Origin of the sequence: Curtobacterium sp. VKM Ac-1376 (genome assembly GCF_015351025.1) — a bacterium.
GTDB lineage: Bacteria > Actinomycetota > Actinomycetes > Actinomycetales > Microbacteriaceae > Curtobacterium.
On sequence record NZ_JADKRV010000002.1, the window covers coordinates 1 to 57,509 of the forward strand.

Consider the following 57,509-nt stretch of genomic DNA (forward strand, 5'->3'; position numbering starts at 1 on the left):
CCACTCCACCACCGGGAGGCCTTCTTCGATCAGCGCGTCAACGACCGCCCAACGACACAACGTCCCTGGACATCACAGCTAGCGCGTCGCGGTGGTCGTGCGGTCGCGCCCCGTCAGGTCGACGTGCGTCTCCGGCGTGCGGAACCCCCGGCGCGCCAGCGCCTCGCGCACGCCGGCGCCCTGCGGCTCGGCGTGCTCGATGACCAGGACTCCCCCGGGCACGAGCAACCGCCAGGCCGTCTCGGCCAGGGCGCGCACGGCGTCGAGGCCGTCCGGCCCGCCGTAGAGCGCCATCGCCGGGTCGTGGTCGCGGACCTCGGGGTCGATCGGGACCGCGTCGTCCGGCACGTACGGCGGGTTCGACACGACGACGGAAACGGTGCCGTCGAGTTCGGGCAGCGCGTCGGCGAGGTCGCCCTCGACGAGACGGACGGTCCCGCCGTGGGCGTCGACGTTGCGCCGGGTCCAGGGCAGGGCCTCTGCTGACCGCTCGACGGCGTAGACCACGGCGTTCGGTACCTCGGTGTCCATCGCGATCGCGATCGCACCGCTGCCGGACCCGAGGTCGACGGCGATGGGCTCGGGGACGGCGGTCGCCCGCAGTGCGTCGATGCCGAACTGCACGACGCCCTCGGTCTCCGGACGGGGCACGAAGACGCCGGGTCCGACCGCCAGGGTCAGCGCACGGAAGTACGCCTGTCCCGTGATGTGCTGCAGCGGCTCGCGGGTGGCCCGCCGGGCGGTCGCGTGCCGGAAGCGCTCGACGTGCTCCGGGGCGATGCTGCCACCGATCATCGCGCGGGCCTGGACGGCACCGCGCGAGGTGTCGGTCGCCCAGGCGAGCAGCAGCTCGGCGTCCACCCGCGGAGTCGGCACACCGGCGGCGACGAGCGCCGCGGCCGCCTGCTCGAGCAGGCGGTCCGCGGCGAACGTGAGGGGCGTGTCGGCGGTGATCCGGGCCTCCAGGCGGGGTGTGCGGTTACGCGTCCTGGTCGCCGATGGCGGCCAGTCGCGCCTCTTCGTCCGCCTGGATGGCGGACTGGATGACGGGTTCGAGCGCACCGTTCATCACGCGGTCCAGGTCGTACGCCTTGTACCCGGTGCGGTGGTCCGCAATGCGGTTCTCCGGGAAGTTGTACGTGCGGATGCGTTCGGAACGGTCCATTCCGCGGATCTGCGACTTGCGCGCGTCCGAGGCGATCGCGTCGAGCTCCTCCTGCTGCCGCGCGAGGATGCGTGCGCGAAGCACGCGCATGCCGGCCTCACGGTTCTGCAGCTGCGACTTCTCGTTCTGCATCGCCACCGTGATGCCCGTGGGCAGGTGCGTGATGCGGACCGCGGAGTCCGTCGTGTTGACGGACTGGCCGCCCGGGCCGGAGGACCGGTAGACGTCGATCTTGAGGTCGTTCTGGTTGATCTGGACCTCTTCGGGCTCGTCCACCTCGGGGAACACCAGCACGCCGGTGGTCGAGGTGTGGATGCGCCCCTGCGACTCGGTCTGCGGCACGCGCTGGACGCGGTGCACGCCACCCTCGTACTTCAGGTGCGCCCAGACGCCCTGGGACGGATCGGTCGTGTTCGACTTGATCGCGACCTGGACGTCCTTGTAGCCGCCGAGATCGGATTCGGTGCGCTCGAGGAGCTCGACCTTCCAGCCCTTGGTCTCGGCGTAGTGCGAGTACATGCGCAGCAGATCGGCCGCGAACAGCGCCGATTCCTCGCCGCCCTCGCCGCCCTTGATCTCCATGATGACGTCACGGCCGTCGTCGGGGTCGCGCGGGATGAGCAGCCGGCGGAGACGCTCCTGGCGCTCCGACAGCTGCTCCTCGAGCCCGGGGACCTCGTCCGCGAACGCTGCGTCTTCACGCGCGAGTTCCTGGGCGGCGACGAGGTCCTCCCCCGCCGCCTGCCAGGCCTCGTAGGCGGACTTGATCTGGTTGAGCTCGGCGTACCGCCGGTTCACCTTCTTCGCCCGGGCCGCATCGGCGTGGAGCGCGGGGTCCGACAGCTGCTGCGTCAGGTCCTCGTGTTCCGCCAGCAGCCCTGCTACCGACTCGAACACGCGTTACTCCTGGTGGCCGTTGTGGTGGGCACCGGTCGACGGGACCGACTTCTGCACCTGCACCAGGAACTCGACGTTCGACTGCGTCTCCTTGAGGTTCCGCAGCACGATCTCGAGGGCCTGCTGCGGGTCGAGCCCGGCGAGGGCCCGGCGCAGACGCCAGGTGATCTTGACCTCGTCGGCGGAGAGCAGCTGCTCCTCGCGACGGGTGCCGGAGGCGTTGACGTCGACGGCCGGGAAGATCCGCTTGTCGGCGAGGTGCCGGTTCAGGCGGAGCTCCATGTTGCCGGTGCCCTTGAACTCCTCGAAGATGACCTCGTCCATCTTGGAACCGGTCTCGACGAGCGCGGTGGCGAGGATGGTCAGCGAGCCGCCGTCCTCGATGTTGCGCGCCGCGCCGAAGAAGCGCTTCGGCGGGTAGAGCGCCGCGGAGTCGACACCACCGGAGAGCACGCGGCCCGACGGCGGGGTCGACAGGTTGTACGCGCGGCCCAGGCGGGTGATCGAGTCGAGCAGCAGCACGACGTCGTGGCCGAGCTCCACCAGGCGCTTCGCACGCTCGATGGCGAGCTCGGCGACGGTGGTGTGGTCCTCGGCGGGACGGTCGAAGGTCGAGGCGATGACCTCGCCCTTCACCGTGCGCTGCATGTCGGTGACCTCTTCGGGCCGCTCGTCGACGAGGACGACCATCAGGTGCGCCTCGGGGTTGTTCTTGGCGACGGCGTTCGCGATGGCCTGCAGCACGACGGTCTTGCCGGCCTTCGGCGGCGACACGATGAGGCCGCGCTGGCCCTTTCCGATCGGCGACACGAGGTCGATGATGCGGGTCGAGAGCTTGCCGGGCTCCGTCTCGAGGCGCAGGCGCTCGTTCGGGTACAGCGGGGTGAGGTCGTTGAAGTCGACCCGTGCGGCTGCCTCGTCGGTGGTCTGGCCGTTGATGGACTCGACCGTGACGAGCGCGTTGTACTTCTGGCGGCTCTGCTGCTCGCCGTCACGCGGCTGCTTGATCGAACCGACGACCGCGTCGCCCTTGCGGAGGTGGTACTTCTTCACCTGGCCGAGGGAGACGTAGACGTCGCTCGGTCCGGGCAGGTAGCCGGTGGTGCGCACGAAGGCGTAGTTGTCGAGGACGTCGAGGATGCCCGCGATCGGGATCAGGACGTCGTCCTCGGTGACCTCGGGCTCGAAGTCGTCGTTCTGGCCGCCACGACCGCGCTTGCGGTCACGCTGACGACGGCTGCGGCCGCTCTCCGCCTCGTCGGCGTGCTGCTGTTGCTGCTGCTTCTGCTGGCCGGCGCTCTGCTGCTTCTGCTGGCCGGCGTTCTGCTTCTGCTCGGCCTTGTCGTCCTGCTTGGCCTCGGCCTGCTTGGCGTCCGCCTGCTTGGCCTCGGCCTGCTTCGGCTGGTCGGCCCCGTTCTGCTTCTGGGCCTGGCCGCCGTTCTGCTGCGCGCCCTGCTGGCCGTTCTGCTGCGTGTTCTGCTGGCCGGCGGTCTGGTCGCCGCTCTGCTGATCGCCGTTCTCGACGTTCTGCCCACGACCACGACCGCGGCCGCGGCTGCGGCGCCCGCGACGCGAGCCGCCCTCACCCTGGTCGCCGGACTCGTTCTGGTCCTGCGCGTCGGACTGGTTCTGCTCGGACTGCTCGCCCTGCTCGGCCTGGGCCGACACGGGTGCCTGCTGCTCCGTCTGCTCGGTTGCCTGGGCCTCGTCAGGCTGCTGGCCCTGCTGCTCGGCGTTGCGCTGGCCACGACCGCGGCGCTGCGAGCCGGACTGCGCGGCTTCCTGGGCGTCCTTCTCGGCGCGGACCTGGTCGAGACCGGCGAGGAGGTCCTCGGTGCCGGTCTGGCCGTGGTTGGTGTGCTCGGCGGCCGAGGTCGGCGCGGCGTTCACGGTGCCGCCGGACGAGGCGCGACGCGAGCGACGGGCACGCGACGGCGCGGCCTGCTCGTCGGGGGCCTCGGGCTCGGCGACGGGAGCCTCGGCGGCGGGGTGCTCCGGGGTCTCGGCGGGCTCGGGCAGGGTCGGCTGCGCGGTGACGGCCGGCTCGGCCGGGGTCTCGGCAGCGGCGGCGGGTGCCGGGGCAGCCGGGGTCTCGTCGACGGGACGCTTGTCCTCGATCGAGGCGATCAGGTCGCCCTTGCGGAGCTTGGAGAGCCCGGTGATGCCGAGCGAGGAGGCGATGCGCTGGAGTTCCGGGAGACGGAGGGCGCGCAGATCGCTGGGGATCTCCACCTGGGCGGAGTTGTTGTCGGTCAAGGTCGGTGTTTCCTTTCGAACCGCAGAACGCGGAGAGTTTCCACCGTCCCGGATGCAGGGAGCATCGACCGCCGTTCAGACGACGGATCGGGATTCGGTGATCAGAAAGAGATGCACACCCGCGCACCGGACCCTGCGACGTCGCAGGAGCTGTCCATGAGGACGGGCAATCCGTACGGTTACGCGGGTTCGGCTTCGAGCGCCGAGTGCGCCCCAACTGTAGCACCACCGAGATCGACGGCCAGCATGAGCGGCCGCCAGTCGGAATCGGCGTGTCGCTGCACGAGGTCCGCGGCCGTGAGCCGCTGTGCCGGGTCGCTGCCGAGCACCAGCAGGCTGGGACCGGCACCCGAGACGACGGCGGCCAGCCCGTGCTGGCGGAGCAGGCGGATCAGGGCGTCGGTCTCCGGCATGGCGCTGGCGCGGTACGCCTGGTGCAGACGGTCCTCGGTCGCGGCGAGCAGGAGCTCGGGGCTCTGGATGAGCGCGGCGACGAGGAGCGCCGACCGCGAGACGTTGAACGCGGCGTCCGCGTGCGGCACCTGCTCGGGCTGCAGGGAGCGCGCGAGCTTCGTGGAGAGCGTCGAGGTCGGCACGAACACCACCGGCGCGACACCGCGGTGCACGAGCAGGCGCTTGTAGGCCGGGCCGTCGGCGGTCATCCACGCGATCGTGAGGCCGCCGAAGAGCGCGGGGGCGACGTTGTCCGGGTGCCCCTCCATCTCGGTGGCCAGGGTGAGGAGCGTCGAGGCGTCGAGGTCGACGATGCCCTCGAGCAGCCCGCGAGCCGCCATCAGGCCGGCGACGATCGCCGCGGCCGACGACCCGAGACCGCGACCGTGCGGGATCGCGTTCGTGGCGTGCAGCTCGAGCCCGGGCTGCTGCACCCCGGCGTGCTCGAGGCCACGCCGGACGGCGCGGACGACCAGGTTCGAGTCGTCCGTGGCGACCTCACCTGCACCGACGCCGTCGACCGTGACGGTCGCGCCGGGTTCGGGGCGCACGCGCACCGTCACCTCGTCGTAGAGCGACAGCGCGAGGCCCAGGGAGTCGAAGCCGGGACCGAGGTTCGCGGACGTGGCCGGCACGCGGACGCGGACCGCCCGCCCCGCCGGTACCGCGCGGACCGCCCGTCCGGCCGGTACAGCGCTGCGGGCGGTGACGCCCTCCCCCGGTCTGGACGAGCGGCCGACGCTCACCGCGCGCTGACCAGTCCGAGGACGCCCGCGATCGCGGCGGTGTCGACCGGCACGCTCGTCGGGGTGACCTCGCCGCCGTCCTGCGTGCGGAGGGCCCACTGCGGGTCCTTCAGGCCGTGGCCCGTGACCGTGATGACGACCTTCGCGCCCTTCGGCACGACACCGGCGTCGGCGCGCTCGAGCAGCCCGGCGACACCGATGGCCGATGCGGGTTCGACGAACACGCCGACCTCGGCGGACAGGATCCGGTGCGCGGCGAGGATGCCCTCGTCGGTGATCGCGCCGAAGTACCCGTCGGTCTCGTCACGCGCCTCGAGTGCGAACTCCCACGACGCCGGGTTGCCGATGCGGATGGCCGACGCGATGGTGTCCGGATTGCGGACGACCTCACCGCGGACGATCGGGGCGGAGCCCGCGGCCTGGAACCCGAACATGCGGGGCAGCTTCGAACTGCGGCCGGCGGCGACGTCCTCGCGGTAGCCGCGCGAGTACGCGGTGTAGTTGCCCGCGTTGCCGACGGGCAGGAAGTGGAAGTCCGGGGCGTCACCGAGGACGTCGACGACCTCGAACGCAGCGGTCTTCTGCCCCTCGATGCGGTCGTTGTTCACGGAGTTGACGAGGTGCACCGGGTAGTTCGCCGCCAGGTCGCGGGCGATGTCGAGGCAGTCGTCGAAGTTGCCCTGCACCTGCAGCAACTGGGCGTCGTGCGCCACGGCCTGGCTGAGCTTGCCCATGGCGATCTTGCCCTCGGGCACGAGCACCGCGGCGGTGATGCCGGCGTGCGTGGCGTACGCGGCGGCCGAGGCACTGGTGTTGCCGGTCGAGGCGCAGATGACGGCCTTCGCGCCGTGCTCGACGGCCTTCGAGATCGCCATCGTCATGCCGCGGTCCTTGAAGGACCCGGTCGGGTTCATGCCCTCGAACTTCACGTAGACGTCGGCGCCGGTGCGCTCGGACAGCCGACGAGCCGGGATGAGCGGCGTGCCGCCCTCACCGAGCGTGACGATCGGCGTCGCCTCGGTCACGTCGAGTCGGTCGGCGTACTCGCGCAGGACTCCCTGCCACTGGTGGGCCATCAGGCTTCTCTCTCTGTCCGGTGGGTCGGTCTGGTGTCGGGTGACTGGTGGGGCGGGCGCTGCGGCCCGGTCGGTCGGTCTGGAGGCGCGTGGTGCGTCAGGCGCCGATGACGCGAAGGACGCTGGTGACGTCCAGGACCACGTCCTCGCCGCGGAGGGCGACGACGGTGTCCGCGAGGTCGGCTTCGCGCGCCAGGTGCGTGCCGATGACGAGCGCGGCGGTGCCCTCGGCGGTGCCGTTCGTGGTCTGTTCGACCGTCTCGACGCTCACGCCGTGCCGCGCGAGCACCCCCGCAACGGCCGACAGCACGCCGGGGGCGTCTGTGACGTGCAGCGTGATCTGGTACCTCGTGCGGACGGTGCCGATCGGGAACACCGGCAGCTCCGACTGCGTCGACTCGGCCACACCGGGGCCGCCGATGACGTGCCGTCGGGCGGCGGACACCAGGTCGCCGAGGACCGCTGAAGCCGTCTCGACGCCGCCGGCACCGGCGCCGTAGAACATCAGGTCGCCGGCGGCCTCGGCCTCGACGAACACGGCGTTCTTCGCGCCGTGCACGCTCGCGAGCGGGTGCGACTCCGGCACCAGGGCCGGGTACACGCGGGCACTGACGCCCTCGCGGCCGTCCTCATCGGTCAGGCGCTCGGCGGTCGCCAGGATCTTCACGACGTAGCCGGCCTTGCGCGCGGCGCGGACCTGCTCGATCGTGACGTGGGTGATGCCCTCGCGGTGCACGGCGGCGAGCGGCACCGAGGTGTGGAACGCGAGCGAGGCCAGGATCGCGGCCTTCTGCGCGGCGTCGTAGCCCTCGACGTCGGCGGTCGGGTCGGCCTCGGCGTACCCGAGCTCCGTCGCGGTCGCCAGGGCGTCCTCGAACGTGGAGCCCTTGCGGTCCATCAGGTCGAGGATGAAGTTGGTGGTGCCGTTGACGATGCCCATGATCCGCTCGATGCGGTCGCCGGCGAGCGAGTCGTGCAGCGGGCGGATGATCGGGATCGCACCGGCGACGGCGGCCTCGTAGTACAGCTGCGCGCCGACCTGCTCGGCTGCGGCGAAGAGCTCGGGGCCGTGGGTCGCGAGCAGTGCCTTGTTGCCGGTGACGACGTCGGCGCCGGACTGCAGCGCCTGCAGCACGAGGGTGCGCGCGGGCTCGATGCCGCCGATGAGCTCGACGACGATGTCCGCACCGAGGATGAGCGACTCCGCGTCCGTCGTGAAGAGCTCCTTCGGCAGGTCGACGTCACGCGGCGCCTCCACGTCGCGCACGGCGATCCCGACGAGCTCGAGCCCGGCACCAGCGCGGGAGGCCAGTTCGTCACCGTGCTCGAGGAGGAGCCGTGCGACCTGGGAACCGACCGAGCCGGCCCCGAGCAGCGCGACGCGGACGTTGCGGTATTCGATCATCTGGGAGTGGTTCCTGTCGGTGGGGTGAGCCCTGTTGGTCGGGGTCAGCGGCCGGTGCCGTCGAACGGTGCGGCGGCGACGCCGGTGTCACGGGCGAGGAGGTCGTCGATCGTCTCGCCCCGCACGAGGATACGGGCTGTGCCGTCCGCGACGGCGACGACGGGCGGACGCCCCACGTGGTTGTAGTTGCTCGCCAGCGACCAGCAGTAGGCCCCGGTGGCGGCGACGGCGAGCAGGTCGCCGCGCTGCACGTCACCGGGCAGGTACTCGTCGTTCACCACGACGTCACCGCTCTCGCAGTGCTTGCCGACGACGCGGCTCAGGACCGCCGGGGCATCGGATGCACGGGCGAGCCGCGCCGTGTAGTCGGCGCCGTACAGGGCGGGACGGATGTTGTCACTCATGCCGCCGTCGACGGAGACGTAGGTGCGGGTCGCGCTGCCGCCGTCGTCGGTCTCGAGCGTCACGGGCTTGATCGTGCCCACGCGGTACAGGGTGAGCCCGGGCGGGCCGATGATGTAGCGCCCCGGCTCGACGGCGATGTCCGGCACCGGGATCCCCCGCTCAGCGCAGGCGTCGCCGATGATCGCGGCGAGGGCGTCGGCGACGTCCTCGGGGGCGAAGGCCGAGTCGGCCTCGGTGTAGTCGATCCCCCAGCCGCCGCCGAGGTTGAGCTCGGGCACCGGGCCGGACGCCACGAGGGTCGCGTGCACGTCCATCAGTCGCCGCGCGGCCTCGCGGAAGCCGGCGTCGTCGAAGATCTGCGAACCGATGTGCGAGTGCAGCCCGACGAAGGCCAGTGACGGCTCGGCACGGACGGCCTCGGCGGCGGCGACGGCCTCGGCGAGCGGGATGCCGAACTTCTGGTCCTCGCGCGCGGTCGCCAGGTACTCGTGGGTCGAGGCGTGCACCCCGGTGTTGATGCGGATGCGCACCCGCTGCACGACTCCGGCGTCGGCCGCGGCACGAGCGACGCGCTGGACCTCTTCGTGGCTGTCGAGCACGATCGTGCCGATGCCGGCCTCGACCGCGCGGGCGATCTCGGCGTCGGACTTGTCGTTGCCGTGGAACCCGAGCCGACCCGGGTCGATGCCGCCGGCCAGGGCGACGGCGAGCTCACCGGCGGTGCAGACGTCGACGCGGAGGTCCGCCTCGGCCATCCACGCCACGACCTGGGTCGTCAGGAAGGCCTTGCCGGCGTAGTACACGTGCGCGTGGCTGCCGATGCGCTCGAAGGCCTCGGCGAACGCGTTCCGGACGCGAACGGCGCGGGACTGCACGTCGCGCTCGTCGATGACGTACAGCGGGGTGCCGAACTGCGCGACGAGGTCGGTCGCGCTGACACCGCCGACCGCCAGGGTGCCGTCGTCGGTCCGCGTCGCGGACGCAGGCCAGATGCGGTCCACCAGTTCGGAGGCGTCCGTCGGGAACCGCAGCCGGGGCGGTGCAAGGGGGTTCTCGCTCACGGGACCCGATCCTACCGACGCGAGCCGTGCCTCCCGGCCGCGTTACGCAACCAGCCACTCAGCCGCAGCTGCCCACGGTCCGCAGGCCGTCTTCGTTGAGCGGCAACGCGTCCGCGGTGATGCGGACCGTCGCGTCCGACTTCGACACGTCGAGCGAGCGCACCCGGAGCGCCTCGGGCAGGAACTGTGCGGTGCAGACCTGCACCGGGACGCCGGTGACACCCGGGATCGAGTCGACCTTGAGGCCGAGGTCCGAGTTCGTGATCCGGACGCTCTCCGGGGTGATCGTGATGCCGCGGCCGTCGTCCTGTGCGACCACGGCACCCTTGGCGGCGTAGGTGATGTCGTACCCGAGCACGGACGACGACCCCGTCAGTTCGACGCCGCCGTCGGCCAGGCTGAGCCGGTCGAAGAGCGGGCTGTACTTCGCCAGGTCCTTGACGCTCGACGACGCCAGGGTGACCGTGCCGTCGACGTCGCGGACGTCGCCCTTGCCGTCCACCGGGACGTCGCGCGCGGTGACGTCGGCGGCGAGCGGGATGCCGTCGACGGTGAGTTCCGCCGAGGAGATCTCGACGCGGTTGAGGGTGCCGCTGATGAGCTGCGGGATGACGATGCCCTCGGCGTGGGCGTCGACCTGGCCGGTCGTGCCGTCGGGCAGGGACTGCTCGACCTGCTGGGCGATGATCCGGTCGACGACCCCGCGCAGCACGAACTCGGCGATGACGACGAGGGTGGCGAGCACGACGACGACCACGAGCAGGACGACGGGCCAGCGGCGGCGCGTGGTTGGGCGTTCGGTGGCTGCGGGCATGCGTCCCACCCTGCCAGCTCGTCCCGGCAGCCTGCCTGGAGGCGCGGGCTGCATCGGACGGCGTTCTTCGACACCGTCGATCGGACTCAGCACCGCGGGTTTCCGCGGTGCTGTGTCCGGAGCCTGGTTCCGGGGCGACGCCGGGCCCGCTACATGCGGGACGGGGCGGTCACGCCGAGCAGACCGAGGCCGTTGCGGACGACCTGGCCGGTGGCGTCGTTCAGCCACAGGCGGGTGCGGTGCAGGTCGGTCACTGGCTCGTCACCGAGTGGCGTGACGCGGCACGAGTCGTACCAGCGGTGGTACAGCCCCGCGAGCTGCTCGATGTACCGGGCGATGCGGTGCGGCTCGCGCAGTTCGGCCGCGTGCCGCACGACGCGCGGGTACTCGGCGAGGGCACCGAGGAGCGCGCTCTCGGTCTCGTGCGTCAACAGCGAGGCGTCGAACACGGACCGGTCGACGCCGGCGGCCTCGGCGTTGCGGGCCACCGACTGCGTGCGCGCGTGGGCGTACTGCACGTAGAAGACGGGGTTGTCGTTCGTCCGCTTCGTGAGCAGGTCGAGGTCGATGTCGATCGCGGTGTCGCTGGCGAACCGGACGAGGGCGTAGCGGCCGGCGTCGACACCGACGGCGTCGACGAGGTCCTCCATCGTGACGATGGTCCCGTTGCGCTTCGACATGCGCATCGGCTCGCCGTCCTTGAGCAGGTTGACCATCTGCCCGATCAGGATCTCGAGGTTCTTGCCCGGCTCGTCGCCGAACGCGGCGCACATCGCCATCATGCGACCGACGTAGCCGTGGTGGTCAGCACCGAGCATGATGAGGTTCCGCTCGAAGCCGCGCTCACGCTTGTCGAGGTAGTACGCCAGGTCACCGGCGATGTAGGCGGGTTCGCCGTCGGACTTGATGACGACGCGGTCGCGGTCGTCGCCGAAGTCGGTGGTGCGGAGCCACTCGGCACCCTCGGCCTCGTACATCACGCCTGCCGACCGCAGTCGGGCGATGGCGCGCTCGACGGCCTTCGACTCGTGCAGGGCGTTCTCGTGGAAGTACACGTCGAAGTCGACGCCGAAGTCGTGCAGCGACGACTTGATGTCCGCGAACATGAAGTCGACGCCCTCGCGGCGGAAGAGCTCCTGCGCCTCGGCGCGCGGCAGGTCCCGCACGTCGATGCCCGGCTCGAGGGTCGCGATGACCCGCGCTGCGATCTCGGCGATGTACGCGCCGCCGTAGCCGTCCTCCGGCGTGGGCTCGCCCAGCGCGCTGGCCACGAGCGAGCGAGCGAAACGGTCGATCTGCGCGCCGTGGTCGTTGAAGTAGTACTCGCGGGTGACGAGTCCACCCTGCGCCTGGAACACGCGGGCCAGGCTGTCGCCCACCGCGGCCCAGCGCACGCCGCCCATGTGGATCGGGCCGGTCGGGTTCGCGGACACGAACTCCAGGTTGATCCGGACGCCGTCGTACAGGTCGCCCGTGCCGAAGGACGCGCCGCCGTCCACGATGGTGCGGGCGATCTCGCCGGCGGCCGCGGCCTCGAGCGTGATGTTGATGAAGCCCGGGCCGGCGACGTCGACCGAGTCCACACCGTCGAGCTCGGTCAGCTCACCGGCGATCTCGGTGGCGAGCTCGCGCGGGTTCGTGCCGAGCCGCTTCGCGAGCTGCATCGCGGCGTTCGAGGCCCAGTCACCGTGCGCACGGTTCTTCGGACGCTCGAGCACCACGTGGGACTCCTCGATCGTCACGGTGTCGGACGCGCCTCGGCGCTCGACGATCCCGGTCAGGATCGACAGGTACGCGGCGGAGAGTTCGGCTGGAGTCACGAGGATCGATCCTACCGGGACACCCAGGTCCGCACCGGTCGATGCAGGATCATGTCGGGATGACCCCCCGCAGCCGTGCCCGGGCGCTCGCCGTCGCCACCGTCGCCACCGCCGCAGCCCTCGTGCTCGCCGGGTGCTCGGGCGGCGGAGACAGCGCTCCGTCGGCCAGCGCGACGCCCGCCGGCAAGCCGGTGTCGGAGACCTGCGCCGAACTCCTGCCGGCGAGCGCACTGACGGTGTACGGGCAGTCCTTCGAACTCGACGACTCCTTCACTCCGGCGAAGGGTTCCCCCGCCGCCACCATCGCGAAGCAGCGGGGCCGCGTCTGCCGGTTCGTGAGCACCGACACGGACGCCACGACCATCACGCTCGCCGTCGCCGACCTGCCTGAGAAGTCGCTCACCAACCTGAAGGACGCCCTGTACGAGCGCGGCGGCTCCGTCCCGACTTACCGGGTGGAGGGGTACTTCGCCCTGGGCGACGGGGTCGGTCGCGCGGATGCGTTCACCGACCCGTACTGGATCACCGCGCAGTCGACGCTGTTCACCGAACCGGGTGGGGCGCAGCCCGTCGTCGACACGGTGCGGGCCGCGCTGCAGCCGTCGGCGTCGGCGACGCCCGCCGGCTGACGCGGCACCCTGCGGCCGGGCGCGCGCGGCGGCCCGCCGTCCGGTGCGAGGTTCCGCACGTGGTGCGCTGCTCGCAACGCAGCACGGAACACGGAACCCCGCACGGGAACGCGACGTCGGCACGGTGCGGACGGGAGGCGCGGGGCGGGCCCGCACCGCGCCTCCCGGCCGTCCGTGCCCGCGTCCACGGCGCGACACGCGCTGTCCAGGACCACCCGCCGGACCTGCTACGGTTGTTGACACCCCTTGGCCCCCATAGCTCAGGGGATAGAGCACTGCCCTCCGGAGGCAGGGGCGGAGGTTCGAATCCTCCTGGGGGCACTGTCACATTGCCGCGCAAGCAGTTGTCTTCGCTTTGCCCAGTCAGCTGCGCGCGATGTCGCCTGCGGCGACCTTCCCTCGTCGAGACTCCTCCGGGTGGGTCGCCAGCCTCGTGGGCGATCGCACTCGTCGAGTGAGCGGAAGACGACGGGTCGGCGTGAGGGCCACGGCGTGTCCTGCTCACTCGCTCGTCGCCGTCGCCCGCGCTCCCGCGTGTTTCCGAGCCGGACACCTGGGTCCCCTAGGATCACGGGCCGGTCGTCCCGCACACGACCGGGAAGAGGCTCCGATGACCACCGGCACCGCGAACGCGCAGCTCGAACTCGCCCGCAGCGGGCACGCCCCCTCCGCACGGACGCTGTTCGACGTCCTCTCGGCCACCGCGGCGGCCCATCCGGACGCCACCGCGCTCGAGGACTCCGCCGGCACCGTCGACTACGCCACCATGCTCGATCTCGTTCGCGCGCAGGCCGACGACCTCGCCCGCCGCGGTGTCCGACGGGGCGCCCGGGTCGGTGTGCGGATCCCCTCCGGCGGCCGGGACCTGTACCTGTCGATCCTCGCCGTCCTCGCCGCCGGCGCCGCCTACGTGCCCGTCGACGCGGACGACCCCGAGGAGCGTGCCACCCTGGTGTTCGGCGAGGCGGGCGTCGTCGGCGTGATCGGCGCGGGCGGCGTCCTGCGGAACCGTGACGGCGCCGAGCTCCCGGTGAGGGACCCCGCGGCGAGCGCCGAACTCCCCCGCGAGACCGACGACGCGTGGATCATCTTCACGTCCGGGTCCACCGGGGTGCCGAAGGGGGTCGCGGTGACGCACCGGTCGGCCGCGGCGTTCGTGGACGCCGAGGCGCGGATGTTCCTGCAGGCGGCGCCGATCGGTCCGGGCGACCGGGTGCTGGCGGGGCTGAGTGTGGCGTTCGACGCGTCGTGCGAGGAGATGTGGTTGGCGTGGGGGCACGGTGCCGCGCTGGTGCCGGCGCCCCGGTCGCTGGTCCGGACCGGGGCGGATCTGGGGCCGTGGCTCATCGCGCACACGATCACGGTCGTGTCGACGGTGCCGACGCTCGCGGCGCTGTGGCCCGACGATGCGCTGGAGCAGGTACGGCTGGTCATCTTCGGTGGCGAGGCGTGCCCGCCGGAACTGGCGGCGCGCATCGCGAGCCGTGACCGCGAGGTGTGGAACACGTACGGTCCGACCGAGGCGACGGTGGTGGCCTGCGGGTCCCTGCTCGACGGGAGCCAGCCGATCCGGATCGGGCTGCCGTTGGACGGCTGGGACCTGGCGGTCGTGGACGCCGCGGGCCGGCGGGTCGATCCTGGTGGGGTCGGTGAGCTGGTGATCGGCGGTGTCGGACTGGGGCGGTACCTGGACCCGGCGAAGGACGCGGAGAAGTACGCGCCGTTCCCGGAGCTCGGGTGGGACCGGGCGTACCGGAGCGGGGACCTGGTGCGGTACGAGCCCGAGGGGCTGGTGTTCCAGGGTCGTGCGGACGACCAGGTGAAGCTCGGTGGTCGCCGGATCGAACTCGGGGAGATCGACGCGGCGTTGCAGGCGCTGGACGACGTCGCCGGTGGGGCTGCCGTGGTGCAGCGGACGCCGGCGGGCAACCAGGTGCTGGTCGGGTACGTGGCCCCGGTGGCGGGGGCGACGGTGGACGTGGCGGCGGCGAACGCCCGGCTGCGTCAGGAGCTGCCGGCGGCGCTGGTGCCGCTGGTCGCGGTGGTCGAGTCGCTGCCGACGCGGACGTCGGGCAAGGTGGACCGTGCCGCGCTGCCGTGGCCGTTGCCCGGGGCGTCGGACGCGGCGATGCTGCCGGACACCGTGGCGTGGATCGCGGAACGGTGGTCGGCGATCCTCGGGGTGCCGGTGGCGAGCGTCGACGACGACTTCTTCGCGCACGGGGGTGGGTCGCTGACGGCGGCGCAGCTGGTGTCGGCGATCCGAGAGCGTTTCCCTACGACGACCGTCGCCGACGTCTACGACCACCCGCGCATCGGGGCTCTGGCCGACGCGCTGGACGAGTCCGGACCGGTGGTGGCGTCGTCGCGGGACGTGACGCCGGTCCCCCCGGCGACCGGGCTGCTGATGACGCTGCTCGGGTTGCCGGTGCAGGTGGTGCGGGGCCTGCGGGTCCTGACGTGGACGGCGCTGGTGGCTGCGGTCCTGCACGTGACGACGCTGCCGTTCCTGCCGGTGCTCCCGTGGCCGGCCCTGGTGGTCGCCCTGCTGGTCTTCGTGACGCCGATCGGCAAGATGGCGCTCACGGTGGTCCTCGCTCGGCTGCTGCTCGCCGGGGTCCGTCCGGGTGACCATCCCCGCGGGGGCGCGGTGCACCTGCGGGTCTGGCTGGCCGAGCGGATCGCCGAGGCCGTCGACGGCCCCTCGACCGCCGGTGCCCCGTGGATCAGCTACTACGCCCGGGCACTGGGGGCACGGATCGGCAAGGACGTCGACCTGCACACGCTCCCCCCGGTGACGGGCATGCTCACCATCGGCAAGCGGGCATCGATCGAGCCGGAGGTCGACCTCGCCGGCCACTGGCTGGACGGCGACGTCTTCCACCTGGGCCACGTGCGCATCGACGATGACGCCGTGGTGCGGAGCCGCACCGCGCTGCTGCCGGGAGCGCACGTCGGCGCGGGCGCCGAGATCACCGCCGGCTCGGCCGTCGGCGGCCCGGTGCCGGCGGGTGAACGGTGGGCCGGAGCGCCGGCGGCACGCGTCGGGTCGGCGCGCGGCGACCGGGAGGCCCGTCCCCCGGCCCGTCGCCGCTGGCTGCTGGCGTACGGGGCCGGGTCCCTGGCCGTGGCCGGGTTGCCGGTGGTCGGTGTCGCGGTCGGACTGCTGGTCGCGGTCGCCCTGGTCGGCCGGGCGTCGACCCTGGGCGACGCGGTGTTCGGTGCGCTGGTGACGGTCCCCCTGGCGACGGTCGTCGCCGGTGCGGTGTACGCGCTGCTGGTGGTGGTCGCGGTGCGGCTGCTCGGGATCGGCCTGCACGAGGGGCGGCACCCGGTGCGCTCCCGGATCGGCTGGCAGGTGTGGTCGACCGAGCGCGTCCTCGACGCGGCTCGCACCCTGTTGTTCCCGCTGTACGCCTCGCTCGTCACGCCGGTGTGGTTGCGGCTGCTCGGTGCCCGGGTCGGTCGGGACACCGAGATCTCCACGGTGCTGCTCATCCCGGCGCTGACGCAGATCGCGTCGGGGGCGTTCCTGGCCGACGATACGATGGTGGCGACGTACGAGCTCGGCGGTGGTCGGGTGCGGATCGGCCGGTCGAAGGTGGGGCGTCGGGCGTTCCTCGGCAACAGCGGCATGACGGGCGCCGGACGTTCGGTGCCGCGTGAGGCCCTGGTGGCAGTGCTGTCCGCGGTGCCGAAGAAGGCCAAGCGCGGGTCGTCGTGGCTCGGGTCGCCCCCGGTGCGGCTGCGGCGTGCGGCGACGGAGTTCGACGAGGCGCGCACGTTCCGTCCGTCGCGGCGGCTGAAGGTCGCCCGCGGCTGCTGGGAGCTGCTGCGCCTGGTCGCCCCGATGGTCTCCGCCGCCATCGCGCTCGGCGTGGCCGGTGCGCTCTTGGCGCTGTGGTCGGCCGTCGGGATCGGGTGGACCGTGCTGCTCGCGGGCCCGGTGCTCATCGCCGCCGGAGCCGTCGCCGCCGTGGTGTCGACGATCGCGAAGTGGGCGTTCGTCGGCCGGATCACCGCCCGCGAGCACCCGCTGTGGTCGTCCTTCGTGTGGCGCAACGAGGTGCAGGACACCTTCGTCGAGACCGTCGCCCGCCCCTGGTTCGCCGAGCAGGCCACCGGCACTCCTGCACTGGCCGTCTGGCTGCGGAGCCTCGGCGCGACGATCGGCCGTGGCACCTGGCTCGAGACGTACTGGTTGCCCGAGGCCGACCTGGTCACGATCGGGTCCGGCGCCTCGGTGGCGCGCGGCACCGTCGTGCAGACGCACCTGTTCCACGACCGGGTGATGCAGCTCGACACCGTCCGGCTCGACGCGGGCGCGACGCTGGGCCCGCACAGCGTGGTCCTGCCCGCCGCCGGCATCGGTACCGGAGCCACCGTCGGGCCGTCCTCGCTCGTGATGCGTGGTGAGCAGGTGCCGCCGGGGTCGCGGTGGTCGGGCAACCCGATCGCTCCGTGGACAGCCGTACCGGCCCCATGAGGTTGACTGTCCCCGTGCCGACCGATCCTGCCGCCGACCCGTACACCCCGCACAGCGGCGACCGACGCTGGAGCGCAGAGCACTACGACCTGCGCCTGGACTACCGCGTCGCCACGAACCGCCTGGACGCCACGGCGACGATCACCGCGCGCGCCCACGAGCCGCTCGACCGGATCGTGGTCGACCTGCACGGCCTGTCGGTGGACCGGGTCGACGTGGACGGACGCCGGGCGAAGAAGGTGTCGACGGCCACGCACAAGGTCACCGTGACCCCGGCCGACCCGATCGCCGCCGGCACCGTGTTCAGCGTGCACCTGAAGTACCGCGGCACCCCGCACCCGGTGCGGAGCCCCTGGGGGCAGCTCGGGTGGGAGGAACTGTCCGACGGCGTCATCGTCGCGGCGCAGCCGACCGGGGCGCCCTCGTGGTTCCCCTGCAACGACCGCCCGGATGACAAGGCCACCTACCGGTTCGAGATCGCCACCGAGGCCGCGTACGACGTCGTGGCGAACGGCGAGCTGCTCGCCAAGGAGCGTGACCGGGCCGGTACCCGCTGGACCTACGCCACCACCGAGCCGATGGCGACGTACCTCGCGACGGTGCAGATCGGCCGCTACCGCAGCACGAAGCTCCACTCCGGTGGCGTGCCCGTCACGCTGCACCACCCCGCCGACCTCACCGCGGCCGCGAAGACCGACTTCGGTCAGGTGCCCGAGATGCTCGCGCTGTTCGACGATCGGTTCGGCCCGTACCCGTTCGCGGCCTACGGGGTCGTGGTGACCGACGACGAGCTCGAGATCCCGCTCGAGGCCCACGGCCTGGCGGTGTTCGGACGCAACCACGTCGACGGCGAGCACGGCACCGACCGGCTCATCGCCCACGAGCTGGCGCACCAGTGGTTCGGCAACTCGGTGACCGCCGCCCGCTGGCAGGACATCTGGCTGCACGAGGGCTTCGCCTGCTACGCGGAGTGGCTGTGGTCCGAGGAGCGCGGGGACGACACCGCCGATGCCCTCGCCGAGCGACACCGACAGGGTCTGCTCGACCAACCGGAGGACCTGGTCGTCGGCGACCCCGGCGCGAAGGACATGTTCGACGACCGCGTGTACAAGCGCGGCGCACTCGCCCTGCACGCCCTCCGCCGCACCGTCGGTGACGACGCCTTCTTCACCGGGCTGCGGAGCATCACCGAGCGGCACCGGCACGGTTCGGTGACGGTGCCGGACGTGCTCGGCGCCTTCGCGGACGCCACCGGCCGTTCCGTCGCGGACGTCCGTGCGGTGACCGGCCCCTGGATCGACGAGGCATCGGTGCCGGCACTGCCCGTGCCGGACGCCGCCTAGCGTGCTCCGTCGCCTCGGTTAGCCCGCCAGCTCGCCGTCGACCGGGTCGCAGCTGACCTCGGTCCACACCGCGTCGAGGGACAGCCCGACCACCCCGGCGACCGAGGCGATCGTCGAGAACGCCGGCGTCGCGATCCGACCGGTCTCGATCTTCCGGAGCGTCTCCGGCGAGATGCCGGCGGCCAGGGCGGTGTCGACGATCGACCGCGGCCCGCGGGTACGGCGGAGGAGAGCACCGAGGCGACGGCCGCGGGCGACCTCGTCGGGACGGAGCGGGAGACGGACCATGGCCACATAGTAATACCGGTATGATCATCCGCGTGATCGAGATCCTGACCCCGGCCGAAGTCGAGAAGGCCCGTGCCACCGGTGCCCTGGTCGGCACGATCCTGCAGACCCTCCGCGAGCGCGCCCGCGTCGGCACGAACCTGCTCGAGATCGACCGGTGGGCCCGCGAGATGATCGAGGCCGCCGGCGCCGACTCCTGCTACGTCGACTACGCACCCTCGTTCGGCCGGGGCCGCTTCGGCCACCACATCTGCACCGCCGTGAACGACGCCGTGCTGCACGGGCTCCCGCACGACCGGGTGCTGGCGGACGGCGACCTGCTGACCCTCGACCTCGCGGTGTCGCTCGACGGCATCGCCGCGGACGCCGCCGTCAGCTTCGTCGTCGGCGCCCCGCGCCCCGAGGACCTCGCCCTCATCGACGCGACCGAACGCGCCCTCGCCGCCGGCATCGCCGCCGCCGGACCCGGCGCCCGGATCGGAGACCTGTCGCATGCGATCGGCACCGTGCTCGACGCCGCGGGCTACCCCGTGAACGTCGAGTTCGGCGGACACGGCATCGGGTCGACCATGCACCAGGACCCGCACGTGTCGAACACCGGACGACCGGGCCGCGGGTACACACTGCGGCCGGGGCTCATGCTCGCGCTCGAGCCGTGGGTCATGGCGGACACCGACGTCCTGGTCACAGACGCCGACGGCTGGACCCTGCGGAGCGCCACCGGGGCACGGACCGCACACACGGAGCACACCATCGCGATCACCGAGGACGGCGCGGAGGTGCTCACGCTCCCCCGCTGATCACTCCGCCCGTCCCTCCGCCCCTCGATCCGGTGACCCGCACCGCCGCGCCGCCGGCCGCGACCACGAGCACGAGGTCCGGTCCGGGTCGCAGGACGGTCAGGGGCTGGACGGCGTCCTCGAACCACGCTGTTCCTGCGGCGACCTCGACGTCGACGTCGAGGGGGTCCACCCGGAGCCCCCGGCCGTCGCGCTTCAGCACGGCCTCCTTGGCGGCCCACGTGGCGGCGAGGACGGTCGGGTCCCCGGCGGCACGACGGAGTTCTCCGGCCGTGAACGCGTCGAGGGGCGCTGCGGCGACACGGGACACCCGCTCGACGTCGACCCCGAGGGGTCCGGGGCCGACCGCGATCGCGACGACGCCCGGTGCGCGCGACAGGCTCACCCCCACGGCGGCGCCGGACACGCTCGCCCACGGACGGCCGTGGTCGGTCCCCGCGCAGTGCGGACAGACGCGCCCCGCGCGCACGGCCGACGTCTCGACACGGGTGGCCGACGCGACGGCGGCGACCAGGGCCTCCCGGTCGGCCGCGCGGTCAGGACCCGGCGTGCGCAGCGTCACCAGGACGGTCTGGAGGCGCGGCGCAGCATCCGGGGTGGCCCCCGTCGGTGCCGTGGTCGCGCGCAGGGCGGATCAGGCGTGCGTCAGCGCGATCAGCGCGACGTTCATGGTGCTGTAGAGCCCCTCGGAGCGGGTCGCCTGGCGAACCCGTCCGCGCAGGACCTCGTAGCGTCCGTCGTGCTCGTGCACGAAGCCGATCACACCCGTCGCCGGTGTCGACACCCGGTGGTAGCCGTCCTCGAGCGGGACGACCTCGGTGCTGGTGGTGCGTTCCATCGTTCTTCCCCTTCCGTTCATCCTCGAACAGTGGCGCCAGCATACCCCGGTTGGGGGACAAGGCGTCCACAGCATCGACGGTCCCCAGCGTTCCCCGGGAGTCTGTCCGAACGCCCGCGGGGCCTGGATAGACTCCGGGCGACAGCGCTCTCGTGGCGCGGTCCGGGGCGGTGCCACGGGGTACCGACCGGCGACGGACGGAGGACGGATGCGAGCGGTCCAGCACGGATCGGGCACGGACGGATCGAGCGGGCACAGGGGGACAACGCGGCTGTGGAGCCGCGCGACGGCGGCCCTGGTCGCGATGCTGATCGTCCTGGCTCCGGCAGCGACCGCCCGCGCCACGGCGCCCGTCGACCTGGGCGGCGCGTACGTCCTCGACGAGGCCGGCGTGCTCAGTTCGTCGGAACAGGCGCAGGTCGAGCAGGCCGTGCAGGACCTCTACTCCGAGACCCAGACCCAGCTCTTCGTCGTCTTCGTGCCCTCGTTCACCGACCCCGGCGACCACACCGAGTGGGGCGGGGCCGTGCTCGAGCAGAACCAGATCGACACCGACGGGATCCTGCTCTCGGTCGCCGTCGACGAGCGCAACTACGACGTGCAGCAGACGAACGAGACCGCCATCTCCGAGTCCGACGTGCAGAACGCGGTGAACGACGCCCTGCTCCCCGAGCTCAAGCAGAGCGACTGGTCCGGCGCCGCTGTCGCGTTCGCCGACGGGCTGACACAGTCGCAGGCCCCGGTGGACCTCACCTGGCTGTGGATCCTGCTGCTCGTCGTGGTCGTCGGGCTGATCGTCGTCGTCCTGGTCGTCCGCACCCGCAACAAGCGCCGCACCGCAGCGGCCACCCGGGCGCAGGAAGCCTCGCTCGCCGACCTCGAACGCACCGCCGGCGGCGCGCTCGTCACCATCGACGACGAGCTCCGTACCGCCGAGCAAGAGGTCGGGTTCGCGAGCGCGCAGTTCGGCCCCGACGCCGCCAAGCCCTTCGCCGACGCCGTGCAGGCCGCGCAGCGCGAGGTCCGCAAGGCCTTCACGATCCGCCAGCAGCTCGACGACGAGATCCCGGACTCCCCACAGCAGCGTGCCGAGTGGGCCGACCAGATCATCGCGATCTGCGAGCGAGCCCACGCCGCGATCGAGGAGCAGACCGAGGCGTTCGACCAGCTCCGCTCGCTCGAGGACGGCGTCGAGGACGCCGCCGCGTCGCTCGCCCAGGCCGTGGCCGCCGCACCGGCATCGGTCGGTGCCGCTGCGGCCGCCCTCGACCGCGTCCGCGCCCGGTACACCGGCCGGACGCTCGCGACGGTCGCCGACAACGTCGACCAGGCACATCAGGTGCTCGCCTACGCGACCGAACGCTCGAACGCCGCGACCGCGTCCATCGCCGCCGGCGAGAAGGGCGAGGCCGTCGTGGCCGTGCGGGACGCCCAGCACGCCCTCGCGCAGGTGCAGCAGCTCACCGACGGCGCCCTCGCCGCCGAGAACTCCTTCACCGAGGCGACAGCCCGCGCCGAGGCGATGCGCATCGACATCGAGGGCGACGTCGCCGCCGCCCGCACCCTGCGCGCCAGCGGCCCGGACCTCGCCGCGGCGGTGACCCGTGCTGAGGCCGTGCTGCGGCAGGGCCTCGACCCGAAGGACCCCGTCGCGGCCGTCGACGCCCTGACCCGCGCGAACACCGAGATCGACCAGGCGATCGCCGCCGCGCGCGGTGCCGAGGAGCAGCGCCGACGAGCCGCCAAGGCCATCGACGAGGCCCTGCGGGACGCCCGCACGCGGATCAGCCAGGCCCGCGACTACATCTCACTGCACCGCGGTGCCATCGGCCCCACCGCACGCACACGGTTGTCCGAGGCCGAGCGCGCCTTCGACGATGCCGTGCACTTCGCCGCCACCGATCCCGGGCAGGCGCTCAACGCGGCCCGCGCGGCCGAGCAGTACGCCGCAGCAGCGATGGACGCCGCGAACGACGACCTGGGCGGCTGGGGCGGCCAGAGCGGCGGCGGGGGCGGCGGCGCGCAGCTGGGCGGGCTCGTCACCGGCATCGTCCTCGGCGGACTGCTCGGGGGTCGCGGCGGCAGCTTCGGCGGGGGCTCCTTCGGGGGCGGCGGCTTCGGCGGAGGCGGCGGCTTCTCCGGCGGTGGCGGCTTCGGCGGGGGCGGGGGCGGGGGCGGCGGCGGCTTCTCCGGCGGCGGCCGCTTCTGACAGATCGCCCTTCCCTCCCCAGAGCAGACACGACCCGACCAACTCCCCTCCACAGGACTTCCACGAAAGGGAACAGCAATGGCAAAGCAGACCATCTTCGGGCGCATCTCGACCCTCCTGCGCGCGAACATCAACCAGCTCATCGACGACGCCGAGGACCCGCAGAAGATGCTGGACCAGCTCGTGCGTGACTACACGAACAACATCGCCGACGCGAAGACCGCGATCGCCCAGACCATCGGCCACGTGCGCCTGCTCGAGCAGGACCACGAAGAGGACAAGAAGGCCGCGGTCGAGTGGGGCCAGAAGGCCGCGAACGCCTCCGCCGCCGCCGACAAGTACCGTGCCGAGGGCAAGGCGTCCGAGGCGGACAAGTTCGACAACCTGGCGAAGATCGCGATCGGCAGGCAGATCGCCGCCGAGCAGGAGGTCAAGGACGCCGAGCCGAACCTGGCATCGCAGAACGAATCCGTCGAGAAGCTCAAGGCCGGACTCGCCGGCATGGAGCAGAAGCTCGAGCAGCTCCGCGCCAAGCGCGACAACCTCGTCGCCCGCTCGAAGACCGCCGAGGCGCAGTCCCGTGTCAACGACGCGCTCGGCAACATCGACGTGCTCGACCCGACGAGCGACCTCGGCCGCTTCGAGGAGAAGGTCCGTCGGGAAGAGGCGAAGGTCCTCGGCCAGCAGGAGCTGCAGTCGTCGAGCCTCGATGCCCAGTTCGAGAGCCTCGAGGACGTCGGCAAGGACGCCGAGGTCGAGGCACGGCTCGCCGCCCTCAAGTCGGGCGGATCGTCGAGCATCTGACGACGACCCTGACGACGCCGGACCCCAGCTGACAGACTGAGACGATGCAGTTCCTCGTGGTCGGTCAGTGGCAGGGTTCGGCGTCGTCGCGCGCGATGCGTCTCGGGGACGGAGCGTCGGCCATCGCCGCGGACCTCCCCCGGGCGTCGACCACCGTGATCGAGGTGCCCGCGGGCGCGGGTGATCGGATCGAGACCGCCGTCGCGCGCTACACCTCGGTGCTGGCCGTCGCCGAACGGGTCGCCGAGGAGACCGCCGTCGCGACCGAACCCGTGCTCGTCGTCGGCGGGGACGGGGCGAGCGTCCTCGGCGCGACCTCCGGCGTCGGGCCGGACACCGCTTTCGTGCGCATCTCCGGCTCCAGCGGCTACCGCGCCCTGAACCGTGCGCAGCCCGTCGCCGCCGAGACCGCCGCGCTGCGGATCCTCGTCGACCGGCCCGCGGAGCTCTTCCCCGCGCTGCGGGTACTGCCCGCGTCCTCCGTCGTCGTCGCCGGCGTGCGGGGGGTCGAGGACGCCGAACGCGCCGCGCTCGACCGTGCCGGCGTGACGCACCTCGACGTCGACGCCGCCACACCGGACGCCCTCGCCGCAGCGGTGGACGCCACCGGGGCGACCTCGGTCTTCGTCCACGTGGACCTCGACGTCCTCGACCCGTCCGAGGTGGACGGCCTGCTCGAGCCCGTGCCGTTCGGCCTCGACGGCGCCGGGCTCGTCGAGCGCATCCAGGCCGCGGCACGCGGCCGGCGCCTTGCGGGCGCGGCGCTCACCGGCTTCGCGCCCGTCGACCCGGACCGGGCAGTGGACGACCTCGGCGTGATCCTGCGCGTCGTCGGGGCGTTGACCAGCGCCTCCCGGCTCGTCTGAGCGCGCACTCGGCGCCACCGACGGACGCCCTACCGGTCCCGGCGGACCCCCTACCGGTCCCGGCGGACCCCCTGCCGGTCCGCGTACGCTCAGCAGCATGACGGACTACGACCTCATCGTGATCGGAGCCGGCGCAGTCGGCGAGAACGTGGCGGACTCCGCCAGGAAGCGCGGCCTGTCGGTCGCGATCGTGGAGGCCGAGCTCGTCGGTGGTGAGTGCTCGTACTGGGCGTGCATGCCCTCGAAGGCACTCCTCCGCAGCGGACACGCGCTCGCCGCTGCCGAGCGGCTCGACGGCGCGAAGCAGGCCGTCACCGGCTCGCTCGACGCCGCGCACGTGCTCGCCCGACGCAACTCCTTCACCTCGAACTGGAAGGACGACAGCCAGGTGTCCTGGCTCGAGTCCGCCGGCATCGACCTCATCCGCGGCCACGCCCGCCTCACCGGGCCGAAGACGATCGAGGTCGACGGCGAGACGCACACCGCCCGCGCTGCCGTCGCGATCGTCACCGGGTCCCTGCACGCGCTGCCCCCGGTCCCGGGACTCGCCGAGGCGCAGCCGTGGGGCACCCGCGAGGGCACGAGCGCGCAGCAGGTCCCCGAGAGCCTGCTCGTCATCGGCGGCGGCGTGTCCGGCTCCGAGCTCGCGACCGCGTGGGCGTCCCTCGGCGCGAAGGTCACCCTCGTCGCGCGGCACGGCCTGCTCGGCGGCATGGAGCCCTTCGCCGGTGAACTCGTCGCCGACTCCCTGCGCGTGCTCGGCGTCGACGTCCGCACCGGCGTGAACCCGGTCCGGGTCGACCGCGACGAGCACGGCCTGGTCACGACGGAACTCGACGACGGCACGACCGTGATCACGAGCGAGGTGCTCGCCGCCACCGGTCGTGCCCCGCACACCCGTGACCTCGGGCTCGAGACCGTCGGGCTGACCCCCGGCGAGTGGCTCGACGTCGACGACACCATGCTCGTGCACGGCACCGACTGGCTGTACGCCGTGGGCGACGTGAACCACCGCGTGCTCCTCACCCACCAGGGCAAGTACCAGGCGCGTGCCGCGGGCGAGGCGATCGCCGCCCGTCACCAGGGCACGCCGCTGCACACCGAGCCGTGGGGCGCGCACGTCGCGACCGCCGACCACGCCGCCTCACCCCAGGTGACGTTCACCGACCCCGAGGTGGCGAGCGTCGGCCTGACCGAGGCGAAGGCCCGCGAGCAGGGGCTGAACGTCCGCGCGGTCGAGTACGACCTCGGTGCCGTCGCCGGGTCGTCCCTGCAGGCTGACGGCTACACGGGCCGGGCGAAGATGGTCGTCGACGAGGACCGCGGGGTCGTCGTGGGCGTCACGTTCGTCGGCCAGGACGTCGCCGAGATGCTGCACGGAGCCACGGTCGCCGTCGTGGGCGAGGTGCCGATCGGCCGCCTCTGGCACGCGGTGCCGGCGTACCCGACGATGAACGAGGTCTGGCTGCGCCTGCTCGAGACGTACGGCCGACCGGCCTGAGCGTGCGCAACCCGCTGGTCGACTCCCCCGTGTCCCGCGCGGGGTGGGCGTTCGCGACGGCCGTGGGGCTGGCCGTGGGCGTCCCCCTGTCGACGGGAGCCGTCCGGGTGGTCGACGGACTCGTGGTCTGCACGGGGCTGCCGCGCTGGGTCTTCCGGCGCGGCGGCACCTGCGTCGGCTCGGTCTACCTCACCCGCGACAACGACGGCCCCCGGGTGCTCCGGCACGAGCGGGTGCACGTCGAGCAGTGGCGGCGGTACGGCATGCTCATGCCGCTGCTGTACGCCCTGGCCGGGCAGGACCCGCTGCGCAACCGCTTCGAGGTCGAGGCCGGTCTGGAGGACGGCGGCTACCGCTGACGCGTGCCCGCCTGACGGGCGCGGAGCTCGTGTCGCGGGTGGTCGAGGTCGCTCGACACGCCGCGTACGCGTCGCCGAGGTCGCACGAAGCGCCGTCCGGACGTCAGTCGGGCGGCAGTTCGTGCGACCTCGGCGCGCGCGGCCGGGCGCGTCAGGCGGCGCGGCGGCGCGGGACGACGAGGGGCGTGCCCGTCTCGGGGTCGGGGACGACCACGCACGGCAGGCCGAAGACGTCCTCGACGAGGTCCGCGGTGAGCACCGACGCCGAGGCCCCTGATGCCACGATCGACCCGCTGCGCATCGCGATGACGTGGGTGGCGTACCGCGCAGCCTGGTTCAGGTCGTGCAGCACCGCCACGACCGTGCGACCGGCGGCGTGCAGCGCGGAGGCCAGCTCGAGCACGTCGTACTGGTGCGCGATGTCGAGGAACGTCGTCGGCTCGTCGAGCAGCACGATGTCGGTCTGCTGCGCCAGCACCATCGCGATCCAGACCCGCTGCCGCTGCCCGCCGGACAGCTCGTCGACGCTCCGATCGGCGAGCGACACCGTGTCGGTCTGCTCCAGCGCGGCCTGCACGGCCTGCCGGTCGGACCCGGACGACGGGTGCAGCAGGTCCTGGTGCGGGAACCGGCCCCGGGACACGAGATCACGCACGGTGATGCCGTCCGGGGCGATCGGGGTCTGCGGGAGCATGCCGACCCGCCGGGCGACGGCCTTCGGGCGGTACGAGTCGATCGGCGCCCCGTCGAGGAACACGGTGCCGGCACGCGGCTTCAGCGTCCGCGCGAAGGACTTCAGCAGCGTCGACTTGCCACAGGCGTTCGGCCCGACGATGACCGTCAACTCACCGTCGGGGATGTCGACGTCGAGCGTGTCCACCACGACCCGGTCGTCGTACGCCAGGGTCAACCCGCGGGCCCCCAGCGCCGTGGTCGGGACCGGACCGAACGCGGAGCCCGCGGTCGGCATCAGTGCTCGGCCTTGCCGTGCCGCCAGTAGCCCATGAACGCGACCTGCGCGCGGTCGATGCCGACGCCGCGGACCAGGTGGCGGCGGAGTTCCTTGACGCAGCCGGCCTCGCCCGCGATCCACGCGTAGACGGGGCGCTCGTCGATCGGTGCCGGCACGTCCCACAGCACCTGCTCGTCGACGTCGACGTCCGTGAACTCGGCGGCGGACCCGCACGTCGCCGCCGACCCCGGTGCGACACTGGAGGCCCAGGCGTGCACCTGGTCGGTCATCCGGACGCCGTAGGTGGCGCCGTTCCGGGCGATCCAGCGGACCTCGACCCCGGCGGGCGCGGTGACGGGCAGGCGGTCGGCGTCGGTCGGCACCTCGATGAAGACGTGACCGACGGTGGAGACGTCGAGCGCCTCGAGGATGGCGCAGATGGCCGGGGCGGCGGTCTCGTCGCCGGCGAGCAGGATGCGGTTCGCGTGGCCCGGGGCGAACTCGGCAGCACCGGTCGGCAGGTCCTCGGGCGACTCCGGCACGCGCGGCCCGACGACGCGGATCTCGTCACCGACGCGGCAGGACGACACCCACCGCGACGCGGGACCGGCGTCGCCGTGGGCGACGAAGTCGATGTCGAGCTCACGGGCGTCCGGCCGGAACGAGCGGACCGTGTAGGTGCGCAGCGGGTTCCGGGTCTCGTCGGGCAGGGCACGCCAGGCGGCGTACCAGTCCTCGTCCTCCGGCAGTTCGGAGAAGCCGATGCCGGGCAGGGGCAGCACGATCTTGATCCGCTGGTCGAGCCCGACCGAGGAGAAGTCGGCGAGGGCGTCGCCCGTCAGCGTCACCCGGACGAAGTGCGGGGTGAGCGACGTGACGGCGGCCACGCGGACGGAGAAGACGCGATACCGGGTTGCCACGGGATCGAGTATGGCATGCCTTACCTAACGTCTCCAGGCCCCCGGAACGGTGCGAGGATCGTCCCCGTGCCCGAAGCCCCCGACGACGAATTCGCCGACCTGCCCGCCCTCGCCCGCGCGAGCGGCGTGACGGAGCCGCTCCGCGCCTCCAGGCAGGTGGTCCGCACCGCTGGCGGACAGGAGATCTCCGCGATCCGGTGGGGCGAGGACGGCCAGGAGGCCCGGATCACCTACCTGCACGGGCTCGGCATCGACGCCCACAGCTTCGACACCACGGCGCTCGCAGTCGGTGAGCCGGCGGTCGCCCTCGACCTGCCCGGACACGGCCGGTCGTCGTGGCGGGACGACGCGGACTACGCGGCGGCCGCGACGGCGCCGAGCGTGCTCGCCGCCCTCGATGCACTCGACGTGCCGCCCGGGATCGTCGTCGGGCACTCGCTCGGCGCGATCCTGTCCGCCCGCCTGGCCGCGACCGCGCCGGAGCGGGTCACCGGCCTCGTGCTCGTCGACATGTCGCCGGACTTCGCGCAGCGTGCGGTGGACCGGATCGCCCGTGCACTCGAGGCCGAGGAGCCGTTCGAGTCGCTCGAGCAGGTGGTCGACCGGGCGATCGAGGCCCGGGTCGGTGACGACCGCCAGGTGCTGCTGCGCGAGGCCCGGCACACCACCGCCCTCGGTGCCGACGGTCGGCTCGTGCGCCGACACCACTTCCCGCACCTGCCCGCCGGTCGGATGTCCTCGGTGGGGCGCTTCGCCGACGCGTGGCCGGACCTCGAGGCCCTGCGCGTGCCGATCCTGCTCGTCCGCGGGGACCGCGGGTACGTGTCGCCGAAGCTGCACGCCGGGTTCGCCGAACGTCTGCCCGCCGCCGAGATCGTCACCGTCGCCGCACGGCACGCGGTGCAGAACCAGGCTCCCCTCGAACTGGCGTCGGCGATCCGGGCATGGGCGGAGCGGCACGGATTGTTGCACCCGATCGAAGAACCGTCGTCGGACGGCGCCGGCCGCCGGTACCCTCGTGCGAGCGCGAGGCCCGACGACCGCCCTCGCGCCCGGAAGGAACCCACACCCCCATGAGTCCGCTCCTGACCCGTCGCACCGCGCGCACCACGCGCTTCGGGCGCGCTGCCCTCGCCGCCACCGCGGTCGCCGTCGTGTCCGCCCTCGCGCTGACCGGCTGCTCCGGCTCGTCCGACACCACCGGGGGCGATGACGCCACGGTGCGCGTCGGGCTGGTGCTGGAACCGACGAGCCTCGACATCCGGACCCAGTCCGGGGCCGCGCTCGACCAGGTGCTCATCGACAACGTGTACCAGGGGCTCGTCGGACGCACTCCGGAGGGCGAGATCCGCGACGTGCTGGCGTCGTCGCACGAAGTGTCCGACGACGGCTTGACCTACACGTTCACGTTGCGCGACGGCACGACGTTCCAGGACGGCGAGCCGGTCACCGCGGCCGACGTCGTCTGGTCGCTCGAGCAGGTCAAGTCGAACGAGACCTACGTCGACTCCTCCAAGCTCGCGGGCGTCACCTCGATCACGTCCCCGTCGACGGGTGTGGTCGAGCTCACGCTCGCGAAGCCCGACTCCGACCTGCTCTGGAACCTGACCGGCCGCTCGGGCCTGGTGCTCGAGAAGGCCGCGAAGAACGACCTGTCCGACAGCGCGAACGGCACCGGCCCATTCGAGGTCACGAGCTGGAAGCAGGGCGACTCGCTCACCTTCGACCGCAACGACGACTACTGGGGCACGAAGGCGAAGGTGGCGACGATCGTCTTCCGCTACATCACGGATCCGTCAACCGCGGTGAACGCGATGGCGAACGGTGACCTCGACGTCCTGAACCCGGTCGACGGCACGCTGAAGAGCCAGCTCGAGGGCAGCTCCGACATCGCGCTGCACAGCGGCAAGACGACGGACAAGTACACGTTGGCGTTCAACGACCGCAAGGAACCGTTCACCGACAAGCGGGTCCGCCAGGCGATCCGGCAGGCCATCGACCCGACGGCACTCATCACGGCGATCGGCGGCACGGGCGTCGAGCAGGGCGGGCCGATCCCCGAGCTCGACCCCGGCTACGAGGACCTGACCGACGTCGACGCGTACGACCCTGCGAACGCGAAGAAGCTCCTCGCCGCCGCCGGGCAGCAGGACCTGCAGCTCACCCTCACCTACGCGAACGTGTACCCCACCACCATCGGTGACGTGCTCAAGTCGCAGCTCGCCGACGTGGGCATCACGCTGACGGTCAAGCGGGTGGACTTCGCCACCTGGCTGTCGACGGTGTTCCAGGCGCCGAAGTCGGGCGAGCGCGACTTCGACCTGTCGATGGTCGACCACGTCGAGGCCCGTGACTTCGGCAACTGGGCGAACCCGGACTACTACTTCGGCTACGACAACGCCGACGTGCAGGCGCTCTACGCGGAGTCGATCGCGGCGACCGACGAGGCCACCAAGACCGAGGCCCTGCGGAAGGCAGCCCGGATCGTCAGTGAGGACGCGGCCGGCGAGTGGCTGTACACGGCGACCGAGATCACCGCGGTGCGCTCGGGTGTGACGGGCTTCCCGGTCGACGGCGGCAACTCGCGCCTCGACCTGGCGGAGCTCGCCGTCGAGTGAGGCGGAGTCGCACCGCCCTCCGGGGCGCGGCTCGGACCGGCCGCGTTCCCGGGGCGCGCTCCCTCCCCGTAGCATCGGTGTCGTGACCCGGTTCCTCATCGGGCGGGTGCTCCTGCTCGTCGTCGGCCTGCTCGTGGCGAGCGTCATCATCTTCGCCACGCTCCGCGTGCTGCCCGGTGACGTCGCCCAGGTCGTCGCCGGCACGCAGTCGACCCCCGCGCAGGTCGAGCAGCTCCGCGAGCAGCTCGGGCTCGACCGCCCCGTCGTCGTGCAGTACCTCGACTGGATCGGCGGGGTCTTCCGCGGCGACCTCGGGCGTTCCCTCGTCACCAACGGCGCCGTCGCGCCGGAGATCGCGCAGAAGCTCGCGATCACGCTGCCGCTCGCCGCCATGTCGCTCGCGACCGCACTGGTGATCGGGGTCCCGCTCGGGGTCGTCGCCGCGGTGCTCCGTCGTCGACCCGGCGGTGCCGTGATCGGGTTCGCGGCACAGGCCGTCGCCGCGGTCCCCGTGGTGTGGGCCGGCATGCTCCTCGTCGCCCTGTTCGCGGTGACGCTGCACTGGCTGCCGACGCAGGGCTTCCCGCTCGACGGCTGGTCGGAGCCGGGCCGGGCGTTCGCGTCGCTCGTCCTCCCGGCACTGACCATCGGCGCGGTCGAGGGTGCCGTCATCCTCCGGTTCACCCGCTCCGCGACCCTGTCCGTGCTCGACGCCGACCACGTCCGGACCGCCGCGGCCATCGGCCTCACCCGCACACAGGCGCTGCTCCGGCACGGGCTGCCGTCGGTGGCCCTCACCGTGCTCGCCGTGCTGGGGGTGCAGATCGCCGGGCTCCTCGTCGGGGCCGTCGTCGTCGAGCAGCTGTTCTCGCTGCCCGGGGTCGGTCGGATGCTCGTCGCCGACGTCGGCCGCCGCGACATCACGAAGGTGCAGTCGGAGCTGCTCGTGCTCACCGGCCTCGTGCTGCTCGTCGGGTTCGCCGTCGACGTCGTGCACCGCGCCCTCGACCCCCGCCAGCGGGAGGTGCAGGGATGATCCGCCGCCTGGTGTCCCGGCCGACCGGGGTCTTCGCCGTCGTCGTGCTCGGCCTGCTGGTCGTGCTCGCCGCTGTGTCGCTCGTGTGGACGCCGCAGAACCCGTTCCGCGCCGACCCGTTCCACCAGTGGGAGGGTCCGAGCGCCGCGCACTGGTTCGGCACCGACGCCGCCGGCCGCGACATCGCGAGCTACCTGCTCGCCGGCACCCGCACCACCGTGCTCGTCGCGGTCGGCTCCGGCGTGATCGCGAGCATCGTCGGCATCGTCCTCACCGCCATCGGCTCCCTCACCGCCCGCTGGGTGCGCGAGGGCACGGCGGTCCTGCTCGACATCCTGGTGGCGTTCCCGACCCTGCTCACCGCGATGCTCCTCACCGCGGTCTTCGGCGGCTCCCTGGGCGTGGTGATCGTCAGCGTCGGGCTGTCCTTCGGCGTGACGATCGCGCGCGTCGCCCGCGGTGAGATCCGGCGGATCGCCCGGAGCGACTACGTCACCGCGGCCCGGGCCTCCGGCGTCGGTGGTGCCGGCGTGCTCGTCCGCCACCTGGTGCCGAACGCGGCGCCGCTGTTCACCGTGCAGCTGTCCCTGGCGATGGCCACCGCGGTCCTCGCCGAGGCGGGCCTGTCGTACCTGGGGTACGGCGCGGGGTCGGACACCGCGTCGTGGGGCACACTGCTCGCCGACCTGCAGACCTACATCGGCGTGCACCCGTGGAGCGCGACCTGGCCGGGTGCCGCGATCGCCCTCGTCGTCGCGGCGCTGTCGCTGCTGGGCGACGCCGTCCGCGACGCGGCCGACCCGCGCCTGACGACGAACGACCGTGCGTCGGACCGCCCCGCGACGGGCGGTACCGGGCGTCCCGACCGCATCGACCGTATCAACCGCACCGACCCGCCAACGACCACCCCGGGGGTGACCGCATGAGCGGGCGTCCGACCGCAGCCTCCGGGCTCGAGGTGCGCGGTCTGTCGGTCCGCATCGCGGGGCGGACGATCCTCGACGACGTCACCTTCACCGTGCCTCCCGGCCAGCGCGTGGGCGTGATCGGAGCGAGCGGATCCGGCAAGTCCATGACCTCGCTCGCCCTGATGGGGCTGGAGCCGGCCGGCGCCGTCGTGACCGGCAGCGTGCGTCTGGACGGCACGGAGCTCGTCGGCCTGCCGGACCGCGAGCGCGCGCGACACCGCGGTGCGGGCATCGCGATGGTGTTCCAGGAGCCTGGTACCGCGCTCGACCCGCTGCGCCGCGTCGGCGCGCAGATCGCGGAGCCGCTCCGGCTGCACCGCAGACTCGACCGGCGTGCGGCCCGCGCGGCAGCCGCAGAACTGGCGGCGTCCGTCGGCCTGCCCGACCCGGAGTCGCTGCTGCGGCAGTACCCGCACCAGCTGTCCGGCGGGCAGCGCCAGCGGATCTGCATCGCGATGGCGATGGCCGGGCAGCCGTCGTACCTGGTGGCGGACGAGCCGACCACCGCGCTCGACGTCACCACCGAGGCCCGCATCCTCGACCTGTTCGAGGGGCTGCCGGCCGGCATGGTCTTCGTGACGCACGACCTCGCCGTGCTCGCGCGCATCGCCGACACCGCGGTCGTGCTCGACGCCGGGCGGGTCGTCGAGCACGGCACCGTCGCGGGACTCCTCGCCGCGCCGCAGCACCCCACCACCGTCGCCCTCGTCGAGGCCGCCCGCGCCACCGCCAGGAGGACCGCCCCGTGACGACCCCCGTTCTCGAAGCCTCCGGACTGCACCGCACCTACCGGCTCCCCCGCCGCGGCCCCTTCGAACCCGGCCCGGTCCGCACCGCCGTCGACGGCGTCGACCTGACGATCGCCCCCGGCGCGCGGCTCGGGATCGTCGGCGAGTCGGGTTCCGGCAAGTCCACCCTCGTACGGCTGCTCGCCGGCCTGGAGGCCCCGTCCGCCGGCGCCGTCGACGCCTCCGGTCGTCCGGTGGTCGCGACCAGGTCCGCACGTGCGTTGCGCTGGTTCCGTCGCGAGACCGGGGTGGTGTTCCAGGACCCGTACGCGTCGCTCGACCCCAGGATGCGCGTCGGGTCGATCGTCGCCGAGCCGCTGCGAGCGCTCCGGGTCCCCGGCTCGCACGACGACCTGGTGCGAGCCGTGCTGGAGCGCGTCGACCTGCCCGCCGACGCGGTCGACCGGTACCCGCACGAGTTCTCGGGAGGGCAACGGCAGCGCATCGCGATCGCCCGGGCCGTCGTGCACGCGCCGCGGATCCTGTTCGGGGACGAGCCGATGAGCGCCCTCGACGTGGTGGTCCGCGCCCGCGTGATCGAGCTCTTCCGATCGCTCGCCGACGACCTCGGGCTGACGCTCGTGCTGGTGTCGCACGACATCGGCGTGGTCCAGCGGCTGTGCGACACGGTGGCGGTGATGTCCGCCGGGAGGATCGTCGAGCACGGGCCGGTGTCGCTCCTCGATGCGCCGCAGCACCCGGTGACCCGGGCGTTGGTCGAGGCGGCACCGACGCTGCCGTAGGGGCGCTGCGGGGCGTGCGCCGAGCGAGCCCTGTGCCGACGTGGAACGACACCGACTTCGTCGCACCGTGCTCCGCTGAGCCGGCGGTGAACACGGGTCGGGTACACGGGAACGATGAGCGACGACCTCGACCAGACCGACGCACCGTTCCTCGATGCGCTCCGGGACTACCACGCCCGCGACCGCTACGGCTTCTCGCCGCCGGGGCACCGGCAGGGCCGCGGGGTCGACGCCGACACCCTCGCCGTGCTCGGGAAGGACCCGTTCCGCGCCGACGTCCTCGCGAGCGGCGGGCTCGACGACCGGAAGTCCTCGAACGGGTACCTGGCCACCGCCGAAGCGCTGATGGCCGAGGCGGTCGGCGCGGACACGGTGTTCTTCTCGACGTGCGGCAGCTCCCTGTCGGTGAAGGCGGCGATGCTCGCCGTGGCCGGTGTCGACGGTGGGATCCTGGTCAGCCGCGATGCCCACAAGTCCGTCACCGCAGGGCTGGTGTTCTCCGGACTGCAGCCGTACTGGGTCGAGCCGAGACTCGACCGCGACCAGGGGATCTCGCACCCGCCGTCGCCGTCCGACTACGCGGCGGTGTGGGACGAGCACCCGGATGCCGCGGCCGCGCTGGTCGTCAGCCCGACGCCGTACGGCACCTGCGCGGACATCGCCGGCATCGCCGCGGTGTGCCACGAGCGCGGCAAGCCCCTCATCGTCGACGAGGCCTGGGGCGCGCACCTGCCGTTCTCGGACCGGCTGCCGTCGTGGGCGATGGACGCCGGCGCCGACGTCTGCGTGACGAGCGTGCACAAGATGGGCCTCGGGTTCGAACAGGGGTCCGTCCTGCACCTCCGCGGCGACCTCGTCGACCACGACCACCTCTGGGCCTGTGCCGACATGCTCATGACGACGAGCCCGAACGTGCTCGTCTACGCGGGCATGGACGGCTGGCGTCGGCACATGATGCGGGACGGCGCCGAGCTGATCGCCTCGACGATCGGCCTCGCTGACCGGACGCGGGAGCGCATCGAGGCGATCGACGGCATCCACGTGCTGCACGACGAGCTGCTGGGCGCGGAGGCGTCCCACCAGCTCGACCCGATGCGGATGCTCCTGGACGTGGAACCGCTCGGCATCACCGGCTACCAGGCCCACGACTGGATCCGCGAGCACCACCGGCTCGACCTCGGCCTGTCCGACCACCGACACCTCGGCGTCGACGTCTCGCTGGCGGACGACGAGTTCACGACCGACCGCCTCGTGCACGCACTGCGGTCACTCGCAGCGGCGGCACCGCAGTTCCGACAGACGCCTCCCGTCCGGATCCCGGACGCGTCCGGCCTGCTGCTCGAGTCCGTGATGACACCCCGTGCAGCGTTCTTCGGCGAGGTCGAGCTCGTCCCCGCCGAGCAGGCCGCGGGACGGATCGCCGCCGAGCAGGCCACGCCCTACCCGCCCGGGGTCCCGGCCTTCGTGCCCGGCGAGCGTCTCACCGCCGAGGTCATCGACTACCTGCGCAGCGGGCTCGAGGCCGGGATGGTCATGCCGGACCCCACGGACGGCAGCCTCGGCCTGATCCGGGTGGTGCGCGAGACGTGCTGACCCGCCCGGGCCGGGGTCACCGGATCCCCTGACGCTGCAGCCAGAGCTCCAGGACCGCGAGCAACCAGAGCGTGGTCCCACCGACGCGGGTGCGGTACCGCCGCGGGTCCTGCAGCAGGGCCGCGGCAGCCTCGGGCCGGACCAGGCCACGTGCCCGTGCCTCCGGTCCGAGCAGGGCGTCTCGTGCGACCGCCAGCACCTCGCCGTCCAGGTTCCGGACCGCCGGCACGGGGAAGTACCCCTTCGGGCGGTCCACGACACCGGGCGGCAACAGCCGCCGGCCGATCGCCTTCAGCACCCCCTTGCCCCCGTCGGCGGCCTTCAGCTCCGGTGGGCAGGCCGCGGCGAGGGCGACGAGGTCCTGGTCGAGGAACGGGACCCGTGCCTCCAGGCCGGACGCCATCGTCATGCTGTCCACGCGCTTCACGGGGTCGTCGACCATCAGCACGTGCGTGTCGAACCGGAGCACGGCGTCGAGCGCTGTCTCGGCACCCGCCGCTCCCAACCGGTCCTGCAGGAGCACGTGGCTGACGTCCGTCGCAGGCAGGATGCCCGGCTCGAGCAGGGCGTGCGCGGTCGCGCTCGGATCGACGAAGGCCCGGGTGAACGCGGCGAGCGCCCCGGTTCGGGTCGCGGCGACGGCGGGCCGGTGGTACTCGTACCCGGCGAAGACCTCGTCGGCGCCCTGTCCGGACTGCACGACCTTCCGCGACTCGGACACCCGTTGCGCGAGCAGGTGGAACGCTGCGACGTCCTGGGTCGCCATCGGCTCGGTCATCGCGTCCACCGAGTCGAGGAGCGCACCGGGCAGGGTCGAGGCGGGGATGTGGATGCGGGTGTGCTCGGTGGCGAAGCGGTCGGCCACGGCATCGGAGTACGCGAACTCGTCACCGGACTCGCCGCCGGCAGCGTCGAACCCGATGCTGTAGGTGCTCGTGGTTCCGCCGCCCTCCTCGGCGAGCAGTGCGACCAGGAGGCTCGAGTCCAGTCCGCCGGACAGCAGGACGCCGACGGGGACGTCCGCGACGAGCCGTCGGCGGACGGCCACCCGGAGCGCCTCCTCGATGCCGTCCTCCCAGTCGCGGGCGGTCCAGTCGGCGTGCTCGGCGTCGCGCTCGTACCCGGGCGACCAGTAGGTCCGGTCCGTCGTGCGTGTCCCTCCGGTGGTGCCGTCCCGGTCGATCGTCCGGACGGTCGCGGCCGGGAGCTTCTGCACGCCGCGGAGCAGGGTGCGTGGGGCGGGGACGATCGAGTGCCAGCTGAGGTAGTGGTGCAGGGCGATCGGATCGAGCGCGGTGTCGACGCCGCCCGCCGCGAGGAGAGCCGGCAGGGTCGAGGCGATCCGGACGCCGCCGTCGACCTCGGCGAGGTACAGCGGTTTGATCCCGAGCCGGTCCCGGGCGACGACCACGCGGTCGCGCGCCCGGTCGACGAGCACGACGGCGAACATCCCCACCAGATGGTCGACGAACGCGTCGCCCCACTTCGCGTAGGCGGCGAGCAGCACCTCGCTGTCGCCGGTGGTGCGGAAGGGGTAGTCCGCTGCGAGGTCACGGCGGAGCTCCTCGTGGTTGTAGATGCACCCGTTGAACACCATGGTGACGTCCTGCACGGCCGAGGTCATCGGCTGCGCGGCACGGTCGGACAGGTCGATGACGCTGAGACGCCGGTGTCCGAGGACGGCCCACCCGCCGTCCCACACCCGGCCGCCGTCCGGACCGCGGTCCTCCATGCACGCCGCCATCCGTCGGACGGCGTCGACGTCAGCCCGTCCCCCGTCGAACCGCACGTCCGCGGCCAGTCCACACATCCGGTGCCTCCCGTTCACCGTCGACCGAACTCGGGGCGGCCCTGGTGGTGGCCCAGGTGGCGTGCTCGTCCGCGCAGACCGGACGGGCTGTGGACGGGAGCGGACGGCACCTGCGGGCGCGGTTGGGATGCGCACCGTGTGCCGGAAGGCAGGCACGGTGCCAGCCCGCCACGGGCCTCCCGTCAGGCGGTCCAGGCGGACGGGTGCCGCCGCTGCCAGCGCACCCGCCGCTCGAGCTGCGCACCGACGGCGAGCAGGACCCGCTCGCCGCCGGGCCGCCCGATGAGCTGCACACCCATCGGCAGCCCGCCGCCGTCCGGGTGGTCGTCCTCGGTGACCCCGACGGGCAGCGTGATCGCGGGGAGTCCCGCCACGTTGGCCATCGAGGTCCACGGCGAGTAGGCGCACTGGCGGCGGAAGTCCTCTTCCGGGTCGTCGCCGTACCAGCCGAGCGGCCGCGGCGTCAGCGCCAGGGTCGGCGTGAGCACGGCGTCGAAGCGGCCGAAGGTGCTGATCAGCGTCGTCGAGAAGGTGTCGAGCGTCGTCATCGCGTCGAGGAGCTGCGTGCCGGTGAGCCGCTGCCCGCGTGCGACCAGCCAGGACACCAGCGGGGTGAGCGCGGCGAGGTCGATGCCGGGGACCTCGGGCAGGCGGGCGGCGCCGGACTCCCACGCCACCCGGAACGCCTCGGCGTAGGGCACCCGGGGCATCCTGACGTCCTCGACACCGTGCCCGACCTCGCCGAGGAGCCGGACGGCGGTGTCGACCGCGGCACGAGCGGCGGGGTCGACGACCACGTCGACGGTGTCGTCCCAGGGCGAACCCTCGAGCAGCCCGACGACGAAGCGGCCCTCACCGCGGACGGCGGCCGCGGTGAACGGTCCATCGCCGACGTCGGGGGTGACGAGGGCGTACGGCGACGGTTCCGGCAGCCCGGACGGCGCCACCAGGGCGTCGAGGAGCATGCCGGCGTCGGCGACGGAACGGGTGAGCGGCCCGGCGACGGACAGCCCGCCGACACCGGAGCGGCCGGGCATGGACGGCACACGGCCCCGGCTCGGCTTCAACCCGACGAGCCCGGTCGCCGCTGCCGGGATGCGCACCGATCCACCGCCGTCGCTGCCGACCGCGGCCGGCAGCAGTCCGGCGGCGACGGCGACGGCGGCTCCGCTCGACGACCCCCCGGGCGCCCGGGCGGTGTCGTACGGGTTGCGGGTGGCGCCGAGCCGGGTCTCGGACGACGAGGACATGCCGAACTCCGGCGACGCCGTCTTGCCGAGGCTGACGGTGCCGGCGGCGTCGAGGGCCGCGACGAGCGGGTGGTCGGCCCGTGCCGGCCGGTCCGGCAGGCTCGCGGTGCCGTTCCGCGTGGGGACCCCGGCGCGGTCGTACAGGTCCTTGTCGGCGGACGGGAGGCCCCACAGCGGTCTGGACGTCGGCACCAGGTGACCGAGGCGCTCGGCTCGGGTTCGGGCCGCGTCCGCCGTGACCGTGACGAAGGCGCCGAGTCCCGGGTCGAGACGCTCGACGCGGGACAGGGAGTGCTCGGTGACCTCGAGGGCGGTCACCTCGCCGCGGCGGATCCAGTCCCAGAGTTCCTGTGCGGAGAGGTGGTGGAGTTCGAACACGGTTCCGAGCCTAGGCGGCGGTGGCCCGTATCCTTCGACGGTGGACACCACTCTCCCCTCCGGCACGACGAAGCGCCGGATCGAACTCCGGCTCGTCCGGCCCCTGTTCGCCTGGTTCGCCCGGCCGACCGTCACCGTCGACGGGGTGGGGCACCCGGCCCAGTGGGGCACCGGCACGTGGGCGGTGCCGGACGACGGGGACACGGTGATCGGTGTGTACCTGTTCAACCGCGCGTGGCGGTTCGGGGCGGCCTCGGTGCCGGTCGGTGGTTCGACCGCGCTCGAGTACCGAGGCGGGCTGCTGCCGGTCGGTGCGGGTCGGTTGGTGCCGCGGAGCTGAGGGTCGCGCCGGGCCGGGCCGGGCTGGCTGGGGCGGCTACTCGAACATCTCGGCGAGGAGCGCGTGCGGGTCACCGTCGACCACGTGCGCCGATCGTCGCTCCGGCCAGTGGGTCGTGCCGTCGTCCGGCCAGCACGGCACGACGTGGAGGTGCAGGTGGGGCACGCTCTGGCCGGCATCGGCCCCGGATGCCTGCAGCAGCACCGTGCCGGTCGCGCCGAGTGCCCCCTTCATCGCCCGCGCCACACGCTGTGCCAGGGCCGTTGTGGCGGCGAGCGCGGTCGGACCGGCGGTGAGCAGGTCGGCGGTGTGCTCGACCGGCGCGACGAGGGTGTGACCGGGGGCGAGCGCCGAGTCGGGCAGCGGTGCGAATGCGACGGCGTGTTCCTCGCGCTCCACCCACACGGTGGGCTCGTCCCCGGCGATCAGGGCACAGAAGACGCAGGAGTCCATCCACCCAGTCTCCTGCACGTCGTCCCCGCCGTGCGACGTGCAGCTCGCGCTCCGCATGGGACGATGGCCCCATGACCGCCACGCTCGTCGCCAAGGGCCTGTCCGGCGGGTACGCCGCTCGCACGCTGTTCGACTCCCTCGACCTGACGGTGGCACCCGGGGACGTGATCGGGGTCGTCGGCGTGAACGGTGCCGGCAAGTCCACGCTGCTCCGGCTGCTGGCCGGCGTCGACGAGCCCCTGACGGGCACCGTCTCCCTCGCCCCGACCGACGCGTTCGTGGGGTGGCTCCCCCAGGAGCACGAGCGGATCGCGGGCGAGACCGTCGCCGGGTACATCGCACGACGAACCGGATGCGCCGAGGCGACGGCGACCATGGACGCCGCCGCGGCCGCGCTCGGCGACCCCGACGCCGATGACGCGGCGGCCGACCGCTACTCGGCTGCCCTCGACCGGTGGCTGGCGGCCGGCGCCGCGGACCTCGAGGACCGGATCCCGGCTGTGCTCGCCGAGCTCGGGCTCGAGGTCGCGTCCGGTGCGGACGGCGTCGGCCCCGACTCGCTGATGACGTCGCTGTCCGGTGGGCAGGTCGCCCGCGTCGGCCTTGCCGCGCTGCTGCTGTCGCGGTTCGACATCGTCCTGCTCGACGAACCCACGAACGACCTGGACCTCGACGGGCTCGACCGGCTCGAGGGCTTCGTCCGCGGCCTCCGCGGCGGGGTGGTGCTCGTCAGTCACGACCGCGAGTTCCTGGCCCGCTCGGTGACGTCGGTGCTCGAGCTCGACCTGGCGCAGTCGTCGAACCGGCTGTTCGGCGGCGGCTACGACGCGTTCCTCGAGGAGCGCGAGATCGCCCGCCAGCACAAGCGCGACGCGTACGACGAGTTCGCATCGACGAAGGCCGACCTGGTCTCCCGCGCACGGACCCAGCGGGAGTGGTCGAGCCAGGGCGTGCGCAACGCCATGAAGAAGAACCCCGACAACGACAAGATCCGCCGTCGTGCCGCCTCGGAGTCGAGCGAGAAGCAGGCGCAGAAGGTCCGGCAGATGGAGTCCCGCATCGCCCGGCTCGACGAGGTCGACGAGCCGCGCAAGGAGTGGCAGCTCGAGTTCACCATCGGCAGCGCACCCCGCTCGTCGGCCGTCGTCGCCACCCTCTCCGACGCCACCTTCACGCAGGGTGACTTCACCCTCGGCCCGGTGTCGCTGCAGGTCGACGGCGGCGACCGCATCGGCATCACGGGGCCGAACGGTGCCGGCAAGTCGACACTGCTGCGGGCCCTGCTCGGCAAGCAGGCGCCGACGACCGGCACCGCCTCGCTGGGGTCGAGCGTCGCGGTCGGCGAGGTCGACCAGGCCCGCGGGGCGTTCACCGGCGACCAGCCACTCGCCGCCGCGTTCGAGGCGATCGTGCCCGAGTACACCACAGCCGACGTCCGCACCCTGCTCGCGAAGTTCGGGCTGAAGGCGGACCACGTCGGCCGTCCCGCCTCGGCGCTCTCCCCCGGCGAGCGCACCCGTGCCGGCCTCGCGCTGCTGCAGGCCCGCGGGGTGAACGTGCTCGTGCTCGACGAGCCGACGAACCACCTCGACCTGACGGCGATCGAACAGCTCGAGCAGGCGCTGGAGTCCTACGACGGAACCCTGCTGCTCGTCACACACGACCGGCGCATGCTGGAGACCGTCCGACTCGACCGGCAGTGGCTGGTCGAGGGCGGCCGGGTCACGGAGCGCTGACCCACGCAGGACCGGAACCAGCACGCAGACGACCGAGGGGGACGCACGATGCGACGGACGACCTGGATCGCCGTGACCGGTGGCGCGGTGGCGCTCGCCGTCGCCGCGGTCGTCGTGGGAGTGACGGCCGGTGCCCCGGCGCCGGAGCCGACCCGGGCGGCGCGGACGACCGCGACGCCGACCCCCACCCCGACGCCGACCCCCACCCCGACGCTCGCGGCAGTCCCGGCCGCTCCGTCCGACGCCACCCTGGCGGCGCTGCCGCTGGCGTACCACGACGGCGTCATCCCGCAGCTGCTCGACGGCGGGGACGTCGAGCCCGAGGACACGTGGCAGATCGCGACCCCGCGCACCGACCTCGTCGCCCTGTACGCGAGCCCGTCGAGCCGTGCCCGACCGGTGGCATCGCTCTCGCACCAGGTGTCGACGATCAACCGTCCCGCGGCGACGGCGGTCTGGGGCCGTTCGCCGGGCAAGGACGGCGGGATGCTGCTGGTGTCGACCCCGGCCCGGAACCGCACCCCGGGTGACGGCGGTGACCCGGACGCCCCGAGCGCGACGTTCGCGTGGGCCCGCGCCGCGGACTTCACCGTCACCCGCACCGACCGGATGATCACCGTCGACGTGGCCGCCAGCACGGTTTCCGTCGTCACCCGGAAGGGCAAGGTGACCGCGACCGAGGTCGCACGGCTCGGCACCCCCGAGGACCCCACCCCGACGGACACCGCGACCTACGTCGAGGCCGCGTACGTCGACACCCGGGTGACCTACACGCAGGGCAACCCGATCATCCTGACGGGGGCGCACTCGTCGCGCATCCCGTCGTACGGCGGCAACGCGGCCCTGACGGCGCTGCACTACTACCCGGACCCGACCGGCAGCTCGCACGGCTGCGTGCGGATCTCGGCCGAGATGACCCGCACCCTCGCAGCCCTGCCCGTCGGCACCCCGATCCGGTTCAGCTGAGCGATCAGTGGAAGGGGCAGCGACCCCGTACCGTGCCGCCCGACGCGGGCTTCGTGGGCAGTCGGCGGCGATCGACCTCGAGCCCGTCGTCGAGGATCGTGACCCGCGGGTCGCTCAGCACCGCCACCGCGCTCGCGAGGGCTGCGATCGCCACCTTCTCCCCCGGACACCGGTGACCCGTCGCGACCTCGGCACCCCCGTGCGGGACGAAGGTCGCGACGGCCTCGTAGTCCTCCACGCCGACCCACCGCTCCGGGTCGAAGCTGCCGGCGTGGTCCCACGACCGCTCGTCGGTGTCGGTGCCGAGGATGTCGAGCAGCACCCGTCCGCCGGCGCGGAGTCGCTCGCCGTCGAGTTCGACGTCAGTGGTGGCCCAGGCCGGCAGCATCGGGACGAAGGGCGCGGTCCGGCGGATCTCCTGCGCGAAGGCGACGGCGAGGGGCCCGTCGACCGGCGGCGCGTCGACAGGTCCGTCGACGCCGCTGCCGCCCGACGTGGTCTCCGCGGCGATCCGCTCCCGCCACACCGGCCGGTCGTGGAGCTCCTTCGCGGCGAACGCGACGAACCGGGCCACGGCGATCGCGGGACGGATGCTGTTCTGCAGCTCGACACCGGCCAGTCGCGGCGGCAGGAGCGCCCCCTCGGCGTCCCGGTGCCAGGCCCACTCGTACAGGGCCGTGTGGGGCTCCGGGGTGAGTCGCCCGCCCCGGACGGCCTCGATCAGACGCCGGGCGTGCCGGTCGGACCAGTGCCGGTTCAGCACGGCCTGCAGGTACTCCGGCGAGTACGGCACCCCGAAGCCGTCGACGATCTGCGCGAGCTTCGCCGCCCACCGGGTCTTCGCCGCAGGGGTTCCCGGCAGCCCCGCCCAGCGCATGACCGCACGGCCGATCGCCCCGACCGCCGCGTCGTACGCCGACCGGGTCCCGCCGGTGATCCAGGCGTCGCGTTCCGCCGACCACTCCTCGCGCAGCAGCGGTGCGAGTCGGCGCACCTGCTCGTCCTCGTACGCCACGTCGACGAAGGTGGCCTTGCGGTGGTGGTGCTCCGCCCCGTCGAGGCTGTGCACCGAGCCGACGCAGAACAGGGTGCGCTGCACGATCGGTGGCATCGCCCCGTGCCGCGCCGTCCGGTCACCGTCGTAGAACAGGTCGACGCCCTCGGCACCCCTGACGAGCAGTGCCGGACGGCCGAGCAGTCGGAACGGCACCGCTCTGGCGTCGGTGCGGGTCCCGCGCCAGAGGTGGGCGCCGAACCCGTACCCGCGGGTCAGGAGCGAGAGGGAGTCGTCGATCGCCATGCAGCCATGCTGCCGAGCGCCGCCCGATCAGGTTCTCGGGATCGGGACCAGTCCGAGCCGCTCCACGACCTCGGCGCTCTCCTGCTCCGGGGTGCGGTCGGCGGTGATCGTCACGTGCGCCTCGTCGTCCTGCGGCGGCTCGAGCGTGGCCAGCTGCGACTGCAGCAACGACGTCGGCATGAAGTGCCCGGAGCGCTGCGACATCCGCTCCTCGATGAGCGCGCCGTCACCGGCCACGTGCACGAACACCACGCCGGGCGCCCGCAGCACGTCACGGTACGAGCGCTTCAGGGCCGAGCAGGTGACGACACCGTTCGTCCCGGCGTCCAGGTGCCCACGGATCCACCCCGCGACGACCTCGAGCCACGGCCAGCGGTCCTCGTCGGTCAACGGGGTGCCGGCCTGCATCTTGTCGACGTTCGCCGGCGGGTGCATCGCGTCGCCCTCGGCGAACTCCCACCCGACCTGCTCCGCCACCATCGCGGCGACGGTCGACTTGCCCGAGCCGGACACGCCCATGACGACCAGGACCCGAGCGTCCAGCCCGGCGTCGGCCGCGCGAGCAGCACCGGCAGCACCGGCACCGGCGTCCGATGCGCCGATCATCGGATGAACACCCCGGCCAGCAGTACGCCGAGCAGCCCGAACACCGAGATGAGGCACTCGAGGACCGTCCACGTCTTGAACGTCTGCCCGACCGTGGTGTTCAAGTACCCCTTCACCAGCCAGAAGCCGGCATCGTTGACGTGCGACAGGAACACCGACCCCGCACCGATCGCGAGGACCAGCAGCGACGTCATCGGCGACGACAGGTCGGCGGCGATGGGCGCCATGATGCCCGCGGCCGTCACCGTCGCGACGGTCGCCGACCCGGTCGCGACGCGGACCAGGGCCGAGACCACCCAGGCGACGAGGAGCACCGAGACCCCGGAGTCCTTCACGGCGTCGGCGATGACCCCGCCGATGCCCGTGTCGATGAGGACCTGCTTGAAGCCACCGCCCGCACCGACGATGAGCAGCACGCCCGCCACCGGGGGCAGCGCGCTCTCGAGCGACTTCGACACGGCTGACCGGTCCATGCCGCCGCCGATCGCGAAGAAGACCATCGCGTAGACCGCAGCGATCCCGATGGCGATCACGGGCGATCCGAGGAAGTCGAGCAGGCTCACCCACGATCCCGTGGCGTCGGGCGCCGACGCTTCTCGGATGGCCTGGGCGAGCATGAGCACCACCGGCAGCAGGATACCGATCAGTGCGACGGTGAAGGAGGGGCTGCGCGGCTCGCTGATGACGCGCGTGAAGTCGCTCTTGCCGCTGGGCAGGGACGCGGTGTCCTGCGTGGCGGGGCGTCGGCGGGCCTGACGTCCGGAGTGCGCCGGGTCGTCGGAGAAGGAGCCCGACCCGGCAGCGGCGCCAGCCGTGGCGACCGACCCGCGCGACCCGAACATGTCGGGGGCGGGGATGTCGACCCATCGAGCCGCGACGCGGGCGAAGAGCGGACCGGCGAGGATGATGACCGGGATCGCCAGGACGATGCCGAAGGCGAGGGTCGTGCCGAGGTTCGCCCCCACGGTCGAGATCGCGACGAGCGGGCCAGGGTGCGGCGGCACGAACGCGTGCATCGTCGACAGGCCGACCAGGGCGGGCACGGCGATCTTCATGATCGGCACCTCGCTCCGTCTCGCGACCAGGACGATGATCGGGATGAGCAGGACGAGCCCGACCTCGAAGAACATCGGCAGGCCGATGAGCGCGCCGATCAGGGCCATCGTCCACGGCAGCGCCGCCTTCGACGACTTCCGGACCAGGGTGTCCACGATCCGGTCGGCTGCGCCGGAGTCGACGAGCATCTTGCCGAACATCGCGCCGAGCCCGACCAGGATGCCGACGCTCGTCATCGTCGCGCCGAAGCCGTCGCCGAAGCTCGTGACCGCCTTGTCCGGCGCGAGCCCGGCACCGATGCCGACGCCGAGTGCACCGATGGTGAGCGCGATGAAGGGGTGCACCTTGAGCCAGGTGATGAGCGCGATGATCACCACGATGCCGATGAGTGCCGCGATGATCAGCTGCGGGATCGACCCGGACGGGTCGACCGTCTCGGTGGTGCCACCTGCGGCGAGCACGTGTACTGGGAGAGCGTGAGGCATCAGCGCCCCTTCCTGGAGTCGCTGCTGCGCGGCTCCGTCGCCTTCGTGTCGAGGGCCGTCTGGCGTGTCGAACGCCGGCCCTCAATAATCTGATTAATCAGACTATACGCCGTCCTTCCGCGCGCCGACCGCCCGTCACCGGAGTCTGCCGCTTCGATGGGGTCGACGTCACGGCGCCGCGTGACCTGTACTGCATGGAGGAACGATGCCCACCGCACGCGGACTGCACGCCCACGTGCTCGACACCCTCGGGCAGCGGATCGTCGACGGCGACCTGGCCACCGGTACCGTCGTGCGCCCGGAGCTGGTCGCCGACGAGTTCGGCGTCTCGCGCTCCGTCGTGCGCGAGGCGCTCCGGGTCCTCCAGTCACTCGGCCTGGTCGAACCCCGGCAGCGGGTCGGCACGCGCGTCCGGGAAATCGCGGCGTGGGAACTGCTCGCCCCGACCGTCATCCGGTGGCGCGGCACCTCGCCGGCGTACTTCGTGCAGCAGCGCGAGTTGCTCGAGCTGCGGCTCGGCGTCGAGCCCGTCGCCGCGTCGCTGACGGCCGGTTCCACGGGGGCGCCCGCCGTGCTCGCCGCCGCACAGGACATGCTCGAGGCCTGCGGGCGCGAGGACAGCCCCGCCTACCTCGAGGCCGACGTCCGCTTCCACCGGGCACTGCTCACCGGGTCCGGCAACGCCGTCTTCGCGCACTTCGCCGGCACCGTCGAAGCGCTCCTCCGCACCCGCACGTCGGAGTCGCGCGACCCCATCACCCGCTGGACGCGCGAGGCGGCCCTCCGCCACGAGGCGGTCGGGCACGCGGTGGTGGCGGGCGACGGTGCCGCCGCCGCGACGGCGGCGACCGCGCTCGTGCGCGTGACGCGCGACGAGTTCATCACCGAGGCCCCGGCGGGCTGACACGACCCAGCGGCGGACGGGAGGCCCGTGGCGGCCCCGCACCGCGCCTCCCGTCCGCCGGTGACGCGCGTCTCGTGCTCGTGGTCGGGCCTGTGCGCGTCCGTGTGCGCGTACCAGCCTGCTCGCGCGCCGTCCGCTACCGGCGGCGGGCGAAGCGGCGCGGTCCGCGCAGCCGCAGGCGCATCGTGACGGTGCCGAGCCAGCGGTCGTACTTGTAGCCGACCTTGCCCATGCGACCGACCTCCTCGAAGCCCAGGCGCTCGTGCAGCCGGATCGACGCCTCGGCCTGCCGGTCCGCGATCACCGCGACGACCTCGCGGACGCCGGCGGACCGGCACTCGTCGAGCAGTGCCTCCATCAGCGCCCGCCCGAGCCCCTTGCCGCCGGACGCCGCCCCGAGGTAGATGGAGTCCTCGACGACGTGGTTCGAGCGGTCCCGGGGGTTCCAGGCGTCGACCAGCGCGTACCCGAGGATCTGCCCGGCCGGGTTCTCCGCCACCAGGAACGGCAGCTTCCGCTTCCGGATGTCGTCGTAGCGCTTCTTCCACGCCGCGAACGTGAACGCCGAGGGGTCGAACGTCACCGACGAGTTCCGGACGTAGTGCGTGTGGATCTCGCGCACGTGGGGCAGGTCGCCCACCTCGGCCGCGCGGATCCGGTACTCGAACGCCGTCTCGGTCGCCGCCGGGGCACGCAGGTGTCGCGGCAGGACCCGCCGTCGCTGGTATTCCTCCTCGAGCACGTGCCGAGCCTACTGAGCGGGCAGGGTCCAGTCGACGGGCGGCGCGCCCTGCGCCTCGAGCAGGGCGTTCACCTGCGAGAACGGGCGGCTGCCGAAGAACCCGCGCGAAGCGCTGAGCGGGCTGGGGTGCGCCGACGCGACGACCGGGGTGTCGCCGAGGAGGGGCCGGACCGAGCCGGCCTGGGCACCCCAGAGGACCGCCACGAGCGGTGTCCCGCGGGCGACGAGCGCGCGGACGGCCTGGTCGGTGACCGTCTCCCAGCCCTTGCCGCGGTGACTGCCGGCGTCACCCGCACGCACGGTGAGCACCCGGTTGAGCAGCAGGACGCCCTGATCCGACCACGCACGCAGGTCGCCGTGCGGCGGGGGCGTCACGCCGAGGTCGTCGGACAGCTCTCGGTAGATGTTCGCCAGGCTGCGCGGCACGGGTCGGACGGCGGGGTCGACGGCGAACGACAGGCCGACCGGGTGGCCGGGCGTCGGGTACGGGTCCTGCCCGACGACCAGGACCTTCACGGCCTCGAACGGACTCGTGAACGCCCGCAGCACGTCAGGACCGGCGGGCAGGTAGCGGCGGCCGGCAGCGGTCTCGTCACGGAGCCAGGCGCCGATCCGGTGCACGTCGCCCTCGACGGGTGCGAGCGCCGACACCCAGCCGGGGTCGACCAGGTCGGCGAGCGGCCGCGGTTCCACGACGACTACGCGCCCATGGTGGCGACGGCCACCGACTCCTCGCCGGCCATGACACGCCAGACGCTGCCGGTGCCGCGGACCTGGAGCGCGCCCTCGCCGACGACCAGGGTGGTGTCCTCGTCGATCGCGAGCCCGGCAGTGACGAACTCAGCCTCGGCGCTGGCGATGAGTCGCGCGAGCGTGCCGGCCTGCACCGCGTGCACGTCGATGGTCAGGTCGACCAGGCCGAGGCCCTCGCGGAGCTCGACCTCGTCCAGCCCCTCGGACGCGGCCTCTGGACAGATCTCGACGCCGCCGATGCGCCAACCGCCCACCAGGGCACGATCGGCGGCGATCATCGCGCCGGCCGAGTAGCCGAGGTAGGGCAGGCCGTCGGAGACGAGCAGGCGGAGCTGGTCGACGAGCGGGGCGATGGCCGCGAGGTAGTCGGGGGTGACCCCGCCACCGACGACGAGTGCGTCGACGTCGCTCAGGACCGTCGTGTCGAAGACCTGGCCGGCCGCGACCTCGGTGACGAGCACCTCGGCCGTGCGCGGGCCGCCGAGGACCTCGGCGATGTCGCTGGTCGACGACGGGCTGCCACCGTCGGGGCCGGCCACGGAGAGCAGGGCGATGCGCGGCACCGTGCGGCCGACCGCGGCCGAGCGTGCGGTGGCCTCGGCGAGGAACGGGGCGGCGGCGTCCGACGCGGCGAAGAGTCCGCCGCCGACGAGGTGGATGCTCACGACTCGGCCGTCACCGGGGCGAGGGCGCTCCACGGGAACGTGATCCAGCCGTCGACCCGGCGCCACACGTGGTCGGGCTCGAGGACCGTGCCGGGCTTCGAGTAGAGGCAGGCGCTGCGGACGTCGGCACCGGCGTTCGCGATGATGTCGACCACCAGGCGCAGGGTGCGGCCGGAGTCGGACACGTCGTCGACGACGAGGACCCGCTTGCCGGCCAGGCTCGGGGCGTCGAGGGCGGGGGCGAGCACGACGGGCTCCTCCAGCCGCTGCTCGACGTCGGTGTAGAACTCGACGTTGATCGAGCCGCACTCCTTGGTGCCGAGGGCGTAGGCGACGGCACCGGCGATGATCAGTCCGCCGCGGGCGACGGCGACGACGACCTCGGGCTCGAAGCCGCTGGACAGGACGTCCTTGGCGAGCAGGCGCGCGGCGTCGCCGAACTCCAGCCAGCCGAGCACCTCGGGCCCGCTCGTCACGGTCACGGTCGACGGAGCCGCGGGTTCGGGTTCACTGCTGATCGGCATCCGACCACGGTACCGGCAGGGACCCCGCGCCCGCGACCCGCGGCCGCCGCCCGGGCGCTGCGCGGATGTGCTCAGCGCGGAGTCAGGGGGCCGCGCGCCAGCTTGTGCTGCGCGGACTGCGCCACCGGCCGGATCGTGACCAGGTCGAGGTTGACGTGGGCCGGCAGCTCCACCGCGTGCACGATCGCCTCGGCGACGTCCGCGGCTACGAGCGGCTCGGGTACGTCGTCGTAGACAGCGGCGGCCTTCTGCTCGTCACCGCGGAACCGGGTCAGCGCGAACTCGTCGGTCTTCACCATGCCGGGGGCGATCTCGACCACCCGGATCGGCTCACCGTTCAGCTCGAGGCGGAGCGCGCCGACCAGGGCGTGCTCGGCGAACTTCGCGGCGTTGTAGCCGCCACCGTTCTCGTACGCCACGAAGCCCGCGGTGCTCGTCACCGTGACGATGTCCGCTCCCCCGGTCGCTCGGGCACGGTCACGAAGGTGCGGCAGCAGCGCCGCGACGACGCGCTTCGTGCCGATGACGTTGACCTCGAACATGGCGCGCCAGTCGTCGACGTCGGACTCCTCCACGCTCGCCGAACCGAACGCCCCGCCGGCGTTGTTCACGAGCACGTCGGCGCCGCCGAGTCCGCCGACCCGGGCGGCCAGTGCCGCCACATCGTCACCGCTCGTGATGTCCGCCACCAGGACGTCCGCCCCGGTCTCCTCGGCGAGCGCCTCGAGCTTCGACGCCCGGCGTGCGACGGCGAGCACGTCCCAGCCCCGCGAGCGGAACAGCCGGACGGTGGCCGCTCCGATGCCCGAGCTCGCTCCGGTGACGACTGCGCGTCGTGCTGCCATGTGATCTGCCTCCTGGGTGGATGAGTGTCCACCGTACCGAGCCGGACCGAGCAGGTCACGATCCGGTAACGTGACCGGCGATGACGACGGACGCCGCCCCTCCCGCCCCCTCGGCCCCGGCGACGGAGCTCGAACCCGGCCGGACGCCACGCCGGATCCCGATGTGGGACACCGCGCGGTTCGTCGCGGTCACGCTCGTCGTGATCGGCCACGCGATCCAGCGGCAGACCCCCGCGAGTGAGCACGCCCTGGCGCTCTACACGTTCATCTACGCGTTCCACATGCCGGCGTTCGGCGTGATCAGCGGGTACTTCTCGTCGGCGGACACCCCGACGGCGAAGCGGATGCGCCGTACGATCACGGACATCGTGGTGCCGTACATCATCATGCAGACGATCTGGACAGTGGTGCAGGGCATCGTCGAGGGCGGCAAGGACTTCAACCCCACCAAACCGACCTGGACCCTCTGGTTCCTGCTGGCCCTCGGCATCTTCAAGCTGATCCTGCCGTACCTGGCACAGCTGCGGTGGCCGCTGTTCTGGGCCGTCGTCTTCAGCATCGGCGTCGGGTACTTCGACAACGTCGACTCGACGCTCTCACTGTCCCGCGCGATCAGCCTGCTGCCGTTCTTCCTGCTCGGCTGGCAGGTCAAGCAGTGGGGCGTCTTCGACCGCTGGTACGAGGCCTCGCGCCGCACGGTGGTCCGGATCCGCATCGCGGCCGCCGTGGTCTTCGCGGGGTGGGCGGTGTCCTGTGCGATCTGGATCCCGCAGTTCAAGGAGTTCGACCTGCACCACTGGTTCTTCTACGACGACTCGTACTCGGGTCTCGGCGAGGACGCCTGGTGGGCCGGCGCGGTGCGGTTCGGCCTGATGCTGCTCGCGACGCTCCTGACCGCGTCGTTCCTGGTGCTCATCCCCCGGCGAACGGTCTGGATCACCCGGTTCGGCGCCGCCACGATGTACGTCTACCTGCTGCACACGTTCGTCCTCTACCCGATCCGCGAGTCCGGCGTGTTGGCTGGCCCGCACTCCGCGTGGCCGTTCGTGCTCCTCATGGTCGTCATCGCGTGCGCCGTCAGCCTCTTCCTGGCGCAGCCCTTCGTGCGGCGCGGGATGCGGTGGCTGCTCGAGCCCAAGGTCGACTGGCTCTTCCGCCGGGCGCAGTGACCTCGACCCTCGCACCGTGCGAGGGCCGTCCGCGAACGGTGCGAGGATCCGTCCGTGGTGCAGGGGGCGCGGGCTCGCACCGAGTCCGGAACCTCGCACCACAGGTGACCTCGCACGGTGCGAGCGCACGCGGTCGGCCTGGAGGCCCGTGGCGCGTCGGGCGCGTGCGTTACGCCCCGAGGCGGGTGCGCTGGTGCGGACCCGATCACCTGCGTACCGTGACCGGGGACGCAGCGCCGCACCGTGCCTCCGGGCCGACGGCGCGACCGCACGAGAACCGCACCCGACAGGAGCACCGATGAGCACGAACGACGCAGCCGCCTGGCGGTTCGAGACCGCCCAGGTCCACGCCGGCGCACAGCCGGACCCGACCACCGGCGCCCGCGCGACGCCGATCTACAAGACGACCTCGTACGTCTTCGCGAACTCGGACGAGGCGCGTGACCTGTTCGCCCTGGCCAAGCCGGGCAACATCTACTCGCGGATCATGAACCCCACGAACGACGTCGTCGAGCAGCGCATCGCCGCGCTCGAGGGTGGCAGCGGCGCGCTCCTCGTGGCCTCCGGCCAGGCGGCGGAGACCTACGCGGTCCTGAACATCGCGGGGGCCGGTGACCACATCGTGTCGTCGTCGTCCATCTACGGCGGCACGTACAACCTGTTCAAGTACACGCTCGCCAAGCTCGGCATCGAGACGACCTTCGTCGAGGACCAGGACGACCTCGAGGAGTCGCGTCGCGCGGTCCGCCCGAACACGAAGCTGTTCTTCGCCGAGACGATCGGCAACCCGAAGATCAACGTGCTGGACATCACCGGCGTCAGCGACGTCGCCCACGAGTCCGGTGTCCCGCTGATCGTCGACAACACGATCGCGACGCCGTACCTCATCCGTCCGTTCGAGCACGGTGCCGACATCGTGGTGCACTCGGCGACGAAGTTCCTCGGCGGGCACGGCACGGTCATCGGCGGGATCATCGTCGACGGCGGGAAGTTCGCCTGGTCCGAGCACGCCGACCGGTTCCCGGAGTTCAACACGCCGGACCCGTCGTACCACGGCGCCGTCTTCGCCGACGCGGTCGGCAATGAGCTCGCCTTCATCGTGAAGGCCCGCGTCCAGCTGCTCCGCGACCTCGGCGCGTCGAACTCGGCGGACACGGCGTTCGCGCTGCTGCAGGGCATCGAGACCCTGTCGCTCCGCATCGAGCGGCACGTGTCGAACGCGCAGGAGATCGCCGAGTGGCTCGACCAGCACCCCGACGTCGCCACGGTCGCCTACGCCGGGCTGCCGACCTCGCCGTGGTACGCCGCCGCGAACCGCTACGCACCGAAGGGCGTCGGTGCGGTGCTGTCGTTCGAGCTCAAGGGCGGGGTCACCGCGGGCAAGGCGTTCGTCGACAACCTGCAGCTGTTCTCGCACCTGGCGAACATCGGTGACGTGCGGTCGCTCGTGATCCACCCGGCGTCGACCACGCACTCGCAGCTCACGCCCGAGCAGCAGCTGACCACCGGGGTCACGCCGGGCCTGGTGCGCCTGTCCGTCGGCATCGAGAACGTCGAGGACCTGAAGGCCGACCTCGAGGCCGGGCTCGCCGCGGCCCGGGCGGTCGCGCAGGAGAGCCAGCGCGCGTAGCGCTCGTTCGCCACGCTGCCGATGCGGAACGACAGGGCCGATGTCGCACGACGTCGGCCCTGTCGTTCTGCGTCGTCGAGGCCCGGCCACGCGCCGGACGTGACGTAACACGGCGGCGACGACCCGCGCCTCCCGGCAGACTGGACCCACGATGGACTGGCAGACGACCCCCGAGGACTCCGTGCCGTCCACCCTGGTGCCCGGCACCGAACTCGGCACCCTCGGCAAACCGCCGGTCACAGGCGCCTGGCGCCCCGGCGACCACCCCGGCGCCCGTCACTTCGCATCGCTCGGCGAGCAGTGGGTGCGCGGCGGCCGTCTGCCGGTCGTCCGCGTGGCGTACGAGTCGTGGGGCACGCTCAACGCGGCGCGCGACAACGCCGTCCTCGTCCTCCACGCGCTCACGGGCGACTCGCACGTCGCCGGCGACGCCGGTCCCGGACACCGCACCGCCGGCTGGTGGGGCGACGTCGTCGGCCCCGGCAAGCCGATCGACACCGACCGCTGGTTCGTGATCGCGCCCAACATGCTCGGCGGCTGCCAGGGCACGACCGGGCCGTCGTCGGTGTCGCCGACCGGGGTCGAGTGGGGATCGCGGTTCCCGTTCGTCACGGTGCGCGACCAGGTCGCGGTGCAGGCACGGCTGGCCGACCGACTCGGCATCGACACCTTCGCAGCGGTCATCGGCGGGTCGATGGGCGGCATGCACGCGCTCGAGTTCGCGATCGCGCACCCCTCGCGGGTGGAGCGCCTGGCGGTCCTCGCATCGACGGCGCAGACCACGGCCGACCAGATCGCGGCGAACTCGCTGCAGCGCTCCGCGATCCGGATGGACCCGGCGTTCGGGAACGGCGACTACTACGAGGCCGACGCCGGCGAGGGACCGCACCGCGGGCTGGCGCTCGCGCGGCGGATGGCGCTGATGACCTACCGGGCGTCGGACGAGCTGAACGGGCGGTTCGCCCGGTCATGGCAGAGTGACGTCTCGCCGCTCGGCGACGACGGACGGTTCTCGGTGGAGAGCTACCTGGACTTCCACGGCAACAAGTTCACGCGGCGGTTCGACGCCTCGAGCTACGTGACACTCACGCACGCGATGGACTCGCACGACGTCGGGGTGGGCCGGGGCGGTGTCGCCGCGGCGCTCGGGCTCGTGACCGCGCGGACGCTCGTCGTCGGGATCTCGAGCGACCGGCTGTTCCCGATCGAGGACCAGCACCGGATCGCAGCGGGGGTGCCGAACACCCTCGACGGCGAGTCGGCGGCGGTGGTCGAGAGCGAGTTCGGGCACGACGGGTTCCTCATCGAGCACGAGCAGGTCGGCGCGCACCTGCGGCGGTTGCTCCCCGATTGATGGACCTGCGATAACGATCTCGCCCCATCCGGGACCAACTGGCGCGCCGGAGTCCCCCCAACGGGTGGCGCGCGTGGAATGATGGCGTGGAGCCCGGCACTGACCGACGCTCGGTTTCCCGCACCACCCAGATCGTCACCAACCAGGACATCGATGGACTTCATCGCACAGGAACGCGACCGCTTGCTGCGGTCGACGACCCGTGTCGTGGGGATCGTCTGCGCGCTCGTCAGCGTCGTGGGGATTATCTCCGCCGCCGCGGTGCCCGCGTTGCCTCTCACCACGGCGCTCCTCTGCATCGCCGCGATGATCGCCGCGCTCGTCGTCTTCGGACGGAGCGGCGCCGTCTGGTGGACCGCCGCCATCGTCGTGACCGGCCTCGCCACGATGGTGCTGCTCTTCCTCGGCGTCGACGAGTCCGTGCGCCCGCTCATCGCGAGCGCCGTGATGCCCCTCGCTGCGGGCGGCTTGTCAGCGCCGCTGATGGCGCAGCGCGGGCACCCGGTCGGCCTCGGTATCACCATCGCGGGCGGCGGGGCAGTCGTCGTGCTCATGGTGTGGGGCTCGGGCACACTCCTGTCCACGCCCGTCAGCGGCGCGCTGCTCGGCTGGGTCCTGATGGCCGTCGTCGCCATCTGGATCTCCCGCAGCATCCCCCGAGTGGCCCGCCGGATCTACAGCATCGGGACGGCCCACCGCGCCGAACGACAGGCCAGCGAGACCGAGGCGCAGCGCCGCCAGGGGGCCCGGCTGCTGCACGACACCGTGCTCGCCACACTCACCCTCCTCGCGCACTCCGGCGTCGGCGTCTCCGAGCAGGCCATGCGCGAGCAGGCCGCTGAGGACGCCCGACTGCTCCGCCACCTCCGCCTCGGCGCCACCCCGCAGCCGTCGCAGTCCGGCGACTACTCGCTCACGCGCCAGGAAGAGTCGCCGCTCGGACAGACCCTCGAGTCGGTCAAACAGCGATTCGGCCGGATGGGGCTCGAGGTGAGCTGGCACGGCACCGGGCAGGTGCTCCTGCCCTCGCACGTGCTCGACGCGTTCCTCCTCGCGCTCGGCGAGTGCCTGGAGAACGTCCGCCGGCACGCCGGCGTCGGCGAGGCCCACGTGACGATCGTCCACGACAACGAGGTCGTCCGTGCGATGGTCACCGACTCCGGCGTCGGCTTCGACCTCATCACCGTCAGCGCCGAGCGGCTCGGCTTCAAGGAGAGCGTCGTCAACCGCCTCCGCGAGGTCGGCGGCGACGCGAAGCTCTTCTCCGCGCCGGGCTCCGGCACCACCGTCGTCCTGGAGGCACCGCGATGACCCGCGTCCCCGAGGACACCATCGGCCGCAGCCTGCCCGGCGAGACCGCTCCCCCCGCACCCCGCACCCGGCGCGAGGCCCGCGAGCGCTACCGCACGAGCGAACGCCGTCAAGCCCGCGGCCTCCCCTCGACCTCCACGGGTGCCCGGTCGCTGCGCCAGGCCGCGAAGCCCGGCGCTTCGCTCGGTGCGGGCTACCTCGGCCTCGGCGCCGCGATCCTCACCGCGATCGAGGCCGTCGTCGGCATCGCCTCCTTCCTGCTCCGCTGGAACGACTACTCCGACCCGTGGCTGCCCGCGGCCGCCTGGGCGCTGTACATCGTCGCCGCGGTCGGGGTCGTCCTCAGCGTGCTGACCTACGGCGAGCGACTGACCGGTCTCGCCTTCGCGCTCATCTGCGTCGTCCTCGCCTGCGTCGTCACGCTCGACTTCATCGGCATCTGGCCCGAGCACGACGTCGCCCACACGGCCACGGCGTCGATGGCGGCAGGGTTCGCCCTGCTGCCGATCGCCACACTCCGTCCCGCGCGCGAGGTCGCCGTCGCGATCGGGGTCCTCGGCGCCGCGTTCATCGGCATGGCCGTGGTGTCGACGCCGATCACGAGCGACACCCTGCCGGGCATCGTCTCCCTCCTGTCGCTCGTCGTCGTGCCGCCGGCCATCGCCCTGTACGTCGTGCAGCGGTTCCGGCAGCTCGTCCAGCGCGAACTCGACCGGGTCCTGGTGCAGAGCAACGTGCAGGCGCCGCAGTTCGCCGTCGGCATGCTCGCCTCCGACGAGCTCGCCCGGCTCGACCTGGCCGCCGAGAAGCTGCTCGACGCCGTCGCCAACGGCACCGACCCGCTGCCGCTCTCCGACGCCTCGAGCTCCGTCGCCGCCTCACTCGCCACCGAACTCCGCCTGCACCTGATCGAGGGCCGCCGCGAGACCTGGCTCTACCACGCGATCACGGAGTCCGACCACCTGGGCCGCTCGGTGAGCGTCGCCGACCCGACGGCCCTGGCCGGGCACCTCTCTCCCGCGCAGCGCGACGGGCTGCTGCAGGCTGTCTGGCAGATGGTCGGCGACGGTCGCACCGCGCAGCCCGGCATGCCCGTCGTCTCCGTCACCCTCGGTCCGATCGGCTCCGACGGCCACCCGGTCTCCGACGAGACGATGGACGTCCCCGTGGTCATCGAGTCCCGGGGGGTCCCGCGCCGCAGCCTCGGCCCGACGGCCTGGAGCGCCCTGCAGCGCATCGGCCCGTACACCGAGACCGTCCGGGACGGCACGCTGCACATCGTCGCGCACTGCGTCGTGAACCGACATCCGTCGATGTAGCTGCGGGACACCCGCACGCCTCCCCGTCTTCCGGCCGCGATCCTCCTAGGATCGGCCGGGCAACCGCACCGAGA

Annotated in this window: 50 protein-coding genes and 1 tRNA gene; 26 read left to right on the forward strand and 25 right to left on the reverse strand. The window is 72.7% G+C overall.

What is annotated here, in order from left to right; all coding sequences use genetic code 11:
* Positions 1–78: 78 nt before the first annotated feature.
* From prmC to argS, 9 genes are all read right to left on the reverse strand, one after another.
* The gene (prmC, locus tag ITJ56_RS02930; RefSeq protein ID WP_194628168.1) at positions 79–954 is read right to left on the reverse strand and encodes a peptide chain release factor N(5)-glutamine methyltransferase; all 876 of its coding nucleotides are present in this window, start codon (positions 952–954) and stop codon (positions 79–81) included.
* A 25-nt stretch (positions 955–979) separates the two neighbouring features.
* A complete protein-coding gene (prfA, locus tag ITJ56_RS02935; RefSeq protein ID WP_194627510.1) occupies positions 980–2,062 on the reverse strand; it encodes a peptide chain release factor 1 in 1,083 nt (360 codons plus the stop codon).
* A 3-nt stretch (positions 2,063–2,065) separates the two neighbouring features.
* On the reverse strand, positions 2,066–4,318 hold the full coding sequence (rho, locus tag ITJ56_RS02940; RefSeq protein WP_194627512.1) for a transcription termination factor Rho: 2,253 nt from the start codon (positions 4,316–4,318) through the stop codon (positions 2,066–2,068).
* 179 nt (positions 4,319–4,497) lie between these two features.
* Positions 4,498–5,406 carry a homoserine kinase gene (gene thrB / locus ITJ56_RS02945; RefSeq protein ID WP_323749706.1) on the reverse strand — a complete coding sequence of 303 codons (909 nt, stop codon included), beginning with the start codon at positions 5,404–5,406 and terminating at the stop codon, positions 4,498–4,500.
* Positions 5,407–5,513: 107 nt separating this feature from the next.
* Positions 5,514–6,593 (reverse strand): threonine synthase, encoded by a 1,080-nt coding sequence (thrC, locus tag ITJ56_RS02950; RefSeq protein ID WP_194627516.1) that lies wholly within the window; start codon positions 6,591–6,593, stop codon positions 5,514–5,516.
* Positions 6,594–6,690: 97 nt separating this feature from the next.
* On the reverse strand, positions 6,691–7,998 hold the full coding sequence (locus ITJ56_RS02955) for a homoserine dehydrogenase (protein ID WP_194627518.1): 1,308 nt from the start codon (positions 7,996–7,998) through the stop codon (positions 6,691–6,693).
* A gap of 44 nt (positions 7,999–8,042) precedes the next feature.
* Positions 8,043–9,464, reverse strand: coding sequence for a diaminopimelate decarboxylase (gene lysA / locus ITJ56_RS02960; RefSeq protein ID WP_194627520.1), 1,422 nt, complete (start codon positions 9,462–9,464; stop codon positions 8,043–8,045).
* Between the two features lie 58 nt (positions 9,465–9,522).
* Positions 9,523–10,278, reverse strand: a complete 756-nt coding sequence (locus ITJ56_RS02965) for a DUF2993 domain-containing protein (protein WP_194627522.1) — start codon at positions 10,276–10,278, stop codon at positions 9,523–9,525.
* Between the two features lie 149 nt (positions 10,279–10,427).
* Positions 10,428–12,098 carry an arginine--tRNA ligase gene (gene argS / locus ITJ56_RS02970; RefSeq protein WP_194627524.1) on the reverse strand — a complete coding sequence of 557 codons (1,671 nt, stop codon included), beginning with the start codon at positions 12,096–12,098 and terminating at the stop codon, positions 10,428–10,430.
* 59 nt (positions 12,099–12,157) lie between these two features.
* Here argS and ITJ56_RS02975 point away from each other — a divergent pair, with 59 nt between their 5' ends.
* The 4 genes from ITJ56_RS02975 to ITJ56_RS02990 all read left to right on the forward strand — a co-directional run bounded on the left by ITJ56_RS02975 (position 12,158) and on the right by ITJ56_RS02990 (position 18,556).
* On the forward strand, positions 12,158–12,727 hold the full coding sequence (locus ITJ56_RS02975) for a hypothetical protein (protein ID WP_194627526.1): 570 nt from the start codon (positions 12,158–12,160) through the stop codon (positions 12,725–12,727).
* Between the two features lie 249 nt (positions 12,728–12,976).
* Positions 12,977–13,048, forward strand: a tRNA-Arg gene (locus ITJ56_RS02980).
* Positions 13,049–13,337: 289 nt separating this feature from the next.
* Complete coding sequence (locus ITJ56_RS02985) at positions 13,338–17,213, forward strand: Pls/PosA family non-ribosomal peptide synthetase (RefSeq protein ID WP_194627528.1); 3,876 nt, start codon at positions 13,338–13,340, stop codon at positions 17,211–17,213.
* A gap of 14 nt (positions 17,214–17,227) precedes the next feature.
* Entirely contained in the window at positions 17,228–18,556 is a 1,329-nt protein-coding gene (locus tag ITJ56_RS02990) for a M1 family metallopeptidase (RefSeq protein WP_323749707.1), read from the forward strand.
* Between the two features lie 18 nt (positions 18,557–18,574).
* On the opposite strand, the gene ITJ56_RS02995 is transcribed toward ITJ56_RS02990, so the two are convergent.
* Positions 18,575–18,844: a helix-turn-helix domain-containing protein gene (locus ITJ56_RS02995; protein ID WP_194627532.1), complete on the reverse strand. Its 270-nt coding sequence runs from the start codon at positions 18,842–18,844 to the stop codon at positions 18,575–18,577.
* A gap of 32 nt (positions 18,845–18,876) precedes the next feature.
* Here ITJ56_RS02995 and map point away from each other — a divergent pair, with 32 nt between their 5' ends.
* Positions 18,877–19,644, forward strand: a complete 768-nt coding sequence (map, locus tag ITJ56_RS03000) for a type I methionyl aminopeptidase (protein ID WP_194627534.1) — start codon at positions 18,877–18,879, stop codon at positions 19,642–19,644.
* On the opposite strand, the gene ITJ56_RS03005 is transcribed toward map, so the two are convergent.
* Both ITJ56_RS03005 and ITJ56_RS03010 read right to left on the reverse strand, forming a co-directional pair.
* Positions 19,628–20,206, reverse strand: a complete 579-nt coding sequence (locus ITJ56_RS03005; protein WP_194627536.1) for a 4'-phosphopantetheinyl transferase family protein — start codon at positions 20,204–20,206, stop codon at positions 19,628–19,630. The two genes, map and ITJ56_RS03005, sit on opposite strands and share 17 nt — an antisense overlap.
* A 72-nt stretch (positions 20,207–20,278) precedes the next feature.
* Positions 20,279–20,482 carry a hypothetical protein gene (locus tag ITJ56_RS03010; RefSeq protein WP_194627539.1) on the reverse strand — a complete coding sequence of 68 codons (204 nt, stop codon included), beginning with the start codon at positions 20,480–20,482 and terminating at the stop codon, positions 20,279–20,281.
* Positions 20,483–20,786: 304 nt separating this feature from the next.
* On the opposite strand from ITJ56_RS03010, the gene ITJ56_RS18675 reads away from it, so the two are divergent.
* From ITJ56_RS18675 to ITJ56_RS03035, 5 genes are all read left to right on the forward strand, one after another.
* Positions 20,787–22,691, forward strand: coding sequence for a TPM domain-containing protein (locus ITJ56_RS18675; protein WP_267239017.1), 1,905 nt, complete (start codon positions 20,787–20,789; stop codon positions 22,689–22,691).
* 78 nt (positions 22,692–22,769) lie between these two features.
* Entirely contained in the window at positions 22,770–23,495 is a 726-nt protein-coding gene (locus ITJ56_RS03020) for a PspA/IM30 family protein (RefSeq protein WP_194627543.1), read from the forward strand.
* Between the two features lie 44 nt (positions 23,496–23,539).
* Complete coding sequence (locus tag ITJ56_RS03025; RefSeq protein WP_194627545.1) at positions 23,540–24,361, forward strand: arginase family protein; 822 nt, start codon at positions 23,540–23,542, stop codon at positions 24,359–24,361.
* 97 nt (positions 24,362–24,458) lie between these two features.
* Entirely contained in the window at positions 24,459–25,862 is a 1,404-nt protein-coding gene (locus tag ITJ56_RS03030) for a dihydrolipoyl dehydrogenase family protein (RefSeq protein WP_194627547.1), read from the forward strand.
* A 2-nt stretch (positions 25,863–25,864) separates the two neighbouring features.
* Positions 25,865–26,221, forward strand: a complete 357-nt coding sequence (locus ITJ56_RS03035) for a Fe-S oxidoreductase (RefSeq protein WP_194627549.1) — start codon at positions 25,865–25,867, stop codon at positions 26,219–26,221.
* 151 nt (positions 26,222–26,372) lie between these two features.
* Here the strand turns inward: ITJ56_RS03035 and ITJ56_RS03040 are convergent, their stop codons facing one another.
* Positions 26,373–27,191, reverse strand: a complete 819-nt coding sequence (locus ITJ56_RS03040; RefSeq protein WP_194627551.1) for an ABC transporter ATP-binding protein — start codon at positions 27,189–27,191, stop codon at positions 26,373–26,375.
* Positions 27,191–28,093 carry a siderophore-interacting protein gene (locus tag ITJ56_RS18825; RefSeq protein ID WP_323749708.1) on the reverse strand — a complete coding sequence of 301 codons (903 nt, stop codon included), beginning with the start codon at positions 28,091–28,093 and terminating at the stop codon, positions 27,191–27,193. Before ITJ56_RS18825 ends, ITJ56_RS03040 begins: the two co-directional genes overlap by 1 nt.
* 66 nt (positions 28,094–28,159) lie before the next feature.
* Here ITJ56_RS18825 and ITJ56_RS03050 point away from each other — a divergent pair, with 66 nt between their 5' ends.
* From ITJ56_RS03050 to ITJ56_RS03080, 7 genes are all read left to right on the forward strand, one after another.
* Positions 28,160–29,170 (forward strand): alpha/beta fold hydrolase, encoded by a 1,011-nt coding sequence (locus ITJ56_RS03050; RefSeq protein ID WP_194627553.1) that lies wholly within the window; start codon positions 28,160–28,162, stop codon positions 29,168–29,170.
* Positions 29,167–30,711, forward strand: a complete 1,545-nt coding sequence (locus tag ITJ56_RS03055; RefSeq protein WP_194627555.1) for an ABC transporter substrate-binding protein — start codon at positions 29,167–29,169, stop codon at positions 30,709–30,711. The genes ITJ56_RS03050 and ITJ56_RS03055 overlap by 4 nt, the downstream gene beginning before the upstream one ends.
* Positions 30,712–30,793: 82 nt before the next feature.
* Positions 30,794–31,747, forward strand: a complete 954-nt coding sequence (locus tag ITJ56_RS03060; RefSeq protein ID WP_194627558.1) for an ABC transporter permease — start codon at positions 30,794–30,796, stop codon at positions 31,745–31,747.
* Positions 31,744–32,673 carry an ABC transporter permease gene (locus tag ITJ56_RS03065; protein ID WP_228517107.1) on the forward strand — a complete coding sequence of 310 codons (930 nt, stop codon included), beginning with the start codon at positions 31,744–31,746 and terminating at the stop codon, positions 32,671–32,673. The genes ITJ56_RS03060 and ITJ56_RS03065 overlap by 4 nt, the downstream gene beginning before the upstream one ends.
* The gene (locus ITJ56_RS03070) at positions 32,670–33,464 is read left to right on the forward strand and encodes an ABC transporter ATP-binding protein (protein WP_194627560.1); all 795 of its coding nucleotides are present in this window, start codon (positions 32,670–32,672) and stop codon (positions 33,462–33,464) included. The genes ITJ56_RS03065 and ITJ56_RS03070 overlap by 4 nt, the downstream gene beginning before the upstream one ends.
* A complete protein-coding gene (locus ITJ56_RS03075) occupies positions 33,461–34,246 on the forward strand; it encodes an ABC transporter ATP-binding protein (RefSeq protein ID WP_194627562.1) in 786 nt (261 codons plus the stop codon). Before ITJ56_RS03070 ends, ITJ56_RS03075 begins: the two co-directional genes overlap by 4 nt.
* 114 nt (positions 34,247–34,360) lie before the next feature.
* Positions 34,361–35,839, forward strand: a complete 1,479-nt coding sequence (locus tag ITJ56_RS03080) for an aminotransferase class I/II-fold pyridoxal phosphate-dependent enzyme (RefSeq protein WP_194627564.1) — start codon at positions 34,361–34,363, stop codon at positions 35,837–35,839.
* 16 nt (positions 35,840–35,855) lie between these two features.
* Here ITJ56_RS03080 and ITJ56_RS03085 read toward each other — a convergent pair whose 3' ends face one another.
* Together ITJ56_RS03085 and ITJ56_RS03090 are read right to left on the reverse strand one after the other, a co-directional pair.
* Positions 35,856–37,649, reverse strand: a complete 1,794-nt coding sequence (locus ITJ56_RS03085) for an N-acetylglutaminylglutamine amidotransferase (RefSeq protein WP_194627566.1) — start codon at positions 37,647–37,649, stop codon at positions 35,856–35,858.
* Positions 37,650–37,831: 182 nt separating this feature from the next.
* Positions 37,832–39,277: an amidase gene (locus tag ITJ56_RS03090; protein WP_194627568.1), complete on the reverse strand. Its 1,446-nt coding sequence runs from the start codon at positions 39,275–39,277 to the stop codon at positions 37,832–37,834.
* 40 nt (positions 39,278–39,317) lie between these two features.
* Here ITJ56_RS03090 and ITJ56_RS03095 point away from each other — a divergent pair, with 40 nt between their 5' ends.
* A complete protein-coding gene (locus ITJ56_RS03095) occupies positions 39,318–39,617 on the forward strand; it encodes a hypothetical protein (protein ID WP_194627570.1) in 300 nt (99 codons plus the stop codon).
* A gap of 36 nt (positions 39,618–39,653) precedes the next feature.
* On the opposite strand, the gene ITJ56_RS03100 is transcribed toward ITJ56_RS03095, so the two are convergent.
* The gene (locus ITJ56_RS03100; RefSeq protein ID WP_194627572.1) at positions 39,654–40,070 is read right to left on the reverse strand and encodes an HIT family protein; all 417 of its coding nucleotides are present in this window, start codon (positions 40,068–40,070) and stop codon (positions 39,654–39,656) included.
* A 71-nt stretch (positions 40,071–40,141) separates the two neighbouring features.
* Here ITJ56_RS03100 and ITJ56_RS03105 point away from each other — a divergent pair, with 71 nt between their 5' ends.
* Together ITJ56_RS03105 and ITJ56_RS03110 are read left to right on the forward strand one after the other, a co-directional pair.
* Entirely contained in the window at positions 40,142–41,806 is a 1,665-nt protein-coding gene (locus ITJ56_RS03105) for an ABC-F family ATP-binding cassette domain-containing protein (protein WP_194627574.1), read from the forward strand.
* Between the two features lie 48 nt (positions 41,807–41,854).
* Positions 41,855–42,772: a L,D-transpeptidase gene (locus ITJ56_RS03110; RefSeq protein WP_194627576.1), complete on the forward strand. Its 918-nt coding sequence runs from the start codon at positions 41,855–41,857 to the stop codon at positions 42,770–42,772.
* Positions 42,773–42,776: 4 nt separating this feature from the next.
* Here the strand turns inward: ITJ56_RS03110 and ITJ56_RS03115 are convergent, their stop codons facing one another.
* The 3 genes from ITJ56_RS03115 to ITJ56_RS03125 are packed head-to-tail and all read right to left on the reverse strand — an operon-like array spanning position 42,777 to position 46,219.
* The gene (locus ITJ56_RS03115; protein ID WP_194627579.1) at positions 42,777–44,072 is read right to left on the reverse strand and encodes a cytochrome P450; all 1,296 of its coding nucleotides are present in this window, start codon (positions 44,070–44,072) and stop codon (positions 42,777–42,779) included.
* 27 nt (positions 44,073–44,099) lie between these two features.
* Entirely contained in the window at positions 44,100–44,678 is a 579-nt protein-coding gene (locus ITJ56_RS03120; protein ID WP_194627581.1) for a gluconokinase, read from the reverse strand.
* On the reverse strand, positions 44,675–46,219 hold the full coding sequence (locus tag ITJ56_RS03125; protein ID WP_228517108.1) for a GntP family permease: 1,545 nt from the start codon (positions 46,217–46,219) through the stop codon (positions 44,675–44,677). Before ITJ56_RS03125 ends, ITJ56_RS03120 begins: the two co-directional genes overlap by 4 nt.
* Positions 46,220–46,424: 205 nt before the next feature.
* Here ITJ56_RS03125 and ITJ56_RS03130 point away from each other — a divergent pair, with 205 nt between their 5' ends.
* Positions 46,425–47,123: a FadR/GntR family transcriptional regulator gene (locus ITJ56_RS03130; RefSeq protein ID WP_194627583.1), complete on the forward strand. Its 699-nt coding sequence runs from the start codon at positions 46,425–46,427 to the stop codon at positions 47,121–47,123.
* Positions 47,124–47,259: 136 nt separating this feature from the next.
* Here ITJ56_RS03130 and ITJ56_RS03135 read toward each other — a convergent pair whose 3' ends face one another.
* From ITJ56_RS03135 to ITJ56_RS03155, 5 genes are all read right to left on the reverse strand, one after another.
* Positions 47,260–47,865 carry a GNAT family N-acetyltransferase gene (locus ITJ56_RS03135; protein ID WP_194627585.1) on the reverse strand — a complete coding sequence of 202 codons (606 nt, stop codon included), beginning with the start codon at positions 47,863–47,865 and terminating at the stop codon, positions 47,260–47,262.
* 9 nt (positions 47,866–47,874) lie between these two features.
* Complete coding sequence (locus tag ITJ56_RS03140) at positions 47,875–48,558, reverse strand: uracil-DNA glycosylase (RefSeq protein ID WP_194627587.1); 684 nt, start codon at positions 48,556–48,558, stop codon at positions 47,875–47,877.
* 5 nt (positions 48,559–48,563) lie between these two features.
* On the reverse strand, positions 48,564–49,283 hold the full coding sequence (locus ITJ56_RS03145) for a Type 1 glutamine amidotransferase-like domain-containing protein (protein WP_194627589.1): 720 nt from the start codon (positions 49,281–49,283) through the stop codon (positions 48,564–48,566).
* Positions 49,280–49,807, reverse strand: a complete 528-nt coding sequence (locus ITJ56_RS03150) for a phosphoribosyltransferase (RefSeq protein ID WP_194627591.1) — start codon at positions 49,805–49,807, stop codon at positions 49,280–49,282. Before ITJ56_RS03150 ends, ITJ56_RS03145 begins: the two co-directional genes overlap by 4 nt.
* Positions 49,808–49,878: 71 nt before the next feature.
* Positions 49,879–50,652 carry an SDR family oxidoreductase gene (locus ITJ56_RS03155; RefSeq protein WP_194627593.1) on the reverse strand — a complete coding sequence of 258 codons (774 nt, stop codon included), beginning with the start codon at positions 50,650–50,652 and terminating at the stop codon, positions 49,879–49,881.
* A gap of 80 nt (positions 50,653–50,732) precedes the next feature.
* Here ITJ56_RS03155 and ITJ56_RS03160 point away from each other — a divergent pair, with 80 nt between their 5' ends.
* The 5 genes from ITJ56_RS03160 to ITJ56_RS03180 all read left to right on the forward strand — a co-directional run bounded on the left by ITJ56_RS03160 (position 50,733) and on the right by ITJ56_RS03180 (position 57,435).
* Positions 50,733–51,821, forward strand: a complete 1,089-nt coding sequence (locus ITJ56_RS03160) for an acyltransferase family protein (protein ID WP_194627594.1) — start codon at positions 50,733–50,735, stop codon at positions 51,819–51,821.
* Between the two features lie 298 nt (positions 51,822–52,119).
* Complete coding sequence (locus ITJ56_RS03165) at positions 52,120–53,451, forward strand: bifunctional o-acetylhomoserine/o-acetylserine sulfhydrylase (protein WP_194627596.1); 1,332 nt, start codon at positions 52,120–52,122, stop codon at positions 53,449–53,451.
* A 151-nt stretch (positions 53,452–53,602) separates the two neighbouring features.
* Positions 53,603–54,805 carry a homoserine O-acetyltransferase MetX gene (gene metX, locus ITJ56_RS03170; RefSeq protein WP_194627598.1) on the forward strand — a complete coding sequence of 401 codons (1,203 nt, stop codon included), beginning with the start codon at positions 53,603–53,605 and terminating at the stop codon, positions 54,803–54,805.
* Between the two features lie 153 nt (positions 54,806–54,958).
* Entirely contained in the window at positions 54,959–56,116 is a 1,158-nt protein-coding gene (locus ITJ56_RS03175; RefSeq protein ID WP_194627600.1) for a sensor histidine kinase, read from the forward strand.
* Entirely contained in the window at positions 56,113–57,435 is a 1,323-nt protein-coding gene (locus ITJ56_RS03180) for a hypothetical protein (RefSeq protein WP_194627602.1), read from the forward strand. The genes ITJ56_RS03175 and ITJ56_RS03180 overlap by 4 nt, the downstream gene beginning before the upstream one ends.
* The last annotated feature ends 74 nt before the right edge of the window (positions 57,436–57,509 follow it).

Excerpts from the sequence above, each read along its gene's own strand:
- thrC (WP_194627516.1), bottom strand. The coding sequence starts at position 6,593 with ATGGCCCACCAGTGGCAGGGAGTCCTGCGCGAGTACGCCGACCGACTC.
- ITJ56_RS02955 (WP_194627518.1), bottom strand. The coding sequence starts at position 7,998 with ATGATCGAATACCGCAACGTCCGCGTCGCGCTGCTCGGGGCCGGCTCG.
- ITJ56_RS02965 (WP_194627522.1), bottom strand. The coding sequence starts at position 10,278 with ATGCCCGCAGCCACCGAACGCCCAACCACGCGCCGCCGCTGGCCCGTC.
- ITJ56_RS02975 (WP_194627526.1), top strand. The coding sequence starts at position 12,158 with ATGACCCCCCGCAGCCGTGCCCGGGCGCTCGCCGTCGCCACCGTCGCC.
- ITJ56_RS02985 (WP_194627528.1), top strand. The coding sequence starts at position 13,338 with ATGACCACCGGCACCGCGAACGCGCAGCTCGAACTCGCCCGCAGCGGG.
- ITJ56_RS02995 (WP_194627532.1), bottom strand. The coding sequence starts at position 18,844 with ATGGTCCGTCTCCCGCTCCGTCCCGACGAGGTCGCCCGCGGCCGTCGC.
- ITJ56_RS03010 (WP_194627539.1), bottom strand. The coding sequence starts at position 20,482 with ATGGAACGCACCACCAGCACCGAGGTCGTCCCGCTCGAGGACGGCTAC.
- ITJ56_RS18675 (WP_267239017.1), top strand. The coding sequence starts at position 20,787 with ATGCTGATCGTCCTGGCTCCGGCAGCGACCGCCCGCGCCACGGCGCCC.
- ITJ56_RS03020 (WP_194627543.1), top strand. The coding sequence starts at position 22,770 with ATGGCAAAGCAGACCATCTTCGGGCGCATCTCGACCCTCCTGCGCGCG.
- ITJ56_RS03025 (WP_194627545.1), top strand. The coding sequence starts at position 23,540 with ATGCAGTTCCTCGTGGTCGGTCAGTGGCAGGGTTCGGCGTCGTCGCGC.
- ITJ56_RS03030 (WP_194627547.1), top strand. The coding sequence starts at position 24,459 with ATGACGGACTACGACCTCATCGTGATCGGAGCCGGCGCAGTCGGCGAG.
- ITJ56_RS03040 (WP_194627551.1), bottom strand. The coding sequence starts at position 27,191 with ATGCCGACCGCGGGCTCCGCGTTCGGTCCGGTCCCGACCACGGCGCTG.
- ITJ56_RS03055 (WP_194627555.1), top strand. The coding sequence starts at position 29,167 with ATGAGTCCGCTCCTGACCCGTCGCACCGCGCGCACCACGCGCTTCGGG.
- ITJ56_RS03065 (WP_228517107.1), top strand. The coding sequence starts at position 31,744 with ATGATCCGCCGCCTGGTGTCCCGGCCGACCGGGGTCTTCGCCGTCGTC.
- ITJ56_RS03070 (WP_194627560.1), top strand. The coding sequence starts at position 32,670 with ATGAGCGGGCGTCCGACCGCAGCCTCCGGGCTCGAGGTGCGCGGTCTG.
- ITJ56_RS03080 (WP_194627564.1), top strand. The coding sequence starts at position 34,361 with ATGAGCGACGACCTCGACCAGACCGACGCACCGTTCCTCGATGCGCTC.
- ITJ56_RS03085 (WP_194627566.1), bottom strand. The coding sequence starts at position 37,649 with ATGTGTGGACTGGCCGCGGACGTGCGGTTCGACGGGGGACGGGCTGAC.
- ITJ56_RS03100 (WP_194627572.1), bottom strand. The coding sequence starts at position 40,070 with ATGGACTCCTGCGTCTTCTGTGCCCTGATCGCCGGGGACGAGCCCACC.
- ITJ56_RS03105 (WP_194627574.1), top strand. The coding sequence starts at position 40,142 with ATGACCGCCACGCTCGTCGCCAAGGGCCTGTCCGGCGGGTACGCCGCT.
- ITJ56_RS03110 (WP_194627576.1), top strand. The coding sequence starts at position 41,855 with ATGCGACGGACGACCTGGATCGCCGTGACCGGTGGCGCGGTGGCGCTC.
- ITJ56_RS03115 (WP_194627579.1), bottom strand. The coding sequence starts at position 44,072 with ATGGCGATCGACGACTCCCTCTCGCTCCTGACCCGCGGGTACGGGTTC.
- ITJ56_RS03120 (WP_194627581.1), bottom strand. The coding sequence starts at position 44,678 with ATGATCGGCGCATCGGACGCCGGTGCCGGTGCTGCCGGTGCTGCTCGC.
- ITJ56_RS03125 (WP_228517108.1), bottom strand. The coding sequence starts at position 46,219 with ATGCCTCACGCTCTCCCAGTACACGTGCTCGCCGCAGGTGGCACCACC.
- ITJ56_RS03130 (WP_194627583.1), top strand. The coding sequence starts at position 46,425 with ATGCCCACCGCACGCGGACTGCACGCCCACGTGCTCGACACCCTCGGG.
- ITJ56_RS03150 (WP_194627591.1), bottom strand. The coding sequence starts at position 49,807 with ATGCCGATCAGCAGTGAACCCGAACCCGCGGCTCCGTCGACCGTGACC.
- ITJ56_RS03155 (WP_194627593.1), bottom strand. The coding sequence starts at position 50,652 with ATGGCAGCACGACGCGCAGTCGTCACCGGAGCGAGCTCGGGCATCGGA.
- ITJ56_RS03160 (WP_194627594.1), top strand. The coding sequence starts at position 50,733 with ATGACGACGGACGCCGCCCCTCCCGCCCCCTCGGCCCCGGCGACGGAG.
- ITJ56_RS03165 (WP_194627596.1), top strand. The coding sequence starts at position 52,120 with ATGAGCACGAACGACGCAGCCGCCTGGCGGTTCGAGACCGCCCAGGTC.
- metX (WP_194627598.1), top strand. The coding sequence starts at position 53,603 with ATGGACTGGCAGACGACCCCCGAGGACTCCGTGCCGTCCACCCTGGTG.
- ITJ56_RS03175 (WP_194627600.1), top strand. The coding sequence starts at position 54,959 with ATGGACTTCATCGCACAGGAACGCGACCGCTTGCTGCGGTCGACGACC.
- ITJ56_RS03180 (WP_194627602.1), top strand. The coding sequence starts at position 56,113 with ATGACCCGCGTCCCCGAGGACACCATCGGCCGCAGCCTGCCCGGCGAG.